The 54312-nt window shown below is 36.0% G+C and carries 56 protein-coding genes; 24 read left to right on the plus strand and 32 right to left on the minus strand.

Going from position 1 to position 54312, the window contains the following annotated elements; genetic code table 11:
- Positions 1-50: 50 nt before the first annotated feature.
- Complete coding sequence (locus tag H5968_RS12320) at positions 51-656, minus strand: DUF4129 domain-containing protein (protein ID WP_187040187.1); 606 nt, start codon at positions 654-656, stop codon at positions 51-53.
- A gap of 348 nt (positions 657-1004) precedes the next feature.
- Between H5968_RS12320 and H5968_RS12325 the strand changes: the two genes are divergently transcribed.
- From H5968_RS12325 to H5968_RS12340, 4 genes are all read left to right on the plus strand, one after another.
- Entirely contained in the window at positions 1005-1478 is a 474-nt protein-coding gene (locus H5968_RS12325; protein WP_137667507.1) for an NADAR family protein, read from the plus strand.
- A 1139-nt stretch (positions 1479-2617) separates the two neighbouring features.
- Entirely contained in the window at positions 2618-3388 is a 771-nt protein-coding gene (locus tag H5968_RS12330; protein WP_187040188.1) for a hypothetical protein, read from the plus strand.
- A 358-nt stretch (positions 3389-3746) separates the two neighbouring features.
- Positions 3747-3995 carry a hypothetical protein gene (locus tag H5968_RS12335; RefSeq protein ID WP_187040189.1) on the plus strand — a complete coding sequence of 83 codons (249 nt, stop codon included), beginning with the start codon at positions 3747-3749 and terminating at the stop codon, positions 3993-3995.
- The gene (locus H5968_RS12340) at positions 3995-5245 is read left to right on the plus strand and encodes a murein transglycosylase A (RefSeq protein ID WP_187040227.1); all 1251 of its coding nucleotides are present in this window, start codon (positions 3995-3997) and stop codon (positions 5243-5245) included. The genes H5968_RS12335 and H5968_RS12340 overlap by 1 nt, the downstream gene beginning before the upstream one ends.
- Positions 5246-5396: 151 nt before the next feature.
- Here the strand turns inward: H5968_RS12340 and H5968_RS12345 are convergent, their stop codons facing one another.
- The gene (locus H5968_RS12345) at positions 5397-6287 is read right to left on the minus strand and encodes a DUF5895 domain-containing protein (protein ID WP_187040190.1); all 891 of its coding nucleotides are present in this window, start codon (positions 6285-6287) and stop codon (positions 5397-5399) included.
- A 228-nt stretch (positions 6288-6515) separates the two neighbouring features.
- Between H5968_RS12345 and H5968_RS12350 the strand changes: the two genes are divergently transcribed.
- From H5968_RS12350 to H5968_RS12360, 3 genes are all read left to right on the plus strand, one after another.
- Positions 6516-6965, plus strand: a complete 450-nt coding sequence (locus H5968_RS12350; RefSeq protein ID WP_187040191.1) for a GxxExxY protein — start codon at positions 6516-6518, stop codon at positions 6963-6965.
- A gap of 101 nt (positions 6966-7066) precedes the next feature.
- Positions 7067-8554 carry an McrB family protein gene (locus H5968_RS12355; protein WP_187040192.1) on the plus strand — a complete coding sequence of 496 codons (1488 nt, stop codon included), beginning with the start codon at positions 7067-7069 and terminating at the stop codon, positions 8552-8554.
- Between the two features lie 102 nt (positions 8555-8656).
- Entirely contained in the window at positions 8657-9844 is a 1188-nt protein-coding gene (locus H5968_RS12360) for an McrC family protein (protein WP_187040193.1), read from the plus strand.
- A gap of 397 nt (positions 9845-10241) precedes the next feature.
- Here the strand turns inward: H5968_RS12360 and H5968_RS12365 are convergent, their stop codons facing one another.
- From H5968_RS12365 to H5968_RS12375, 3 genes are all read right to left on the minus strand, one after another.
- Positions 10242-10928: a PHP domain-containing protein gene (locus tag H5968_RS12365; protein ID WP_187040194.1), complete on the minus strand. Its 687-nt coding sequence runs from the start codon at positions 10926-10928 to the stop codon at positions 10242-10244.
- 363 nt (positions 10929-11291) lie between these two features.
- The gene (purM, locus tag H5968_RS12370) at positions 11292-12317 is read right to left on the minus strand and encodes a phosphoribosylformylglycinamidine cyclo-ligase (protein WP_187040195.1); all 1026 of its coding nucleotides are present in this window, start codon (positions 12315-12317) and stop codon (positions 11292-11294) included.
- A gap of 138 nt (positions 12318-12455) precedes the next feature.
- Positions 12456-12662 carry a hypothetical protein gene (locus H5968_RS12375; RefSeq protein WP_187040196.1) on the minus strand — a complete coding sequence of 69 codons (207 nt, stop codon included), beginning with the start codon at positions 12660-12662 and terminating at the stop codon, positions 12456-12458.
- A 550-nt stretch (positions 12663-13212) separates the two neighbouring features.
- Here H5968_RS12375 and pruA point away from each other — a divergent pair.
- Positions 13213-16197 (plus strand): L-glutamate gamma-semialdehyde dehydrogenase, encoded by a 2985-nt coding sequence (gene pruA, locus H5968_RS12380; protein ID WP_187040228.1) that lies wholly within the window; start codon positions 13213-13215, stop codon positions 16195-16197.
- A gap of 216 nt (positions 16198-16413) precedes the next feature.
- On the opposite strand, the gene H5968_RS12385 is transcribed toward pruA, so the two are convergent.
- The 3 genes from H5968_RS12385 to grxC form a co-directional block, all read right to left on the minus strand.
- Positions 16414-17214 carry a 1-acyl-sn-glycerol-3-phosphate acyltransferase gene (locus H5968_RS12385; RefSeq protein WP_187040197.1) on the minus strand — a complete coding sequence of 267 codons (801 nt, stop codon included), beginning with the start codon at positions 17212-17214 and terminating at the stop codon, positions 16414-16416.
- A 111-nt stretch (positions 17215-17325) separates the two neighbouring features.
- A complete protein-coding gene (gene tadA, locus H5968_RS12390) occupies positions 17326-17811 on the minus strand; it encodes a tRNA adenosine(34) deaminase TadA (protein WP_222620664.1) in 486 nt (161 codons plus the stop codon).
- A gap of 59 nt (positions 17812-17870) precedes the next feature.
- A complete protein-coding gene (grxC, locus tag H5968_RS12395; RefSeq protein WP_187040198.1) occupies positions 17871-18191 on the minus strand; it encodes a glutaredoxin 3 in 321 nt (106 codons plus the stop codon).
- Positions 18192-18533: 342 nt separating this feature from the next.
- Between grxC and glpX the strand changes: the two genes are divergently transcribed.
- Positions 18534-19571, plus strand: a complete 1038-nt coding sequence (gene glpX, locus H5968_RS12400) for a class II fructose-bisphosphatase (RefSeq protein WP_096572048.1) — start codon at positions 18534-18536, stop codon at positions 19569-19571.
- Positions 19572-19719: 148 nt separating this feature from the next.
- Positions 19720-21006, plus strand: coding sequence for a glutamyl-tRNA reductase (locus H5968_RS12405; protein ID WP_187040199.1), 1287 nt, complete (start codon positions 19720-19722; stop codon positions 21004-21006).
- Positions 21007-21067: 61 nt separating this feature from the next.
- Here the strand turns inward: H5968_RS12405 and H5968_RS12410 are convergent, their stop codons facing one another.
- Positions 21068-21400, minus strand: a complete 333-nt coding sequence (locus tag H5968_RS12410; protein ID WP_096572046.1) for a helix-turn-helix transcriptional regulator — start codon at positions 21398-21400, stop codon at positions 21068-21070.
- A 92-nt stretch (positions 21401-21492) separates the two neighbouring features.
- Between H5968_RS12410 and H5968_RS12415 the strand changes: the two genes are divergently transcribed.
- The 5 genes from H5968_RS12415 to H5968_RS12435 all read left to right on the plus strand — a co-directional run bounded on the left by H5968_RS12415 (position 21493) and on the right by H5968_RS12435 (position 25098).
- On the plus strand, positions 21493-22188 hold the full coding sequence (locus H5968_RS12415) for an MBL fold metallo-hydrolase (protein WP_187040200.1): 696 nt from the start codon (positions 21493-21495) through the stop codon (positions 22186-22188).
- A 103-nt stretch (positions 22189-22291) separates the two neighbouring features.
- Entirely contained in the window at positions 22292-22831 is a 540-nt protein-coding gene (locus tag H5968_RS12420; RefSeq protein ID WP_187040201.1) for a rhodanese-like domain-containing protein, read from the plus strand.
- Between the two features lie 76 nt (positions 22832-22907).
- A complete protein-coding gene (locus tag H5968_RS12425) occupies positions 22908-23795 on the plus strand; it encodes a sulfite exporter TauE/SafE family protein (protein WP_187040202.1) in 888 nt (295 codons plus the stop codon).
- A 198-nt stretch (positions 23796-23993) separates the two neighbouring features.
- Positions 23994-24785, plus strand: a complete 792-nt coding sequence (locus H5968_RS12430; RefSeq protein WP_187040203.1) for a YdcF family protein — start codon at positions 23994-23996, stop codon at positions 24783-24785.
- 91 nt (positions 24786-24876) lie between these two features.
- A complete protein-coding gene (locus H5968_RS12435) occupies positions 24877-25098 on the plus strand; it encodes a hypothetical protein (RefSeq protein WP_096572041.1) in 222 nt (73 codons plus the stop codon).
- 173 nt (positions 25099-25271) lie between these two features.
- Here the strand turns inward: H5968_RS12435 and H5968_RS12440 are convergent, their stop codons facing one another.
- Both H5968_RS12440 and H5968_RS12445 read right to left on the minus strand, forming a co-directional pair.
- On the minus strand, positions 25272-25493 hold the full coding sequence (locus H5968_RS12440; protein ID WP_096572040.1) for a ferredoxin-thioredoxin reductase variable chain: 222 nt from the start codon (positions 25491-25493) through the stop codon (positions 25272-25274).
- A gap of 85 nt (positions 25494-25578) precedes the next feature.
- Entirely contained in the window at positions 25579-27549 is a 1971-nt protein-coding gene (locus tag H5968_RS12445) for a PP2C family serine/threonine-protein phosphatase (RefSeq protein WP_187040204.1), read from the minus strand.
- A gap of 545 nt (positions 27550-28094) precedes the next feature.
- Between H5968_RS12445 and H5968_RS12450 the strand changes: the two genes are divergently transcribed.
- Positions 28095-28523 carry an NfeD family protein gene (locus H5968_RS12450; RefSeq protein WP_187040205.1) on the plus strand — a complete coding sequence of 143 codons (429 nt, stop codon included), beginning with the start codon at positions 28095-28097 and terminating at the stop codon, positions 28521-28523.
- Positions 28524-28602: 79 nt separating this feature from the next.
- Positions 28603-29586 carry an SPFH domain-containing protein gene (locus H5968_RS12455; protein ID WP_187040206.1) on the plus strand — a complete coding sequence of 328 codons (984 nt, stop codon included), beginning with the start codon at positions 28603-28605 and terminating at the stop codon, positions 29584-29586.
- Between the two features lie 341 nt (positions 29587-29927).
- On the opposite strand, the gene H5968_RS12460 is transcribed toward H5968_RS12455, so the two are convergent.
- Positions 29928-30320, minus strand: a complete 393-nt coding sequence (locus tag H5968_RS12460; protein WP_187040207.1) for a Fur family transcriptional regulator — start codon at positions 30318-30320, stop codon at positions 29928-29930.
- A gap of 208 nt (positions 30321-30528) precedes the next feature.
- Between H5968_RS12460 and purS the strand changes: the two genes are divergently transcribed.
- The 4 genes from purS to H5968_RS12480 all read left to right on the plus strand — a co-directional run bounded on the left by purS (position 30529) and on the right by H5968_RS12480 (position 38556).
- The gene (gene purS, locus H5968_RS12465) at positions 30529-30807 is read left to right on the plus strand and encodes a phosphoribosylformylglycinamidine synthase subunit PurS (protein ID WP_096572035.1); all 279 of its coding nucleotides are present in this window, start codon (positions 30529-30531) and stop codon (positions 30805-30807) included.
- 148 nt (positions 30808-30955) lie between these two features.
- Positions 30956-31630, plus strand: a complete 675-nt coding sequence (gene purQ / locus H5968_RS12470; RefSeq protein WP_096572034.1) for a phosphoribosylformylglycinamidine synthase subunit PurQ — start codon at positions 30956-30958, stop codon at positions 31628-31630.
- Positions 31631-31769: 139 nt separating this feature from the next.
- Positions 31770-34832 carry a hypothetical protein gene (locus H5968_RS12475; protein WP_187040208.1) on the plus strand — a complete coding sequence of 1021 codons (3063 nt, stop codon included), beginning with the start codon at positions 31770-31772 and terminating at the stop codon, positions 34830-34832.
- Positions 34833-34944: 112 nt separating this feature from the next.
- Positions 34945-38556, plus strand: coding sequence for a helicase (locus tag H5968_RS12480; protein WP_187040209.1), 3612 nt, complete (start codon positions 34945-34947; stop codon positions 38554-38556).
- Positions 38557-38594: 38 nt separating this feature from the next.
- On the opposite strand, the gene H5968_RS12485 is transcribed toward H5968_RS12480, so the two are convergent.
- The 18 genes from H5968_RS12485 to serS all read right to left on the minus strand — a co-directional run bounded on the left by H5968_RS12485 (position 38595) and on the right by serS (position 49462).
- Positions 38595-39560, minus strand: coding sequence for a hypothetical protein (locus H5968_RS12485; protein WP_187040210.1), 966 nt, complete (start codon positions 39558-39560; stop codon positions 38595-38597).
- A 69-nt stretch (positions 39561-39629) separates the two neighbouring features.
- Positions 39630-40298, minus strand: coding sequence for an endonuclease III (nth, locus tag H5968_RS12490; RefSeq protein ID WP_370569766.1), 669 nt, complete (start codon positions 40296-40298; stop codon positions 39630-39632).
- Positions 40299-40466: 168 nt separating this feature from the next.
- Positions 40467-41561, minus strand: a complete 1095-nt coding sequence (gene rseP, locus H5968_RS12495; protein ID WP_137667130.1) for an RIP metalloprotease RseP — start codon at positions 41559-41561, stop codon at positions 40467-40469.
- Positions 41562-41777: 216 nt separating this feature from the next.
- Positions 41778-42221, minus strand: coding sequence for a DUF29 domain-containing protein (locus H5968_RS12500; protein ID WP_187040211.1), 444 nt, complete (start codon positions 42219-42221; stop codon positions 41778-41780).
- A gap of 1 nt (position 42222) precedes the next feature.
- A complete protein-coding gene (locus H5968_RS25665; protein ID WP_255427116.1) occupies positions 42223-42516 on the minus strand; it encodes a DUF2281 domain-containing protein in 294 nt (97 codons plus the stop codon).
- A 334-nt stretch (positions 42517-42850) separates the two neighbouring features.
- The gene (locus H5968_RS12515) at positions 42851-43072 is read right to left on the minus strand and encodes a type II toxin-antitoxin system HicB family antitoxin (protein ID WP_187040212.1); all 222 of its coding nucleotides are present in this window, start codon (positions 43070-43072) and stop codon (positions 42851-42853) included.
- A gap of 2 nt (positions 43073-43074) precedes the next feature.
- Positions 43075-43302, minus strand: a complete 228-nt coding sequence (locus H5968_RS12520) for a type II toxin-antitoxin system HicA family toxin (RefSeq protein ID WP_187040213.1) — start codon at positions 43300-43302, stop codon at positions 43075-43077.
- A 177-nt stretch (positions 43303-43479) separates the two neighbouring features.
- The gene (locus tag H5968_RS12525; protein ID WP_137669399.1) at positions 43480-43686 is read right to left on the minus strand and encodes a hypothetical protein; all 207 of its coding nucleotides are present in this window, start codon (positions 43684-43686) and stop codon (positions 43480-43482) included.
- 340 nt (positions 43687-44026) lie between these two features.
- A complete protein-coding gene (locus tag H5968_RS12530) occupies positions 44027-44377 on the minus strand; it encodes a DUF5615 family PIN-like protein (RefSeq protein WP_187040214.1) in 351 nt (116 codons plus the stop codon).
- Positions 44378-44689: a DUF433 domain-containing protein gene (locus H5968_RS12535; RefSeq protein ID WP_187040215.1), complete on the minus strand. Its 312-nt coding sequence runs from the start codon at positions 44687-44689 to the stop codon at positions 44378-44380.
- Between the two features lie 38 nt (positions 44690-44727).
- Positions 44728-44892 (minus strand): hypothetical protein, encoded by a 165-nt coding sequence (locus H5968_RS12540; RefSeq protein WP_187040216.1) that lies wholly within the window; start codon positions 44890-44892, stop codon positions 44728-44730.
- Positions 44889-45143, minus strand: coding sequence for a DUF2281 domain-containing protein (locus H5968_RS12545; protein WP_187040217.1), 255 nt, complete (start codon positions 45141-45143; stop codon positions 44889-44891). Before H5968_RS12545 ends, H5968_RS12540 begins: the two co-directional genes overlap by 4 nt.
- 97 nt (positions 45144-45240) lie before the next feature.
- Positions 45241-45495: a type II toxin-antitoxin system Phd/YefM family antitoxin gene (locus H5968_RS12550; protein WP_187040218.1), complete on the minus strand. Its 255-nt coding sequence runs from the start codon at positions 45493-45495 to the stop codon at positions 45241-45243.
- Positions 45496-45919: 424 nt separating this feature from the next.
- Positions 45920-46303, minus strand: coding sequence for a PIN domain-containing protein (locus tag H5968_RS12555; protein ID WP_187040219.1), 384 nt, complete (start codon positions 46301-46303; stop codon positions 45920-45922).
- The gene (locus H5968_RS12560) at positions 46296-46538 is read right to left on the minus strand and encodes a hypothetical protein (RefSeq protein ID WP_137667124.1); all 243 of its coding nucleotides are present in this window, start codon (positions 46536-46538) and stop codon (positions 46296-46298) included. The genes H5968_RS12555 and H5968_RS12560 overlap by 8 nt, the downstream gene beginning before the upstream one ends.
- A 369-nt stretch (positions 46539-46907) precedes the next feature.
- Positions 46908-47597 carry a hypothetical protein gene (locus H5968_RS12565; protein ID WP_187040220.1) on the minus strand — a complete coding sequence of 230 codons (690 nt, stop codon included), beginning with the start codon at positions 47595-47597 and terminating at the stop codon, positions 46908-46910.
- Positions 47597-48058: a nuclease-related domain-containing protein gene (locus H5968_RS12570; RefSeq protein ID WP_187040221.1), complete on the minus strand. Its 462-nt coding sequence runs from the start codon at positions 48056-48058 to the stop codon at positions 47597-47599. The genes H5968_RS12565 and H5968_RS12570 overlap by 1 nt, the downstream gene beginning before the upstream one ends.
- 123 nt (positions 48059-48181) lie before the next feature.
- On the minus strand, positions 48182-49462 hold the full coding sequence (gene serS / locus H5968_RS12575) for a serine--tRNA ligase (protein ID WP_187040222.1): 1281 nt from the start codon (positions 49460-49462) through the stop codon (positions 48182-48184).
- A gap of 362 nt (positions 49463-49824) precedes the next feature.
- Here serS and H5968_RS12580 point away from each other — a divergent pair, with 362 nt between their 5' ends.
- Positions 49825-50406: a Uma2 family endonuclease gene (locus tag H5968_RS12580; RefSeq protein ID WP_187040223.1), complete on the plus strand. Its 582-nt coding sequence runs from the start codon at positions 49825-49827 to the stop codon at positions 50404-50406.
- 79 nt (positions 50407-50485) lie between these two features.
- Here H5968_RS12580 and H5968_RS12585 read toward each other — a convergent pair whose 3' ends face one another.
- On the minus strand, positions 50486-51055 hold the full coding sequence (locus H5968_RS12585; protein ID WP_187040224.1) for a DUF3611 family protein: 570 nt from the start codon (positions 51053-51055) through the stop codon (positions 50486-50488).
- Positions 51056-51242: 187 nt separating this feature from the next.
- On the opposite strand from H5968_RS12585, the gene H5968_RS12590 reads away from it, so the two are divergent.
- On the plus strand, positions 51243-51773 hold the full coding sequence (locus H5968_RS12590; protein ID WP_187040225.1) for a cofactor assembly of complex C subunit B: 531 nt from the start codon (positions 51243-51245) through the stop codon (positions 51771-51773).
- 411 nt (positions 51774-52184) lie between these two features.
- On the opposite strand, the gene H5968_RS12595 is transcribed toward H5968_RS12590, so the two are convergent.
- A complete protein-coding gene (locus H5968_RS12595) occupies positions 52185-52505 on the minus strand; it encodes a DUF3155 domain-containing protein (protein WP_096572014.1) in 321 nt (106 codons plus the stop codon).
- A 407-nt stretch (positions 52506-52912) separates the two neighbouring features.
- Between H5968_RS12595 and H5968_RS12600 the strand changes: the two genes are divergently transcribed.
- The gene (locus H5968_RS12600) at positions 52913-54286 is read left to right on the plus strand and encodes an ATP-binding protein (protein ID WP_187040226.1); all 1374 of its coding nucleotides are present in this window, start codon (positions 52913-52915) and stop codon (positions 54284-54286) included.
- Positions 54287-54312 lie beyond the last annotated feature (26 nt).

A 54312-nucleotide genomic window follows, 5' to 3' on the forward strand; every position in this document is an offset into this window, starting at 1 on the left:
ACTGGGGACTGGGGACTGGGGACTGGTGACTAATAACTAATGACTAATTACTAATTAAACAGTTCTTGATAAGCTTGATGACACTGTTGATAATTTTCTGCCAAAATTTCATTATTACCAAAACATAATTGCTCATGGGTGGTAATTAAGGTTTCATAAGGCTGAACAGGAGTTGCACTAGAAGTTAGTAATTGCAGATATTCGCCGTCTGTGCGGCTAGGTTGTTGAGGTGCGATCGCTTTTTCATGCAGTTGCTGTAACATAGCTAAATATAGATAACGGCAAGCTTCCTGATAGTTACCCTGTTGGTAAAATTCCTGGGCTTTAGTTAACAACAAGCTGATAGATAACTCATTAGCTTGATTTTTATTCTGGGAAATAAAGGCATGATCAAATCTTGCCAGCCAAGCATAAATGTAAGTATTAAATTCTTGCCATAAACGCCAAATTACCCAAACGAAAAATAAACCCAGTATCAGCCAAAATAGAATTTTTAGTAATTCAGCTACCCAAGGACTAATTGACCAACCAGGAGGTAATTCTGGCAGGGTTTTTTGAAAGCGTGAAAATTGGTATTCAAACCATTCTCCTACTTTTTCCTGAAATAAATAAAACTGCCAACCCCAGTTTGTTTTTTCAAAAGCATCCGTGTTCATAATTCGTAATTCGTAATTCGTAATTCGTAATTCGTAATTGTTAATTTTATCACCTGCCTACCCAGGTTTCTAATCCTTAATTTTTCGTTAGTCCACGCAGGTGGACTTTGCTTGTGTAGTAGCGTTCGCCGTCAGGCGTGCCGGAGGCTCTATTATATTCGCCTAAAACTTTTAAGACAACCTCTAAGGCTAGTACGGCTGCACGGAAGTCAACAGGAATATAAAATTTAATATACAGCCTATTACAGCTAAATGAATGAAGTACAAAATTGAATTATAAATCCTGGTCGCCAACGGATTTTAATGCTGATCACTGATAGCTGACTGCTATAAAAGAGAAATTTTCAAATGACTATTTACTTTTACAAAGTTTGGCAGCCCTATGGCTGTTTTTCTAACTTTTCTCCCCACCCTATCGAAATTGACGGTACTTACTGGCCAACAGTTGAACATTATTATCAAGCGCAAAAGTTTGCTGGTAGTGAGGATGAGGTTTTTATACCCTTAATCTATGCTGCACCTACCCCTGAAGAAGCGGCTGCTTTAGGTCGATGTGGCGATCGCAAACTGCGCTCAGATTGGGATCTGGTAAAAACTAATGTGATGCGAGCAGCTGTACTAAAAAAATTTCTCACTCATGCAGACATCAGAGAAGTGCTTTTAGTTACTGGGGATGAAATTTTGGTGGAAAATTCACCCACAGATTATTTTTGGGGCTGTGGAGTAGATAAAACAGGTCAAAATCATCTAGGTAAAATCCTCATGAGTGTGCGTGAACAAATCCGTCAGTTAATGTTGTTAAAAGCAATTACCAATTCTTGATAGCAATACCATCATTGCTGACGGTAAAGGAGGAATCTCTCAAAGCACGCAATATAATATTACGTGCGCCGTTAGCATCTCTTGTTTGCCCAATCTAAATTTCACACTACCAAAAGAGGGTTAGTAGCTAGTACAGCACGGCGTAAATAGGGCTTGCTGAATAAATCTAAAACCTAGATAAATCAAGGGATTGAGGATGATTAAAATTAAAATTGTGCAAGGTTTTAGGTACTGTGAGCCTAAGAAAGCTTGTACTTTGTTAGTATTGGCACAATTTCCAAATCAAAAAACTCCTTGATAGCGACTTGTACTGAGCCTGTCCTGAGCGGTGTCGAAGGGCGGTGTCGAAGTAAGCGTGGCGTAGCCATACTCCTTGAACTCCTGTACCCTCACAGATAACTTTTTCAGGAAACCCTAAATAGATTTGTTTCAAAACTTAAAATATAAATGAGTGAATACTATAAAATAGTAATAAACTAGAAACCCTTGCTAATAAAATATTTCTGGATGTAATTGACCTATTTACTCAACTTTTCTTAAATCATTTTTCCGATAAAAGTAAAGTTTAATTTCAAAAAGAGAAAGACTATAGACAAATAATTTTTGAGGTGTTATTTTAATAGTTGAAGCTAAAAAAAAAAGCTTCCCTGGCAGATCAAACAGCTAGAGTTGAAAAGAAAAGAAAAGAAAAGGAAAGACAAGAGAAAAGAAACGTAGTAAGAGGTTAAAAAGCTGTTAAATTCCTATCTGTCTCGTCGAAACACCGCAACACCCAACGCGAACGCTTATATTCCCTCAAATTAGTGAGAATCAGGGGGCAATGTAACTGGTTTTCATTCCTTGTTGATCAAGGTGATGAAAGAAAGTACATCCCTGGATAGTATAAACAAGGGGAGGGAAACACCAAGCTAGTAGATGTTGGGTGTTGTTGTGTTTGGTAATAAATAAGAAATAATGGGTAATGGGTAATGGGTAATAGGTAATAATTTATTACCAATCACCAATCACCAATCACCAATCACCAATCACCAATCACCAATCACCAATCACCAATCACCAATCACCAATCACCAATCACCAATCACCAATACGTAAGTTTGTACTACAATTGAATAGAAAAACAGTTTAAATAACGATTTATGTCAATTATTGCGCTCAGAGCGTGGTATCTACAGGATTATGAACCTATTACGGAATTGGAGAAACGCCCTCCAGATATTCGTTTGAGTAAAAAAAGCCTGCTAAAATCAGGGTTGCGTGCGGATTTTTTAGAAGATAGCGATGAAGTCAAAGCATCAACTTGGTTTAGGCGCTATTTGGAAGGTGAAAATATAGAATTTTATATTGAGGGTAGTGGTGGTTATTGTGTAGCGAACATTGACTTAATTAGTCATGAAATTTATTTAACTAAACAAAGTTTGTTAGCGCAGTTAGAACCAACAATTTTTTTCTGCTATCAAACTGAATATGCAAAATCTAGTGATTTGCTCAGAGAACAACTGCAAGAAAGTTTGCAAATTTTAAATGGTAAATCCCGTCTACCCCTAACATTAATAGAATCATCCCGTCCCAGTCATGCACCGCTAAGGTTAAATCGTACCATGATGCGGAAAATCCGTAAGAGTTTATTATTTATTGCGGATACCACACCTATTACCAGCATTGATGGGAAAGAAACTTGTCAATTAATTCCTAGTCCTAACGTCTGTGTAGAAATTGGTTATGCAATGGAAAATAAACGTTCTGAACAAATTGTACTAGGACAAATGCAACGTCCAGAATTAGAAGGACAATTTCCCTTTGATTTACCCACACAGCAAATTTTACAATTTAGGGACGGTGCAGAACTGAATAAAATCCTCACCATGACTATGGAAAATCAATTAGCACGATTTAAACTATTTTTTTGACAACTGTTTGTTTGAAAACTATTTTCTTAAATTTTTTCAGCCCATTTCAGATCCCCGACTTCTGTGAGAAATCAGGGATCTTAATTTTGAGAAGTCGGGAACTGTTGAGGGGGAAGTCAGCGTCATTTTGGGAAAGTAAGCTGTTGTGCATTTAATTTGTATAAGTGGAACAGGCATCTTGCCTGTTAAACAAGAGTTCAGAACATTAGGATTATACAATTTAGCTGTGTAACAGCTTAAAATTACGGTTTGTTGCCGTATTTTGGTACATCTGGCACTTCTCCCGTATGCTTACCCTTTTCATTGGGGGCTGACGTGGTTAACAATAGGTTGGATGTATAGAAAATAATGTGAATTTATGCCTAGAACTCCCAACGAATATGCGATTCACCTCCTGTTGGAAAGTGGTCATCGGGAAGAAGTGCGCTTTCCCACTATTCAAGATTTTCAAAAGTGGTATAGTGGTGAACTTGTACCAAAGTCTGCTTCTAATGACTTTATTAACGTACCGATTAAAAATATTCAAGGCGAATATATGGTGGTACGTCCTTCTAAGATTATAGGGATTCGGGTAGAACCGATTTTTAGTTCTAGTATTGAAAGATGATGAGAAAAACCCTTGCTTTGTTTTCCTTGAGTCTGGGAATTGCCTGTACAAGTCCTGTTAGCTCAGTTTTAGCTCAAGTAATGATTCCTCTGCCAGTACCAGCACCAGCACCAGAATCAATACCAGTACCAGTACCAGCACCAAATACGCCTGAAGTTTTACCAGCACTGCAACCTATTTCCCCGGAAACTGCTTGTAATTCTCAAAGATGCTTGGGTTGGGATGAGCAACTTTGGGGGAGAAATGGCGATCGCCAAGCTTTATTAACTTCCATTGATCACAGTTTGCGTTATCTGGAAACTAATAGAGCGGCGGAAATATATGCTAACTACCCCATCAAGGAGATTACTCTAGATCGGGTACGTCGGAGTTTATTACGCTTCCGACAACTGGTGGTGAGTTCTAAGTCAGCAGCCGAACTACAAGCGGCTGTACATCGGGAGTTTGCTTTTTACCAGTCTACAGGGAACGATGGCAAGGGTACGGTTAAATTTACTGCCTATTATGAGCCTGTGTATACTGCCAGCCGGGTGCGAACTTCTGTATACAGATATCCTATGTATAGAGTACCACCGGATTTTAAAGAATGGAAAAAACCCCATCCCAAAAGGGTAGAATTGGAAGGTAAAGATGGTTTACAAGGACATAAAGGCAGATTACGCGGTTTAGAAATGTTGTGGTTCCGCGATCGCTTTGATCCTTACATGATCCAAATTCAAGGTTCTGCCCAAATTAGATTAACCAATGGACAAAGAACTTCTGTAGGTTTTGCCGGAGGAACGGATTATCCTTGGACTAGCATTGGTGGGGAACTAGCAAAAGATGGTAAATTGCCATTAAGCGGTTTAACCATGCCTAAATTAATTAGTTATTTCCGCAGAAATCCCAGAGAAATGAATAATTATTTACCACGCTGGGAAAGATTTGTATTCTTCCAAGAAAACAACGGTGCGCCAGCTACAGGTAGTCTTAGCGTTCCTGTAACCGCAGAACGTTCAATTGCTACGGATAAATCTCTCATGCCTCCTGGTGCATTAGCATTGATTCAAAATGCGTTTCCTTTTCCTGCGGGTGGAGGGAGGTTAGAAAGACGCAGAGTTGATCGGTTTGTATTAGATCAAGATACAGGTAGCGCGATTAGGGGACCTGGTAGAGTAGATTACTTTATGGGTACTGGTAAATTAGCGGGCGATCGCGCTGGAATTACTGGAGGCAATGGATCATTGTATTATTTATTGTTGAGAGAATAGGTGACTGGTGACTGGTGACTGGTGACTGGTGACTGGTGACTGGTGACAGTAAACAGCGATAAGTCATAACTGATCTATCTCCCTCTGCTCCCTGCTCCCTGCTCCCTGCTCCCTTGCTTTTTCCCAGTCCTCAGTCCCTAATCCCTAGTCCCTAGTATGGTGGATAAGCAAATTCATCATCATCGGCGTAAATATAAGAATTAGTAACACCAGATATTTCTGCTTTAGAAACATCTGGTTTCATAAATTCTTTACCAAATTCTTTGTAATCTTCAAAAATCTTACAAATTGTTTCCGATTCAGGAGAATCAGAAGCAATCATATATTTTGTTAAATTTGAATCTTTAGGATGTTCATAATTTACAGTTGCAGCCACCAAAACAATATTCGGTTCAATACCTCTTTCTTCGCATTCAATAATCGGGCAAAAAATCCCATGTGCATGAAATAATGGACCTTTGGGAGTTAATGGTTTGTTCTGAAAACTGGCATAAGCTTTTTCTAATTCTCCCGCAAAACCCCCAGTCAGTCTACCTTGTTGATATTCAGAATAACTCTTACCAAAACTTGCGCCGGCTGCACCACTGAGAGTTAATTGTAAAGGTGATTGATGTAAAAACTTTTTATCTTCACCGACTAAAAAAATCAGATGGCGAGTGTAGATTTTAAATTTCAGTTTATTAGCTAAAAAATCATCTTTGTAATCTTTAAAAGTACCTAATCTAATTTTTGTGTCTCGGTCTTGAACGGATAAAGGACCACGACGAATAATTACTAATCTGGGGGTAGTGGTAATAAAAAATGTGTCTACTTCTCCAGAATCAAATTCATGTTCTATTTCTTGCCAATTATCATCAGGTTGAAAACCCACAGCTTGAGCATTATCGAGTTTAAGGGCTAAACCATAACTTTGTAAACCATCTTCACCATAGCGGGGTCTGATCATTTGACACCAGGGGAGGGTTTGGGATGGTGGGGCGTTAAATTTTTCGTCTTCAAAGTCGAACTTAGCATGATTACTGTTAGCAGATGCTTTAACCATTTTTGAATATCCGCGTGTTTTATTTTACAAGGTTATCTTTTGTACCATCTTTTGTACCATCCATTGAGGATGTGTGGCACTTTCTGAATTAGATTTTAACAATTTCGGTTAGGAGGTGGTTGGTTTGGGGTGAAGTGGGGGTAATTGGGTATAATTTTTATATCATGGGTGATAAGCGTCTATTTTAACGGTAATTTGTCGTGTTGTATCAGGGAAGGATAAGAGGGAATGAACCACGAAGACACGAAGGACACGAAGGAAGAGGAAAGAAGAGAAGAAGAAAGAAGGATGAGGAGGTTTAGTGATGAGGTTGAGAGTTTAGCTTATGCTGTGATTGGTGCTGCTATTGAGGTACATCGGATGTTGGGGGCGGGTTTTTTGGAGAGGGTTTATCATGAGGCGTTAGTTACGGAGTTTCGTTTGCGTGGTATTCCTCATAGGTCTAAACATTTGGTGGCGATCAGGTATAAAGGTCATCCGGTAGGTGAGGGGGAGTTAGATTTTTTGGTTGGTGATTCAATTATTGTTGAGTTGAAAGCGGTGGAAAAGTTATCTCCTATTCATGAAGCGCAGGTTATTTCTTATTTAAAAATGACTAATTGCCCTCTTGGTCTTTTGATTAATTTTAATGTTCCTGTTCTCAAAGAAGGTATTAAACGAATTATCCTTTCTTCTTAACTTCTCTCTTCTTCTTCTCTTCCTCTTCTTCCTTCGTGTTCTTCGTGTCTTCGTGTCTTCGTGTCTTCGTGGTTTGTTAACTTTATTAAATATTCTAGATTATGTCTCAAATTAAAACCTTAAAATGGAATTTTTTCAAAGGGGTTGCCCCTCTCGCATTTAATGTGTTTGATAGCGAAAAAGAACTAATATGGGCAGAAGAATCATGGAATATACTTATAAAAATTGGATTAGCTAATTATTCAAATTCATATGAACTGAGTCAAGTAAAAATATTTTTTTTGGCTTTAAGTGATTTTTATAATGAATTATGTAGCATGATCTGGACAAAAAAATATCCTAAGCCAGATTATTTAGAAATTGCCAAACAAATTCAAATCCGTGCGTTTCACATTGGACAAATAATTTCTACTGATTCAACTTGGAAATATGATAATGAACAAAATCAATTTTCACTTGCACTAGAACGATTAATCCAAAATTCACGGTATAATATTGCAAAATCATTGATATATAAATTTGGTAGTGAAGCTAAACTGCTGATATGGATTTACAGAAGTTTAGAAACAGAAGTTGATTATCATATAGATGATAGGTATGATGATAATGAAGATATTTCTTTTTTCTCATATAAAACTGATCAGGAAATTTTAGAGATATTAACAAGAGAAAATGATTATGCCTTAGCATGGCTTGAAAATCTATGTCAGTATCAAAATGATTTTAAGATCAATTTAATTTCTCATAGTGATTTAGAATCTAGACCCAATCCAAGCTATACTCTATATGAATGCGCTGATGACACTGCATTTCCTGAAGATAAACTAGATTTGTGGATACGTACCATAGAAAGGAAAAAACAAGGTATATTTTACGGTTCACCAGGAACAGGTAAAACTTTCATCGCTAAAAAAATAGCAAAGTTACTAATTAGTGAAAGTGACGGTTTTTATGAACTTGTCCAATTTCATCCAGCATACACCTATGAAGACTTCATTCAAGGTATCCGTCCTCAAAGTGAAAATGGTAAATTAACATATCCACTTGTTCCTGGTATATTTTTAGAATTTTGCAAAAAAGCAGAAGCACTTCAAGATACTTGTGTTCTCATCATTGATGAAATAAACCGAGCAAATTTACCACAGGTTTTTGGTGAATTAATGTATTTACTAGAATACCGTGATCAAGAAATTCCTCTCGCTGGTGGTAATAAATTTCGTATTCCTGAAAATGTCCGTATTATCGGCACAATGAATACCGCAGATCGTTCTATTGCACAACTTGATCACGCTTTACGTCGTCGTTTTGCATTTATTGAATTACGTCCTAATTATGATGTTTTAAGAAAATATCATGATGATTCAGATTTAGCCAAGAATTTAATTTATATCTTAAAACAATTAAATCAAGCAATTGATGATAAAAATTATGAAATTGGTATTTCCTTCTTTTTGACTCCTAACCTCAGAGACGATATAGAAGATATTTGGAAAATGGAAATTGAACCTTATTTAGAAGAATACTTTTTTAATAACCCAGAGAAAGTAGATGAGTTTCGCTGGGATAATATTAAGACTTATATACAATAACAATATCTCTAAAACTCTCTTCTCTTAGTGTTCTTCGTGTCTTCGTGGTTTATTTTTAGTGACTTGTGTATCAGTCATAAATATCAAGCAATATTTAACTATATGAACTCAGAAAATTTACAAATTATTGAAATCACAGAATATCAAAATAAATATTTTTCTCATAATGAAATTTCCGAAGAATACGGAATTACATTATATGAAAAATATAAAAACCAAGTAGATGTAGAATTTCCTAGTTACAAAACTCGCTATCAATGGAAATTAACCGCTAAAGGTTGGGTAGGTTACATTCCTGTAAATTTTGATTTTGCTTTAAAAATTAATCCCAAAGTACCTATTAAAAATTTATTTGGGATGTTGGAATATGCTTACAATTTAAAAAGTTTTAAATTTCTTGATGGTTTAATGACTTGTGATTCTGTAGAGGATTTTTATAATCAACTAGCTGATATTTTAGCAGAAAAAATTATAGAACGTTGTCGTAAAGGTTTATATCGTAGTTATGTACCCAAAACTGAAAAATTAACTTATGTACGGGGTAGGTTAAATGTTCAAGAAATTATTAAAAAACCTTGGGATGTAAAATTACAATGTACATATCAAGAACACACTGCGGATATTATTGATAATCAAATTTTATTCTGGACACTTTTTCATATTGGACATAGTGGTTGTTGTTCAGATAAAGTATCACAAATAGTTAGAAAAGCTTACCACGCTATGCAGGGAATGGTATCTTTAAAAATTTGTGATGCAAAAGATTGTCTTGAGCGAAATTACCACCGTTTGAGTAATGATTATTATACATTACATCAACTTTGTAGATTCTTTTTAGATAATTCTATTCCCAGTCATGAACATGGTCAAAATACAAGTTTACCGTTTTTGGTAAATATGGCTAAACTTTATGAAATGTTTGTTGCAGAATGGTTAAGGGAAAATTTACCACCACATTTAACTCTGAAAACTCAAGAAAGAATTATCATAGACAAAAACATATATTTTCAAACTGATTTAATTATCTATGATGCTCAAACTTTAACTCCTAAATATATTCTCGATACTAAATATAAGAATCCAGAAAATATTTCTAAGAATGATTTAGCTCAAGTAGTAGCTTATGCAGTTTCTAAACATTGTTCTGAAGCGGTGTTAGTTTATCCTACAGTTTTAAATAATCCTTTTAATCAATATGTTGGAAATATTAAAATTCGTGGTCTGAATTTTTCCCTTGATGATAATTTGGAAGATGGGGGAAAGGCATTTTTAAAACAACTTTTTTCTTAAATTATCCAGGTATAATTAGATTTTACTAACAATAGCGATCGCACTAATTAATTAACTCTTCCTCTTCTTCCTTCGTGTTCTTCGTGTCTTCGTGGTTCGTTATCAAAATAATCCTGTAAATCCTTAAATCCTGGACATCCTGATTCTGACAAAAAGACTTTACAGATTCCCGACTTCTATCAATCTTTACTCATAAATACCATAAACTTAACAAAGAAGTCGGGGATCTTTGCTCAATTTCCGTAAATATCAGAGTTTACTAGGTCATGATTTATTTGAAAAATATGATATCAAAATCCTAGCTAATCAAGTGGAATTTTATCCCAGATAATACTTAAAATTTTGTATTTAAATTACACTACCTGGTGGTAAAACCAGGAGTATAGAAAATACATATTTATAATCGTTGCATTATATTTAAACCGTGTGTATCAGTTCCACAGGTGTTAAATAAACCGTATTCTTCTGCTAACATTTGCACTTTTTTCGTTTCTACAGAACAAGGTTTCCAAGGGTTAGGATTTTTATAAGCGTAGAAAGTCTCAACCCCATCAATACCATATTCCGCTGCTTGAGGAATTAAATCAAAGTGCGATCGCTTGTAACGGGCAGGATGAGCAAGTACAGCTAGTCCACCAGCGTCATGAATAGCTGCAATAACGTTAGCTGCTTGATAATCTATACCTGTAGAGGCTTTTCTTTGTAGATAAGGTTTCATACTGGAATGTTCTATTTCAAAACCATAAGCCAAAATATGTACTTCAGCATCTAGCAAACCTGCATTAATTTCTACACCACTCCACAAATGAGGAATGCTGCTATCAGCATGATTCCATTTCCAATCTTCTAACCAATCTCGTGCTACTTGATACCCACCAACCGTATGATGATCAGTAATTGTAAGCCCTTTCAAACCAATGGAGATCGCCTGTTCCATAAGTATATGTGGATGCAATCTACCATCCGAAAATACCGTGTGTAAATGAAAGTTGAAAAACCTGGGACAACTTTGAGCATCAAGGCTTTGGAAGACTTGTTTTAACATTTCTGTGGAAGCAGTAGTCCGGGCAAAATTTACAACCATAACCCCCTCTGATCAAAAATATGTGATTCTGAATAAAAGAACGTGGCACACTTACATACAAGAAATAGAACCGAGAAATTACTAGCACATTAAGCTAGTATTTAAAGCTACTTTTTAGGCTACAGTAATGATTTTTTTGCGATTTGTTAAAACTACGTTAGCAAATCTCAATCATTACAGTCATGAGTATTTTTGATTACTTATATAAAGAAATGCTAAATTTTTCAGAAAATTTCTATAAATACTGATACTGATATAGTTGTCAGTGATCAGCCGTCAGCTCTTGTTATTCAATTGCTATGAAAAATCTCAATTTCAGAGAAATGATAAATTAGTCTTAGCTGACTGCTGATGGCTGAATGCTTAAAAAAGACCAATTAATTCACCAGAACCAGCCACGACTTCACCAATGGTAAAAGAGGGAATATCCTGTGATTGAAAATGGCTAATTGCTTGTTCTGCTTGTTCGGGGGGCAGTATTAGCACAAATCCCACACCCATGTTAAATGTATTATACATAGATTCTGCACCAACAGAACCGGCTTGAGCTAACCACTGAAACACAGGGGGAATATTCCAACTACCAGGATTAATTTTAATAGCTTGACCTGTTCCCAGACATCTGGGTAAATTTTCTGGTAAACCCCCACCAGTAATATGTGCCATACCGTGAACTTTTAAACCATTTTTCAATGCTGCTAATATAGATTTAACATAAATGCGGGTAGGAGTGAGAAAAGCATTACCGAGAGTTTGCCCATTTAATAACTCTGGGGTATCATTCCAAGAAAAACCACCATTACTAACAATTTTTCTCACTAAACTTACACCATTACTGTGAATACCTGCACTAGCTAAACCGATGGCCACATCACCTACTTGCACCTGAGAACCATCTAGCATTTTGCTTTTTTCGACTATCCCCACACAAAAACCCGCTAAGTCATATTCACCGACTTGGTAAAAACCAGGCATTTCTGCGGTTTCTCCACCTAATAAAGCCGCACCTGCGAGTTTGCAACCAGTAGCTATTCCTGCCACTACCTGAGTTAACTGCTCTTTATCCAGCTTACCAGTAGCTACATAATCGAGAAAAAATAGCGGTTCTGCTCCTGATGTTAGCACATCGTTAACACACATCGCCACTAAATCAATACCTACGGTGTCATGGCGGTTGAGAATTTGAGCAATTTTTAGCTTTGTACCCACACCATCTGTACCAGATACCAATACTGGTTCTTGATAACCTGTAGGCAGTTGAAAACAGCCCCCAAAGCCCCCTAAACCACCTAATACTTCTGATCTGAAGGTACTGTGAACTAAATTGCGAATTTGGTCTACAAAAGCTCTACCTGCTTCAACATCAACACCTGCATCCCGATAATCCATGACTGTTTACACCGTGATCATTCTTTTTTCAACCCCGTTTATTATAGGGTAATTGGTAATTGGTAATTGGTAATTGGTAATTGGTAATTGGTAAATTTATTACTGTCACCTGTCACCTGTCACCTGTCACCTGTCACCTCAAAATACCTGATCTTCAATACCTCGCCACCATTCACCTAAATTCATTAAATCTTGGTGAATATCTGCTAATTCTTCCTCGTAAGCTTCCGGTGATATTGTATCTCGCCGTTCTTGTAATTTTTTCAGCCGCAGTTGTACTAATAACCAAGGTTTAGAAATACTATCTGTAGCTTCTAGATATTGTGCTAATTCTTTACTATCCATAAAACCTGAATTTATTTTTCCTTTCATTGGAATTTTTCTGGTAAGCTGGTGGTTTACCACGCACGATAACGGAATCATTAGAGTTTAAGTTAACACCAGCTAAAGATAGAACATCACGCAGTCTGCCACCTGTAATTTAATTTTACTACTCGGCCACCACACTCGAAAACCAACATTTTCTGTGAGGGAAAGACTAAATAAACCGGTCTTCCTTCCTCATGAGGAATTGGTTGATCATCTTTGGCAACTGCTAAAATAATTGGGTACTTGAGTAAATCTTCATAGTTACTTGATAAGCGTCATAACAGACAAAAGTAATTTCCGTAACACCGCTTTGAATGGCAAATTTTTGTAATAGTGAATTTACGTCTATTCCAGTAACCTAAAGCTAAGTTTTTCCAGACTTTCAATATAACCACATTCCAAACTATTACTTGAGACGGTTTACAGGTGACAGGTGACAGGTGACAGTAATAAATTTACCAATTACCAATTACCAATTACCAATTACCCATTACCAATTACCAATTACCAATTACTAACAAATTTTATGGTATTACAAGTACAAAATAACACTTACGAAGCGAAAACCCAGGAAATTGCTAAACAGGTTCTCGCTGCAACTGAGGAAAGTCGCTCTTTTTTGGCTTCTTTGCGCGATCAGATGCGCTGGGATGATAAGTTACTCGCTTGGGCTATGAGTAATCCTGGGTTACGAGTCCAGTTATTTCGATTTATTGATACTTTACCCGCTTTACATAGTAAATCAGAAATTGCATCCCATTTGCAAGAATATTTGGGTGATGAGTCGGTAGAATTACCCGCAGCTTTAAAGGGTATGCTGAATTTTGCTAACCCTGATTCTATGCCGGGACAGGTAGCGGCTACAACCGTGGAAACTGCTGTGCAAACTTTGGCACATAAATATATTTCTGGGGAAAATATCCAACAAGTAATCAAAACGGTGGAAAAGCTGAGAAAAGAAAAGATGGCTTTCACTATTGATTTACTTGGGGAAGCGGTAATTACGGAGATAGAAGCACAATCTTATTTAGAAAAATACCTAGAATTGATGCAGCAGTTGGTTGAAGCATCGAAAAAATGGCAGCATATCCCCGCTATTGATGAAGCTGATGGGGAAATGATTCCTAAAGTGCAGGTTTCAGTAAAATTAACTGCGTTTTATTCCCAGTTTGATCCGTTAAATGCTGATGGTAGTGAACAACGGGTGAGCGATCGCATTAAGATTTTATTACGTCGTGCAAAAGAATTGGGTGCAGCAGTCCATTTTGATATGGAACAGTACGCCTATAAAGATATTACTTTGAAGATTCTCAAAAAACTATTATTGGAAGAGGAGTTTCGTGAACGTACAGATATCGGGATCACTATCCAAGCATATCTGCGTGACAGTGAACAAGATGCAAAAGATGTCATTGCATGGTTAAAACAGCGCGGTTATCCTCTTACTATTCGTTTGGTTAAAGGTGCATATTGGGATCAGGAAACTATCAAAGCTGAACAAAAACACTGGAAACAGCCTGTTTTTAATGATAAAGTGGCAACAGATGCCAATTTTGAGGCGATAACTCAGCTTTTGTTAGAAAATCACGAGTATGTTTATTCTGCCATAGGTAGTCATAATGTTAGATCCCAATCTAGGGCGATCGCCATAGCAGAAAGTCTCAATGTTCCCCGTCGTCGTTTTGAAATGCAAGTTCTTTATGGGATGGGTGATAAAATTGCCAAAGCCTTGGTAGATAAGGGTTATCGGGTTCGGGTATATTGTCCTTATGGTGACTTATTACCGGGAATGGCTTATTTAATTCGTAGATTGTTGGAAAATACGGCAAATAGTTCTTTTTTACGTCAAAATCTGGAAAATAAGCCTGTTGATGAGTTGTTAGCTCCTCCAATTATAGATTTTTCTCACGCAAAGGCGCAAAGTCGCAAAGAAGAGAAGGAAGGTTTTGTTGGTGTTGCGGATACGGATTATGCTGAGGAGGAGAAAAGAAGGGTTTCTCAAGTTGCTTTCCAAAATGTGCGTCAGCAGTTGGGTAGGACTTATTTACCTTTGATTAATGGTGAGTTTGTAAATACGACAACGTTTGTTGATTCTCTGAATCCTTCTAATTTTGGTGAGGTTGTTGGAAAAGTAGGTTTAATCAGCGTTGAACAAGCTGAGGAAGCAATGAAAGCTGCTAAAGCTGCTTTTCCTGGTTGGAAGAAGACACCGGTTAAGCAACGTGCTGATATTCTGCGGAAAGCTGCTGAGTTGATGGAAGAAAGACGTGCTGAACTTTCTGCTTGGATAGTTTTGGAGGTGGGTAAACCTGTTAAGGAAGCTGATGGGGAGGTTTCGGAAGCTATCGACTTTTGTCTTTATTACGCTGATGAGATGGAACGTCTTGATCAAGGTGTAATCTATGACGTTGCTGGTGAAACTAATCGTTATATTTACCAGCCTAAAGGAATTGCGGTTGTAATTTCTCCTTGGAATTTTCCTTTGGCTATTGCTTGCGGTATGACTGTTGCTGCTTTGGTTTCGGGGAATTGTACTTTGCTGAAACCTGCGGAAACTTCTTCTGTGATAACTTCTAAGTTGACGGAAATTTTGATTGAAGCGGGAATACCTAAAGGTGTTTTTCAATACGTTCCTGGTAAGGGTTCTCAAGTTGGTGCTTATTTAGTGAACCATCCTGATACTCATGTAATTGCTTTTACTGGTTCTCAAGAAGTGGGATGTCGAATTTACGCAGAAGCAGCAATTGTAAAACCTGGTCAAAAGCATCTGAAAAAGGTAATTGCGGAGATGGGAGGGAAAAACGCGATTATTGTTGATGAAAGTGCTGATTTAGACCAGGCTGTTGTCGGGGTTGTCCAGTCTGCTTTTGGGTATAGTGGTCAAAAGTGTTCTGCTTGTTCACGGGTTATTGTTTTACAACCTATCTATGATGCTTTTGTAGAAAGGTTGGTGGAAGCTACGAAGTCTTTAAATATTGGGGAAGCGGAGTTACCCAGTACCCAAGTTGGTCCGGTGATTGATGGAAATGCACGCGATCGCATTTTAGAATATATTGAGATTGGGAAAAAAGAAGCTAGTTTAGCTTTGGAGTTATCTGCACCCAATCAAGGTTATTTTATCGGACCTGTGATTTTTTCTCAAGTTCCCCCAGATGGAGTTATTGCACAGCAGGAAATTTTTGGTCCTGTTTTATCGGTGATTCGTGCTAAGGATTTTACGGAAGCTTTGGAAATTGCCAATTCTACAAACTACGCTTTAACAGGTGGTATTTATTCTCGTACACCTTCCCACATTGAACAAGCACAAGCAGAATTTGAAGTTGGTAATTTGTATATTAACCGCAATATTACCGGGGCAATTGTCGCTCGTCAACCTTTTGGCGGTTTTAAGCTTTCTGGTGTAGGTTCAAAGGCAGGTGGTCCAGATTATTTATTGCAGTTTCTAGAACCAAGGAGTATTACAGAGAACATTCAACGTCAGGGTTTTGCACCAATTGAAGGTAATGAATAATTAGGGTTTGCTGAGAAAGTCTTTCCGTGAAAATTAAGAATTTCCAGGAGTCAGGAGTTTGAGGATATCAAGGAGTTTTTTGTATTTTCAAACGAGGTAAAAACCAACAAAGTGCAAGGTTTTCCTACTCATAGCTTCCAAAACCTTGCACCTATTTTCTTTGTTATCACCCTCAAACTCTTTATCCATCCAGGTTTTGAGTTTATTCAGCAAACCCTAAATGTGTATCTCATCTCTATGTTTTCGCCACACTTCGTGAAGGGAATCTGCTGGATGTGATATAATTTTTGATTGTTGATGGCTTAATTGTTGTAATCTATTTGTTAAATCTGCGATCAATTTTTTAGCATTTTGTTTTAAACATCCAGGAATATAATCTTGTACTTTTATAGGTTCAGCAATTTGAATATTTACATCTGTTCCCCAATTGGGATAGGGTTGACTATAGTTAATAGCTACAGGAATAATTTTGATGTCTAACCCTAGATGCAGATGTTCTGCATTTAAAGCTAAACGCGCAACACCTGATTTTAAAGGGTGAACTTTGCTATCTCGAAAAATATCACCTTCGGGATAAATCACCAACATTTCTCCCTGTGAAATTAACTCTACTGTATGACGCAAGGCGGCGATCGCAGGTTTTTGAGTATCTACAGGAAAACCTCCCATGCGTTTTACCAACCAACCTTGTATTCCTTGACACTCACTGCTTGTCACCATAAATCGGAGATCTCGACCACTAACATAACGACCTGTAGCATAGGGTAACAGCAAGGAATCCCAACGGGAACGGTGAGTAGGTGCAAGAATCACTGGTCCAGTTTTGGGGATATTTTCTTGCCCCAAGATGTCAATTTTACCAAAATACATAGGTATCACCACATTATGCCCCAAACTATAGGCTAAAGAAGTTAACCAAGGGGAAACCTGTGATCTACTAAAAACCACCTTAGAAGTTTTAGAGATATTTGTTAGTTGAGAGGGGGACTTGGTAGACGCAGAGTAAAATTCCTTCATAACGGTGGCTGAAATTTAGCTGGTAAAATGTGACGCAAACTTGATTATGTCCACCGTAAATTTTCTTGAGTAATTTTTGTTTTCCTATCTGGACAGTTTAACCTCTGTCTGTTATTTATGCTTATGTCTTTTTGCTGCAAACCAGGACTGTAATTGTTGACGACAAGCTGATTCTAGAATACCTCCTACTACTTGTAAACGGTGATTGGATGCGGGGCTTGAGGGTATGTTAATAACAGTACGTACTGAACCAGTTTTAGTATCGTCCACACCATAGACAATTGTCGCCAAACGTGCATGGACGATAGCACCTGCACACATTGGACATGGTTCTAATGTGACGTAAAGGGTACATTGATCTAAACGCCAACTTTGTAAGGTTTTTGCGGCTGAACGAATAGCGATCACTTCCGCATGGGCAGTAGGGTCTTTATCTCTTTCTTTTCTATTTTCACCTGTAGCTATTAAATTACCTGCTGCATCAACAATGACTGCACCTACAGGAATTTCCCCCGCTTCACCTGCTACCTGTGCTAATTCTAAAGCTTGATGCATCCATTGTTGGTGATTGAGGATTGGTGATTGGTGATTGGTCATCAGTTATTAATCCCCCCCTGCTTCCCCTGCTTCCCCTGCTTCCCCTACTTTCTTCACTGTCACCTGTCACCTGTCACCTCAAATAACAACGGATCAAGTTGACCTTTTGTATCCAACTCATACAGATCATCACAACCGCCAATGTGTTGACTATTAATAAATATTTGGGGTACGCTACGGCGACCGTTGGCGCGTTCTGACATTTTTGATCTCGCTTCTTCGTTACCGTCTATTTTATATTCGGTAAATTTTACACCTTTCCAAGATAACAGCATTTTAGCACGTATACAATATGGGCAGGTTTGCCATGTATATATTTCTACTTTGGCTTTAATGCGTTCTGGGTGACGACCTAAAAGGGGGTTAAGAAAATCTAGCATATTTTTATTTTTTGTTATTTATATCTAGCTTAGATGATTTAGCGTGTTCTGCTTTTGCCTGTGTTGTTTCCAGATTTTTGTGATCAATTAACCGCAAAGTACGCAAAGTACACAAAGGAAGAGAAACTAGGCTAACACCTTCTTGCCTCCTGCCTCTTATTGTTAACTAGCAACTTAGGTTAATACAAAATTACTGCTATTTTCTAGCATTTTGACCACTTGGGATAATTAATAGCAGTAAAACTTAACTTTTTTCTATATGTATCCGTACTTTGGTAGACTTAAAGACTGAAATGGCCAGATAAAAACGACGCTAATATCAGCAACTGAGAGGGCAGTCCTGTGGAAAATACAATTGGTTTAGAGATTATTGAGGTTGTGGAGCAAGCAGCGATCGCCTCTGCAAAGTGGATGGGTAAGGGTGAAAAGAACACTGCTGACCAGGTAGCAGTGGAAGCTATGCGCGAACGCATGAATAAAATCTATATGCGCGGTCGCATTGTGATCGGTGAAGGTGAACGTGATGACGCTCCCATGCTTTACATCGGTGAAGAAGTAGGTATTTGTGCTAATCCCGAAGCTAAAGCACAATGCAATCCTGATGAATTAATTGAAATTGATATCGCTGTTGACCCATGCGAAGGTACTAACTTGGTAGCTTACGGACAACCCGGTTCAATGGCCGTTTTGGCAATTTCTGAAAAAGGTGGTCTGTTTGCTGCTCCTGATTTTTACATGAAGAAGTTAGCAGCACCCCCAGCAGCTAAGGGTAAGGTTGATATCAACAAGTCAGCTACCGAAAACTTGAAGATTCTTTCTGAGTGTTTAGGTCGCTCTATTGAAGAACTGGTAGTAGTTGTGATGAAGCGCGAACGCCACAACGATTTAATCAAAGAAATCCGCGAAGCTGGGGCAAGAGTACAATTAATTTCTGATGGTGACGTAGGTGCAGCTTTATCTTGCGGTTTTGCTGGTACTAACATTCACGCGCTGATGGGTATTGGTGCTGCTCCTGAAGGTGTAATTTCTGCTGCTGCTATGCGTGCTTTAGGTGGTCACTTCCAAGGTCAGTTAATCTATGATCCTGAAGTTGTGAAAACCGGTTTGATCGGTGAAAGCAAACAATCTAACTTAGATCGTCTAGCTTCTATGGGTATCACTGACCCAGATAAGGTTTATGATGCTCATGAATTGGCTTCTGGTGAAACTGTTCTCTTTGCTGCTTGTGGTATCACTTCTGGTAATTTGATGCAAGGTGTACGTTTCTTCCACGGTGGTGCTAGAACTCAAAGTTTGGTTATTTCTAGCCAGTCTAAGACTGCTCGCTTTGTAGATACCATTCACATGAATGAGCAACCCAAGGTTGTCCAACTGCACTAATTTTTGGTGATTGGTGACTGGTGATTGGTGATTGGTGATTGGAAAAATTTATTACCACCCATTACCAATTACCAATTACCAATTACCCATTACCCATTACCCATTACCCATTACAAAATTATCCATTTAAGAATTTAAGAAATAAAAGATGAATATTGCAGTGGTGGGGTTAAGCCATAAAACAGCCCCAGTAGAAGTAAGAGAAAAACTCAGTATTCCTGAACCTCAAACCGAAGGTGCGATCGCTCATCTCCTCAGTTATCCCCATATTGATGAGGTGGCTATCCTTAGCACCTGTAACCGTCTAGAAATTTACATTGTTAGCGGTGAAATTACTTACGGTATTCAGGAGGTTACTCAGTTTCTGGCAGAACACAGCAAATTACCTATTATATCTTTGCGTCAACATTTATTTACTTTGATGCACTCTGACGCTGTGACTCATGTGATGCGAGTTGCTGCTGGTTTGGATAGTTTGGTTCTCGGTGAAGGTCAAATTCTGGCTCAGGTGAAAAATACTCACAAACTGGGACAACAATTTAATGGTATAAAAACAATTTTAAATCGCTTATTTAAACAAGCTATCACCGCAGGTAAACGAGTCCGTACAGAAACCAGTATTGGTACTGGTGCAGTTTCTATTAGTTCCGCTGCTGTGGAATTAGCGCAAATTAAGGTAGAAAATTTAGCTCCCTATCGGATCGCTATTCTCGGTGCGGGGAAAATGTCGCGGTTACTTGTACAACACCTAATTTCTAAAGGTGCAACTCGAATTGCTATTGTGAACCGTTCTCGTGAACGTGCGGAAGAATTAGCAAAGCAGTTCTCAGAAGTACCTATTAAAATACATCTGTTACCAGAAATGATATCTGTGGTTTCCCATAGTGATATAGTATTTACTAGCACTTCTTCAACTGAGCCAATTTTGGATCGTGCTAAGTTAGAAATGGTTTTAGATCCTAACCACTCGTTGATGTTATTTGATATTTCTGTACCTAGAAATGTTGATGCAGATGTAAACGATTTGCCAAATGTCCAAGCTTTTAATGTGGATGATTTAAAGGCTGTTGTAGCGCAAAATTACGAAAGTCGTCGTAAAATGGCACAGGAAGCTGAAAAAATCCTAGATGAAGAGGTGGCAGATTTTGATGTGTGGTGGCGGAGTTTAGAAACTGTCTCTACTATCAGTTCTTTGCGGAATAAAGTGGAAAACATCCGCGAGCAAGAATTACAAAAAGCACTTTCTCGCTTAGGGTCAGAATTTGGTGAAAAACACCAAGAAGTGATTGAAGCTCTCACACGAGGAATAGTAAATAAAATTTTACATGACCCAATGGTACAATTACGGTCACAGCAAGATGTTGAAGCTAGACGTAATTGTATGAGAACTCTGCAAATGCTATTTAATTTAGATGCAGAAGAGCAGTTTAGTTAATCAAAGGGAACAGGGAACAGGGAACAGAAAAATCTTTATTCTGACTCCTGACTCCTGACTCCTAAAGTTTGAGTTTCTCTAACTGCTTAGTTTGTTCTTCGAGTCTCACTTGTAGGCGATCGCATACTAAATCACACAATTGAAATAATATCGGATCAGCTATTTCATAAATCACGCTGACTCCTTCGGGTGTTCTTTTGACAATACCCGCTTGAGTTAAAATTTTAAGATGCTTCGATACGTTTGCTTGTCCTAGTCCAGTCTCAGCTATGATTTGGGTTACATTCTTCGCTCCATTTTTTAAACAACACAACACCTGTAACCGACTGACTTCAGATAGCACTTTGAAATATTCTGCAACATGACTAAGAGCGCCCGGAAATATATCTGACATAAAAAACCAAAAAAAATTTTATAAGTTTATATTGACTATTTTACTATATAGTAATAGAATCATCTCATTAGGGAAAAAATTCAGGTGTAAATATGTTATTTCGCCAACTTTTTGACAGAGAATCTAGTACATATACTTACTTAATTGCTGACGATACAACAAAAGCAGCAGTTTTAGTAGATCCGGTTTTGGAACAGGTAGAACGGGATCTAAAGCTAATTGAGGAGTTAGGATTAACACTACGCTACTGTTTAGAAACTCACATCCATGCAGATCATATCACAGGTACGGGTAAATTACGTCAACTAACTGGATGTTTGGGAGTTGTACCAGCAAATGCACCAGCGAGTTGCGCGGATCAACAAATGCAAGATGGGGAAATTTTACAATTAGATTCTATTGTAATTGAAGCGATCGCCACACCAGGACATACAGATAGTCATCTAGCTTATTTAGTAAACAAAGAAAGATTATTAACTGGCGATTCTTTATTAATTCGCGGTTGTGGAAGAACCGATTTTCAAAGTGGTAATGCGGGAATTTTATTTGATGTCATTACCCAAAAAATGTTTACTCTTCCTGATGCAACTTTGGTTTATCCTGGACATGATTATAAAGGTTTTACAGTTTCTACTATTGGGGAAGAAAAGCAATATAATTCTAGATTTAAAGGACATAATCGGGACGGTTTTATTCAATTAATGAATGGGTTAAATTTACCTAATCCGCAAAAAATGATGGCTGCTGTTCCAGCAAATGAAAAGTGTGGAAATACTATTGCAGTTTAATATTGTAGGGTATTTCTCACGCAGAGGCGCAGAGTACGCAGAGCTTTTAATTGCAGAGTTTTTAATATTTAGTAAATAGTAGGATCTTGAGGAGTTTTGAGAAATGAATACTTCAACTAAACAGGAATTACAATTTGTTGATGCTGCTGGTGTTAAGGAGTTAATAGAAAAACAGCAAGTACATTTAATAGATGTGCGAGAAATGTCAGAATATGTAGGTGAAAATATTCCCGGTTCTCAAGTTTTACCTCTTTCTCAATTTCAACCAGAAAAAATTAAATTAGTTCCTGGTAAACAAGTTGTTATTTACTGTCAATCTGGAAATAGATCCAATAAAGCGGCACAAAAATTAATTCAGGCTGGATTTACAGACTTTAGCCAATTACAAGGTGGAATTACTGCTTGGAAACAGTCAGGATATCCGACTAAAGTTAATAAAAATGCTCCCATTAGTTTGATGAGACAAGTACAAATAGTTGCAGGTACTTTGGTGTTTACAGGAACTATTTTAGGGGCATTTGTTTCTCCTTGGTTTTTAATTTTAAGTGGTTTTGTGGGTGCTGGGTTGGTATTTGCAGGGGTGACTAATACCTGTGCAATGGGTATGTTATTAGCTAAGTTACCTTATAACCAACGTGGTTAAAATTGCCAACTCAGATCCCGGACTTTTTAAAGAAGTCAGGGATCTAAAAATCACGAATTACAAATTACGAATTATTATGATCTGGATATTAGGACATATTTTAGCAACGGGAATTGGTATTAGTTTAGGTTTAATTGGTGGTGGTGGTTCGGTTTTAGCTTTACCAATTTTAGTTTATGTAATGGGAGTACCAACAAAACCTGCAATTGCTATGACTTTAGTAATTGTAGGAACTGTGAGTTTAATTGGTTTAATTCCTCATTGGAAAAAGGGAAATATTAATTTTAAAAAAGCATTTATTTTCGGTTCTGCTACCATGTTGGGTGCTTTTTTAGGGGCAAAAATCGCATATTTACCATTTGTTACTGATAATTTACAAATGCTGCTATTTGCAATTATGATGCTGGTAGCAGCAAGTTTAATGATTAAGAGAAGTTTACAAAATTCCACTAAATTATCTTCAAAAGATCACTTAGAAAATATCAAAACCGAAGTTTATCAACCTCCTGTTTGTCAGTATTGTTGGTTATGGTTGTTAACTGAAGGTTTAGGTGTGGGAATATTAACAGGTTTAGTGGGAGTTGGAGGAGGTTTTGCGATTGTGCCGGCTTTAGTTATTTTGGGTAAAACTCCGATGAAAGAAGCTATTGGTACTTCTTTATTAATTTTAGTTGTTAATGCAATTTCTGGTTTTTTAGGTTATTTAGGACAAGTTGATTTAGATTGGAATTTAATCGGATCTTTTGTGATTGCTGCTAGTTTGGGTAGTTTTTTTGGTGCTTATTTATCTCAATTTATTGATGGTAAAAAATTACAAAAATATTTTGGTTATTTTTTAATAGCTGTAGCGGCTTTTGTGTTATTTCAAAATCAAAGTGCTTCTCCAAGAAAAAAATCAGCGTTAAATTGGCAAGATAAAGTAACTATTCTGAATCCTGTACAGACTGCCCAGCATAATCTATAGTAATAAAAAAGCTGTTAGGATATTAACTGATGATAAAACCTCAAGATAAAAAGATGGCAAATTGTCTTTCTTGTGATACTGTTATACAGTAATACTGTAGTGATGATAAAAATATTTATGTAGGGGTTTAGCATTACTAAATCTTTACTGACTTCTGTCTCCTACTATATCTACATAAATCGTGAATTATTAAAAATAATGTTTCTATATCTTTCTAAATTACTACCTCTATTTTTTTATCCTTTGGGATTAGCTTGTGTTAGTTTAATAGTGGCTTTGGTAACTTTGTGGAAACGTCCAAAAATTGCCGCTGTTTGTATTTCCCTATCTTTAACTTTATTATTGGTTTGTGGTAATGCTTGGGTGGCTAAAAATCTGGTGCGATCGCTAGAATGGCAAAATATCCCCATGACAGAAATACCCCAAGCTGAAGCTATTGTAGTTTTGGGTGGTGCTACTAAATCCGGAATTTGGCCTCGTCCGACGGTTGATTTAAGTGAAGCGGGCGATCGCGTGATTTATGCGGCTCAACTCTATTGGCAAAAAAAAGCACCTCTAATTATTTTAAGTGGTGGTCGCATTGATTGGCGTGGTAGCGGTTTTCCTGAATCAGCAGATATGGCTACTATTCTTACATCTTTGGGTATACCAGCCCCAGCGATTATTCAAGAACCTGATTCTTTAAACACCTATCAAAACGCTGTTAATGTGCAGAAAATTCTCGGAGAACGAGGAATTAAAAAAGTATTGTTAGTAACTTCGGCTATGCACACACCGCGATCGCTCAAAATTTTTCAGCGTCAAAATATTGATGTTATTCCTGCACCCACTGATTTTCTTGTTAGTCGGAGTGAGTTGGAAGAATTAACCAGCACTCCCAAAGCCGCTATACTAAATTTATTCCCTGATGCTGATAACTTGAATCAATTTACCAGTGCTTTAAAAGAATATATTGGACGTTTTGTTTATGGTTTGCGGGGTTGGTTGTGAGTGACTGGTGACTGGGAAAAATTCACTAATAACCAATGACTAATAACCAATGACTAATAACCAATGACTAATAACTAATGACTAATAACCTATGAGTAAAGAACTACCATATATAGTCCCATCACCTCAGCCGGAAGTTGAGGAAGTGTTTGCAGTTCACCAAACAACTGTAGAATTTTACCACGAAGTTCAGACTCGTTCGGAATTTAAACGTTATTGTGAATGGTATTACACAACCGCAGCCGAAAACCGTAGAGATTTAGAAAAAATGCGCGGCGAACTCAATATTATGGGGTGGTTTTTTCGCCGCTAAAAGAATACAGTAGCGAGTTATCAGTTATCAGTTATCTGTGACTCATGGTTTCTGACTCCTGACTCCTGTACGGGCGTTGGCAAAGCGTGCTGGAAGCATCAGCATTCGGGCAATCAATTATCAATTTTTGTCTAAGGTTATTTTCCGAATGCTTCGCCCCTACTGACTCCTATTTAAATAACCTCTAATTCATTCTCACGTAAATGAGCTTTAAATTTTTTGCTAAACTGAACTAAAATTGGCAGGTTAGCACTGACAGGTCTGCCTTGCCATTGAGTAACAACAGCAAAAATTTCCCCTTCTGATCCTTTGATGTCAAAACCCTGACCCCGATGCTCAGGATGATGATAAACTATTACTGACTCTTTTACACGAACGCGATCGCCAATATTCATAGTATTATTTATACCTAATTTTCTTGATTACTGAATTGATTGACTTGGTTGATCTTACCATATCTTGACATTCAAGAAATATAGCTTATTGGCGCTGGGGGCAGAACTGTTGTAATTCTGGGGGAAGTTGCTGACACAACCGCCCAAAAGACTGGGGTTGAAGTTGCCACCAAGCAAATAAACCTAAACTTGTACCTCCAACCAACAAAGCTAAAAATCCGCCTAAAACTAAGACCAGTTTACCCCGATTTGCTGCTTTAACAGGAGTAGAAGCTGATTCTTCACTTAGATTCAAATCCATTAAAGCTAGGGAACTCTCTGCTAAGTAATCTACTGCTGGTGATTGCGCTTCAAAGTTTTCTGTTTCTGTGTTTAGGCTCGCTACTTCCTCTGTTTCGGACGTTTCTAATACTATTGGTACAGGTGTAACAGGTACTAAATGGGCTTGGGAAGTACGGACAACCGTGAGAACAATAGATGTATTATCTTGACCGTTTTTTTCATTTGCCAATTTTACCCAGTTACGTGCTGCATCTTCCACTGTCAGTTTACCTGTTAACAGGGGAATTACATAATTCTGCCAAGATTTTTCTACCCAATCATGATCACTTAAACCATCGGAACATAATAATAAAATCCCGTCTTCTTCCAAAATAAAGCGTTTGATGGCAAATTGTAGATATTCGGCTTCTTTTGTTCCTAATGCTTGGGTGAGTGCATGGGCGTTAGCTGTTGTGATTGCTTGACGATACAAACTTTGACCAAAACACACTTCCCTGGTTGCCATATCATCATCTATGGTTAGTAGTTGACAATAGCTGGGAGTAATCCAATAAGCACGACTATCACCAACATTAGCTATATAAAGTTCATGAGTATTTTCTGATTCCCATCCTGTATTGGTGACTATACGTTGCGGTAATTGTATGGCCATGACTAACGTGGTGGCCATGCGTTCTCTACCTTGGCGGTTTTGTTCGTCGTTGCGTGACCAGATCATATTATTTACTACCCGCAAACTAGCCGCTAGTTGTTGCTGCAACAAGTCTGGGGAGACAATTTCTGTTTGTTCGGCTACATCTTGTAACCAAGCACGGATTTGTAATTTTAAGGACTGAACTGCTAGCTGACTAGCAACTTCGCCGCCTTCATGTCCGTCAATACCATCACAAACTACTGATAGATGCTGGTTTAAATAGTTGTCTATTTTATCAGTAGTATTAGGGAAACAACTGTCCTCATTGTGTTTCATCACAAGACCTGCATCTGTAAACCCAGCAACTTTCACCATTAATGGTAATTCTGCTGCTGATGCTAGTAATAATTGATTAAGTTGATGGCTAATGGTAGTAAAATCTACTTCACCTTGGCACATCTGCTGGATGATATTACTTAAACCAGGGGCTATTTCGGCTTTTGCTACCAGTACCCATGAGTGCCAAGATTGCCCTAAGTGCTGCAAGGTAAGTGTTTCTGTTGTTTGGTATAGTTCTAATAATTTGATACACCACCCTTGAACGAGTATGTTATTTGGTGATAGTAAACTTGCAGCTACTCCCATTTCTGATAAGGGTTTCCACAGTTGGAGAATTTGCCATAGCCAGTATAATTGTCTAACGGCTTTTGCTTCTTCCCATACTTCGGTAATGATGGGGTAGAGATTGCCTTTTGTATCTATAGGTGCATTTTCTAATAAGAGAATATCATTTGTGTCTTCTGTGTCTTCGGTTGTAGAAGTTGTAAATCCGTAGGGTTGGGGGATGTGTAACTTTTGTGGATATAATTTTAGGTAAGGGATAACTGCCGGTGGCAGTTCTGATGGTATTTCTGGTGCTTTTCCTGGTTGGGTATCTAGCCAAATTTGCTGTGTAATTACCTCATATCTGTCGGCAATTTTTGTTTCCGGGGGTATGTTGGCGGCGTTTGTGCCGATCGCCCACAGATAGCGGTAAACTATGGGTGTTTGGCAATTTTTACAAAGGCGATCGCCTAGATTATTAATGGGTTTTTCACAGTCGGGATTGATACAATGAATTATCCGTTCAGTAGAAATCATAAATGTATAAACTAAGGAGTTAGGAGTCAGGAGTCGTAGGGGCGAAGCATTTGGAAAACAACCTTGGACAAAAATTCATAATTTATCGCCCGAATGCTGATGCTTCCAGCACGCTTCGCGAACGCCCGTACAGGAGTCAGGAGGAAGAAGAACTAATTTCTGTACTTTGCACTTTATACTTTGCACTCTGCACCCTGCACTGAGTCAAGAGAATAGTTAAGTCAGAAATTATAAAGATTTAATAATTTTCAAAAAAGTTTAAGTATAATACTCAAAGTTTGATTTATGCTACATATTCTATTTTTGAGCTTGAGTTGTGAGTGTATAAATTATAAAGAAATTCAGGTGATTTTAGATCAAATTGGGATGTTAATTACTAGAATAGGAATCAAATATGTTTGTATGCTCTTGTTGATAGGCTTGTACTTGAAAGCAAAAATTGGGAAATCAAAAATTTCTTTCCGTAAATAGTGATGGTTGAGATGTAGTTAATCACAAAATAATATTGGGGTTAATTTTTTGTTTTTATTGTCTGGGATGGCGTTATGCCAACTTTTACCTTAATCTGGCTGGTAGCAGGAATAATCCTGTGTTTGATGGAACTTTTGTTACCAACTGCCTTTGTAGAATTTATGATGGGAATTAGTGCCTTTGCGGTGGCGCTACTTTCTTATTTGGGTTTGATCAGTTTATGGCTACAAGTTATTCTTTGGCTGTTGCTTTCCACGGTTTTAGTTGTGTTTTCCCGCAGGTTTTTACAACCACCAACACGCAGATCAAAAATCTCTGATGCGGTGATTGGCGAAACTTTAACAGAAATTTTACCAGGTCAGGCGGGACGGGTACTATATGAGGGTAATTCCTGGCGGGCTAGATGTGATGATGACAAACTCAGTTTAGCACCAGGGCAAAAAGTTTATGTGGTCAGTAGAGAAGGTACGACTTTGATTGTAATGCCAGAAAATATTTTATGACAGGTGACAGGTGCTACGCCACGGTGACAGGTGATAGATAAGAGTTTTCAAAGCATCGTATTTGCGGAGATTTATAAAAATGGGTCAGTTTTTATTGTTACTTGCTTTGGCTTTTGGGGGCGGTACTGTTGTCCTCAAATCAATTAGAGTGATTAATCAAGGTGATGAAGCTTTGGTGGAAAGTTTGGGTAGTTATAAGAAAAAGCTTGGTCCAGGCTTAAATATGATTAATCCTTTTTTTGATAATATTGTGTATAAGCAAACGATTCGGGAAAAGGTTTTAGATATTCCTCCTCAGCAATGTATTACCCGTGACAATGTTTCCATTACTGTGGATGCGGTGGTGTATTGGCGGATCGTGGATATGGAGAAAGCTTATTATAAGGTAGAAAATCTCCAGTCAGCGATGGTTAATTTGGTTTTAACTCAAATTCGCTCGGAAATGGGACAATTGGAGTTAGATCAGACTTTTACTGCCAGAACTCAAATTAATGAAATTCTGCTGAGAGATTTAGATATTGCTACTGATCCTTGGGGTGTAAAAGTTACACGAGTGGAATTGAGAGATATTATCCCATCTAAGGCTGTGCAAGAGTCTATGGAATTGCAAATGTCCGCAGAAAGACGGAAACGGGCAGCAATTTTAACATCTGAAGGTGATCGAGAGTCGGCGGTAAATAGTGCTAGAGGTAAAGCAGATGCTCAAATTTTGGATGCGGAAGCGCGACAAAAGGCGATAATTTTACAAGCGGAAGCGGAACAAAAAGCACTTATTTTAAAAGCGCAAGCGGAAAGACAGCAGCAGGTTTTGAAAGCACAGGCGATCGCGGAGTCAGCAGAAATTCTTGCCCACAGAATGACAGCTAACGCAGAAGCACACAAAGCCATAGAAGTTCTCATGGCCTTGGGTTATTTGGATATGGCGACTATTATCGGTAAGAGCGAAAGTAGCAAAGTCATGTTTATGGACCCTCGTAATATTCCCGCTACTTTTGAAGGTATGCGTTCCATTGTTTCTGATCTTCCTAATGGTTCTCAACCTTTGTTGGAAAATAGGGACTAGGTTATTATCTCATCTTGTGGGGTAGGCATCTTGCTTGCCTTGTATAATTAGGGTTTGCTGAGAAAGTCTTTCCGTGAGGGCATAGGAGTCAGGAGTCAGGAGGAGATTTGAAAATTTCTTTGCCATCTCTTGAAATCCCAAAAAATGCACACTTTTTCCGGTATACCCTTCAAAACCCTTGCACTAATTTCTGTGTTTATCAGCCTCTAACCTTTGATATATCAAGGTTTTAGGTTTATTCAGCAAACCCTAATTAGCGGGCAAGATACCCGCACCACAAGAAACACTTGTATATCTTTTTATTTGTCAGTCCCTTAATAAAAACTCTTACCTGTCACCTGTCACCTGTCACCTACGTCCTGACATTTATTACACAGTCCGAAAAATTCTAGGGTGTGGTAAAATACTTTAAATTTATGGCTGGTTTGTAACTCGTTTTCTAGTTCATGGACTGGACATTGATGGATAGGTATGGAAAGACCACATTGTAAACAGGTGAGATGATGTTTATCTTGTTGGGTTAAACTATACAAAGCCTCACCATTAGATAAAGTTCTCACCTGTACTTTACCTTCGAGTTTCAAAGCTTCTAGGGAGCGGTAAACTGTGGCTAAACCCATGCTTTGACTACAGTTACGTAATTCTATGTATATGTCTTGTGCGGAAATTCCTTGTTTGATGTTTTTCAATAGGTTTAAAATTCGCTCTTGACTGCGGGTACGTATAGCTTTCATAGTAATTTTGGCTTTTAGATTGGGACTGGAAAATAAAAATTTTTTTGTATCTTATGTGACTAGTTTAAGTTACCATATCTGATATGAGCTTTTTTGATTGGCTGGCTGATAGATTAACTTTAACCAGTCTGTGATTCTATTTTCACTCAGTTGGAACATAAAAGTTATAGGATAGCGATCGCACCATTCAGCAAAAGTTACCCCCCTCATGCAAAGGAAGTATTTAGCTAAAATTTTTGTGACTCTTCGGCCTTCAGTTCTCGATCCTGCTGGTGTCGCCGTACAAACTAGCTTAAAACAAATGGGACATGAAACCGTTGAACAAGTAAGAATTGGTAAATATATTGAATTAACCACGATTGCACCCGATGAAGCTATAGCGAATCAAGATGTGAAAAATATGTGTGAGGAACTGTTAGCAAATACTGTGATCGAAAACTATCGTTTTGATTTGATTGAAGTAGAATCTCAAACTGGTGTTTTTTAGGTAATGGGTAATTGGTAATGGGTAATTGGTAAAAACTTCTTTACTGTCACCTATTCCCTATTCCCTATTCCCTATTCCCTATTCCCTATTCCCTATTCCCTATTCCCTATTCCCTATTCCCTATTCCCTATTCCCTATTCCCTTATTTATGAAATTCGGTGTTTTAGTTTTCCCTGGTTCTAATTGTGACCGTGATTCTGCGTATGTGACTAGAGACTTACTCGGACAACCAACACGGATGGTTTGGCATCAAGAGACGGATATTAGTGATATAGATGTAATTATAGTCCCTGGGGGCTTTAGTTACGGTGATTATTTGCGTTGTGGGGCGATCGCTCGTTTTTCTCCTGTAATGCAGGAAGTTGTCAATCACGCACAAAAAGGTAAGTTTGTCATCGGTATTTGCAATGGATTTCAGGTATTAACTGAAGCTGGTTTGTTGCCGGGTGTGTTAACGAGAAACCGAGATTTACATTTTATTTGCGATCGCTCTCCCTTAAAAGTTGAGCGTAATAATTTACCTTGGACTCATGGTTATACAGAGGGAGAAGTGATCACTTTACCCATTGCCCACGGAGAGGGTCGATTTTACGCTGATAAGGATACTTTAGCAGCAATTGAAGATAACGGACAAGTGGTATTTCGTTATCACGGAGAAAACCCCAACGGATCATTAAATAACATTGCAGGGATTTGCAATTTGCAAGGTAATGTGTTAGGAATGATGCCACATCCTGAACGCGCAGCAGATCAAGCATTAGGTAATACTGATGGTTTACGCTTGTTTGCGGGTTTGTTGGGGAAGGTTGCAGCTTTGATTTAGTCTTGTATTTGACAAACTCTCAAAAACATAAGGTGGTTAATTTCCACCTTATTTAAGGATTTTTACGTATTGACTTGTCAAATTGACTAGATGTATTATTTTTGATAGTATAATATTAAATCCATCAAGAAAAGCGCAGATGAACAGAATAGCAATAAATCCAGACTTAGCAAATGTGGATTATACTGATTTATTAGATAAAATACTCAGAGTATTAAAAAATCAGCAGATATTTATAATTTCTGCTGATAATAAAAGAGTTAAGGTTGATATTAATGAAGTAGTTAATGAAGTTATTAAATTAACTCCTCATAACCCATTGGGAAACCAAAAAGCAGCACGTTCAGCAACTTTGAATTTTACTCCCGGTACTGAAGTTTCATTTCGAGAGAAAATTAGACAAATTACAGGTTATATTCAATATCAATTAACATTAGCTATTCAGCAAAATCCCAATAGTAAATCAATGGATAGATTTGAATTTATCCACAATTTACTGACAGACTTACAAACATTTCAAACAGATAGAAAACCAACTAAATTAGACTTGAGTTATGAATTTCTACCCTCTAAAAACTTACAAAAACAAAGATTAACAGTCAAAAAAGACGATAAAGCAAAACAGAAACAACTACTAAAAGCGCATAAAGTTAAAATTTCTGTAGATAAACCAAAAGATTTTTACACAGCACTATTAACCGGATTGAATAACTTTATAGACATTAACTTTTCAAGTTCTAGTGACAGAGAAGAAATAGGATTTATTTTAGAAAACCTCAAACAAAATACAAAGTCTGATATTTATCAACTACAAAACCTAGTCAACGAAGAAACACTAGGAAAACTCAAAAAACTATCACAAATTAAATATTTAGAATTTCTCCTAGAAAACATTGACGAAAAAGCTAGTTCTAAAAACTACCAAGCTAAAATATATTTACAAGACTTGATCAGGAGATTACAAATATTAGAAGATTACATTAATAACCCCAATAAAGCAGATGGAGAATATGAAGTTAGCTATGCACAAGAGAAATTTAATTTGCAAACAGTATTTTCTCGTGGTGATGCTTATGATAAATTACCAATTATTCCCTTAGTCGAAGGTTATTTAGGAGAAAGTGAACATCAACACCAAGAAAAAATAGAATTTACCTTTGGTTTAAAATTAAAATTTGATGGTAAAGTCCAAACCGATGGAGGTAAAAATGTTTTTCAAAGAAATCTTGATATTCTCATCGCAGATCCAAATAGTGAAGAGAATATAAAAGAATTTGCAGAGAATTTGAATAACAAGAAGAATTTTGTCAACAAAGTTTTAAAAATTGCCTTTCTGTATTATTTTATATTTGCATCAACACAAGATCCAAAAGCAGCAAATTATGATCCAAGAGAAGAATTAAATTACGATCCTCTACGGAGATTTGAAAAGGATATATTATCAGTATTTAAAGGAGATGATGAAAATGCTAAGAAAGAATTACTCGGAAAGTTAAAAAAAGGTTTCGATAAATTTAAAGTCCAGAAAAAAGTAGACATATTAAAAGAAGTCTTAACTAACTTAATTAAAAGAGAAACACCATTTCCTGAAAGACAATATCCGGTACACATCTCTGTCAAAAATAGCATTTTAGAAAATGATATTGAAACAATTACGGAACGAGATACTTTATTTAAAAATACATTGCGTGGTAACTTTAAAGACTGTTTAAAATATATTCATTTAGGAAACCCAAGTACACAAACAAACATCCTTGTCACTCTACCTGCAAACATCACCATTAGCGAAATTCACTTTTTAGAAACTCCAGATGTAGAAACATTTGACATGGAATATGACATTACTTCAGGAATTAAAGTTTTACCAGCAATATTTTTAGGAATAGATAACCAACAATGTAGAAATTTTTATGAAAGCAACTTAAAAAATAGAAACTTATTAGTATTTCCCCATAGGTTGGAAGAACAAAAGCTAGAAAAGCATCAAGAATTTATTTACAAGATTGTGTATAGTTTACTAGCATATCTTTGTCTTCATGTGATTTTAGAAAGACAAATAAAAGAAGATGCAAAACCATTTATACCACTAATTAGAATACACCTCAAAGAAAAAACGGATGAAACTGCAATCATTGAAAAGTTTATAGTTGATCTAACCAAAGTATTATCTCATTTATTGAATGAAAGATATCGCTGCAATGAACAAGGGATAGTGGTTACAAACCCCAAAACAATCAGCTTTAAAATTCCTAATGTTCTCAGTTCATTATATTCCGTATTTCCCAAAAAATTCACATTCTTACCAACGGATAATTTTAGATTTCAGGAACTTAATAAACTTGCGATCATCGTTGTTTCTAGTCGGGAAAGTGATCGTCGTTTCGGAGTAGATGAAAAAAAATCTAACTTAATAGGTGAAATTATCACCATACAAACAGAAGACAACAAAGCAAGGTTTCAACTCTTCAAAACTTTCTCAGAAAACTACGACGATCATCAAAAAATGTTTGAATATCCTACAGTTGTAGTTGATAATGTGGACAAACTTTACAAAAGAGGGTACAGACACTTTATTTATATTGCAAAAGTTCCCTACAGTAGTACATTACACATTACTCAAGCAGAAAAAGATGAAGAATTATTCTTCATGTCACAAAATGTAATTCAATCTTTGAAAAAAGAAAGACATGATATCAAAATTTACCCGATGTTTTTTGAAAAATACTATGCAGTAAAAGTGGGAAATTTTAAATCTACATCCTTATACATTCAGGATACTTTAGAGTTGACTAATTTAGCGGAGGATAGAAACAAACAATCTGTAATTTTCTTTAATTTATTTAATGGGTTACAGGTTGCTAAGGAGGTTAACTATCATGGAGTCATGTCTTATGCAACTTTATATAATATGTATGAAAGTACAATTTTAGATGATAAGGATATTTTTACAGGATTAATAGATAATGAAAGTAAGTTAAAAAATGAAATTACTCAATGTTTAACTTTGTTTCATTTCTCCCGTTATGAAAAATCTGAAAAATCAGGGAATATGCAATTAAAGTTAGATCCCTATCAAAATTTAATCGGGGATGAATCAGTTAGTGAATCTGCAAGTTTTAAACATATTCGAGATAAAACTGATTTCAATTCTCTTGCTTTTTTAACTCATGTTAAATCAATATTACTAGGTAAGGATGAATAACACTTCTCTTTCTTTACGTCTTTGCGTGAGATTTTTCTTATAAAAACGAACCGCAGAGACACAGAGTTCACAGAGAAAAGAGGTTTTTGAGGGTTTTTATAAGGAGTAAAAAATGACTGCACAAATAGCGGATGATTTGGGAAGATTGTTTGAAATGGGTTTTAATATTGGGATTTTGTCTTATATCCATAAGAATAATATTAAAAATTATTTTGGTGATTTGTATAGTCAGGAGTTGCAAAATCTCAAGTTTGCAGAAATTACAAAAAATATTGTGAAGAAGGTTGTTGGTAAGTTAGAAAGAGAAATTGCAGAAACTTGGTGTCAGTTTTTTGTACAGAAGGGTTTTTTGTGTGGGTTAAATTTCTTTCGGGAGTATCTTAAATCTCTGGGATGTCGTGAAAAAGCAAACTTGCAAAATCTGGAAGTTATTTATTTTCAATGTCGGTTTAATGGTGAAAATAGTATTGGTACTCATGAAGTTGATGAAATACAATGGTTCAAAAATGTTCTCTCTCAGTTTGAAAATGTAAATGTCACTTCTGGGGATATTCAAAATTATAAACAAGGTGGTGATTTTCTCAATGCAGATAGTTTGATGTTGTTGAAATATAAAAATAATTACCGGGTTTTATGTCTTGACTTGTCGGTATTTTCTATTCACACTGATGAGGATTTACAAAATATTGATTATGTGGAAATTATCAGAGGTTTGTTATTACGAGATATCAATTATTTACGTTCTAAAAGTGTGTTTTCTAAGTTGCGTATTGATACCGAATCTTTGGGTTTAGATTTTTCTCCCAGTTTAAAGGAGTATTTTACCGCTTTTAAATCTAAGGATAAGGAAAGTGCTAAATTAATTCAAGCGGGTAGTTATATTTATAGTTTCTGTCAGTTTTTACAAGCAAATTCTTTTCTTCCTGATATTTCTAGGTTGGTTTGTAATGCGGTGGGATATAGCGATCGCTCTTTTAATACTATCTCTATTCCTGGAAATAATCTAGAACTTTTTCACACTTGTTATCAAATTTATCAAGAACATGATAAAAAGGAAGAAATCACCGACGCACGTTATCGCGTTTTACAAAAAATCCAAATCAACGCATATCGCAGTTTTCAACAAGGTAGAAAACTGGTTGACTCTCTCCTCAACATTACCCCCAATACCATCAATATTTTACCACGTCACACAGAAACCATCACCGATTTTTATAACTCTGTTTCTCCCGTACCATCTGAGTTAATTTCTAGTTTAAATTTAACCGAAAATCCCAATTTTAGACAAGCGCACAACCAACTAATTAAAAGATATTTACTTTCTGAAAATACCTACATTTTCTTAACAGGAAATCCCGGAATCGGAAAAACTACTGCTATCGTTGATTTTCTCACACAATATCAAAATGATGGTTTCCTATTATTATACGTCAGTCCCCGGAAACAAGTCAATCTTGATATCATTGAAAAATTCAAAGATCGCAAAACTGGAAGATTAGTAAATGATCAAATTTTTGCTATTAATACTCATAGTAATTTGATTCAAGATAACTCTGGTAAACTCTCAGTTGCTTATACATCAAACCAACATGAAGAAGATTTTACTTTGGAAAATGTGCATTTTCTCAACAGTGAAAATATTGAACGAAAATCTCGACGCAAAGACAGACTGCAACAGATTACAGATGATACTTTTCAGGATATGGGAACAAAAAACAAGGGAGTTTTACAAAGTATTTGTGAAGGGTTATATTACCTGATCAAATATCAAAAATCTAATCAAATTATCGCTACCGCTTCTACCCAGTCTTTAAAAAAAACAGACTATGGTGATACTTTACAACATTTAGAAAAAATCTTTCAAGACGCATATAGAAAAAGTGACAATAAAGTATTTCCTGAAAAAATGCGAAATATATCCCGTCGCATCAAACATCTATTTATTATGATAGATGAAATTACCGGAGATGAAGGAGGAGTAGAATTTTTAGAGGGAATTAAAAAAATGGTTAAAACTTATAAATTAACAAACCCAGAAAATGGTTTTAATACTAAAATCATCGTCGCAGATGCTTCTATTGTTGATAAAAATGTCATTTGTCAACATTTAGAAGATACTTCCCCCGAACCAAATAAGGTTTATTTTAGAAAAGCAGAATCAAACATTCAACCTCTATCTGTAGAAAGTTTCACATTTAAAGGTTCACCCGCTATCATTATTAATACTAACACCTATCCTGCAAAAAGTCTTACTATTAATTATCAAATAATTGTCGAATCTTGTCGTTTTACTGATAGAATTAAACTAAGAGATAAATCTGATTTAGAGAAAAAATCCCAGGAAGAAATTTTAAAAGATATTAAAATTATCTTCCAAAAATCCGATATTGAACAATTTATAGTTTATATCCAAAATAAACCTAAATTATCAGAACTGATTGATAAAATTCAGTCAGAGTTAGGAAGAGATAACTTTGTCAAAAATACCCACTTCCTAGAAATACACGCGAATATTTCCGAAGTAGAAAAACAAGAAATTAAACTACATCAAGAAAACGTCAAGGTTGTATTTATGACTGCTTCTGGTAGTCGCGGTTTATCCTTTCCTAAAGCGAAACATATATTAGTCGAAATTCCCAAATTTGAAATTGAAAAAAATTTAATGGAAATAATTCAGGTAATTTACCGAGGACGGGGAAATGATATCATAGATAGTCAAGATAAATACCTCACATTTTATTTAGCTGAACGTTCAGTTTATTATCAAGATGATCCAGAATTATCTATTAAAGAAAACTCTCTAAATTTACTAAATCTTCTCATCATTCTTAAAGCATCTATCATGACTAGGATTCAAGGTTATGGTAATATTGGGAGAAAGAATTATTTACTTATCCCCATCGGTGGAAAATCAGTTTTTGCTGCGGGAGAAAGTTTTTCTAGTAAAATCGAAAATCTCATTACCCAAATGAAAAAAGAATATAACCGTAATAAAAGTCACACTTCCTTAAAAGACGCATACACCAAACTAGAATTATTAATGGGTGATGGTGATTTTATCGTTGCGAAAAATGCAGAAGAGAGTTATTTAAAGATTCGGGAAAATTTTAATAATACATTTTTAGAAGTTGCGAAAACTTTTGATAAATTATTAGATTTTACACCTTTAGAATTAGGTTATATTAATGGTGGTTTATTAATTGTACCCAGTCCAAAAATTGAAGAATCTTATCAAATGCGGTTTTTGGATATTCAAAACTATGCAAATATAGAACTATGGAATAATTTAAAAAGCATTAGTAAAAATCAAATCTACCCGGAAAGTCTTACCTCTGCGGTAAAAGATGCAATAGAATTAGTAGAAAAGTTAATTAATGCACCTGCAAAAACCCAGAATTATCTGCAAAAAAGTCAAAATACAGATCAATATTACGCTTTACCGTTATTTGCATTTATTAGTGGGGAAGTGATGAAAGAATATTTTGAAAATAAACCAGAAGAACCGGAAGATCAACGTTTTAAAGATATCCTATCTATATATATTCGTTCTTTATATCCTGTAGGTAATATTTTACCCATAGGACATAATTACAAAGAATTTCCCTTTGTGGTATTTAGAAGTTATAGTTTGGAGGAAATGAGAAATAAATTGTTTACGGAAAAATATTTGTTAAATTCTCAAGAGTTAAATGTTCTCAATTTAATTCTTTCTCAAAATTCCTAGATCCCCGACTTCTCTAAGAAGTCGGGGATCTGATTTTATTAATCTTCTTTAAGTCTTCCTAATAATTCCTCACGGGATAATTGCAAAAGTAAGGGTGTAAATTCTTCTCTATTTAGAGTAATGATTTTATCAATCACTTGTTCTAAATCATCATCAACCTTACCAAAACGCACCTGTAAAATACTTTCGGCCATCGCGCGACGTTCTCTTTTTTCTCCTTCTTCTCTTCCTTCTTCTCTCCCTTCTTCTCTCCCTTGATGTATTCCTTCTTGTCGCTTTTCTTCTTTCATTTGTTCTAATAATTCCTGATACATTTCTGATAATTTCATAATCAACTCCTGATCATCTTGATCAATATCCTTTTCTTTTTGCTGTCTGGCTGATAACATGGCTATTAAGTCATGTACTAATTGTATAACATTCTCTAACTGTGGGTTATTGTTAGCTAATGCTTCTAACTCTTCCACTGCTTTTCTCTGTACCCTACCCCTACCTAATACCCTTAAAAATAAGGTTTCTGGTGTACTGGGTAACTGGTGAATAACGATAATACCTGTCCTTGATACTTCGTCTAATAAATAAACTCCTTTACCCCATGTTTGATAATCTAAACTCAGATCAATACCTCTGAATATTTCCTCTGATGCAGTAGGTGTGAATATCCATAAAAATGGTAATTGGTTTTCACTAATGCGGGTATTATTGCGTTTTGCTTGTCTTTCTAAGTTTGCATGAATATCAAATAGTTTACCCTTACAACTTCTGATTTCACTTCTATCAACGGGGTTACGAAATGGTTCAAAAACTACGGAAGTTGCATGAATTCCCATTTTTCCCAATAGTCCTAATTTTTCGATGTTTTCAGGATTTGAAGATGGGGTAAATAATACGTCTATCTGTCTTTTTTCTGAGATAATATCTTGACTGACTTCTACTTTTCCGTAGGGTGTAAATATCTCTGTTAGATATTGTTTTGCAAACTGATCATGAATAAACCGAGTCATGGAATTTTGGATTGTAGATTTGGGATTTTAGATTGATTAAAAATTGATTATAAACAATTTGATTATAATTTAATTATCTCCATTCGTTAAATTCTTCGCACACACATCAACCAACTCACAAACATCACAACCAGGAGAACGTGCTTTACAAACTGCACGACCATGATATATTAAACGAATAGACCAATTTTCCCATTCTGGTTGGGGTAATAATTTCATTAAATCTTTTTCAATATTAATAGGTTCAGTATTTTTTGTTAACCCCAATCTTTGACTTAACCGCTTGACGTGAGTATCTACAGTCACCCCTGCATTAATACCATAAGCGTGCGCTAAAACCACATTTCCAGTTTTTCTCGCAACTCCGGGAAGTTTTAATAATTCTTCCATTTTATTGGGAACAACTGAGTTAAAATCATCAACAATCATGCGACAAGCAGCTTTGATATTTTTCGCTTTATTGCGATAAAAACCCGTAGAACGGACTAATTCTTCTAATTCAAAAATATCCGCATTTGCTAAACTTTCTGCATCAGGAAACCGACTAAATAAAGCTGGAGTAACTTTATTCACTCGTTCATCTGTGCATTGTGCAGAAAGAATTGTTGCTACTAATAATTGTACAGGAGTTTGATAATTTAAAGAACAAGTCGCATCAGGATAAAGACGATGGAGACGAGAGAGAATTTCTAAAGCGCGTTGCTTTTTTGATGATTTTGATAATTTTTTAGTAGTCACATCAATAATATTTGAATTTATTTTATTTGAAATTTAACTTATTTCTTGTTCCCATACAGAGTATGGGAATGAATTGTATAAGACTCTGCCTTTTTTGTCAAATAGAGGTAGAACCTCTAGATCGCATTCCCAGTCTCAGACTGGGAACGAGATCACGAGATCATTTGCTTACAAGTTCTGGAATATTTGTTGCACAAAATCTAGTTGCAGTGTTTCTTTGAAAATTAAGAAAATACCTAATCCTAAAAGTAGGACTAAACCTGTTTGCATGACACCTTCTTGAATTTTTGCTGGTAAGGGTTTACCAAGTAAACCTTCAATCAAAAGAAAAGCTAATTGTCCACCATCTAAAGCAGGGAGAGGTAAAATATTAATGATGGCTAAATTAATACTAATAATTGCTGCAAAAGATAGCAAATTTGCACTATTATCTGCTGCTAATTTAGCACCAATTTTCACAATATTCACAGGTCCTGAAACCTGACTTGCTGTTTGTTGAAAATTAGTTATTAGCTGTCCAAATCCTTTGATTGTACCAATAAATAGCTGTTGAAATCTATCAGCAGCAACGCTGAAAATTTCTATGGGATTTTGGGGACGACGATAAACAGCTTCTCCATTTGGTCCTAGTTCAATTCCTACTAAACCTTTACCATCAGCACTTTCTGTAGGAGTTAATTTTAAAGCTATTTCTTGATTTTGACGCTGAATTTTCAGGTTAAGTTGTTGATTTGGATGGGTTTGAATTTCTTTAGTCAGCAATAAGGTAGAATCTTTACTAGCAGCTAATTCCTGACCATTGACGCTGATAACAATATCACCTGCGCGAATACCAGCTTGGTAAGCTATTGATTGTTCATTAACAGGTTTGACAAGTACACCAGGTTGATATTGAAATTCTTGGGGTATACCAACAATACCTATTTGCAAAGCGAGAACAAAATAAGCAAATATTAAGTTTGCTATCACACCGGCGCTAATAACGATCGCCCGATCTAAAATAGGACGATTCCGCAATAAGTTGGGATCATTGGGAGGAATTGCGCTATCTGGATCATCGTCGGGAAAACCAACAAACCCACCCAAGGGGAAAGCGCGAATGGTGTATTCTGTCTGTGATCCTTGGTACTTTAACAGGGTGGGACCAAAACCCAAAGAAAAGCGGTTAGCGTAGATACCTTGAGAACGTGCGGCTATAAAATGTCCTAACTCGTGTACTAAGATCAAAATAGCCAAAACTGCGATCGCTGCTAAAACTGACATAGAGCAAATAAGTCAAAATATTTCGGATATATATTTCTATTGTAGTTTGGGAATGGACTCAGAAACAAAATCTGCTGTTATTTATTGTCAATTGCAAAGAAAAGCGCAAGTTATGGTAATTTTGCTAATTTCCAGGTTTTGAGCGAAACTTGTCTGATAGCGTAGCGCCAGTCATATCAGGATATCCAGGATTTGAGGATTTACAGGATGATTCATTTATTTTTCATCCTCCCACATTGTATAATTTTCTTCAAAAACCTCCTCCCAAGTTAAAGCAGTAATTTCCGGTTTTTTCCCCATTTCATCCCTAGCATCTTGTTTAGCAGATGTAAAACACTTATCCCAAATAGACTCTAAAAACTCTCTATTAAGACTAGGCATTTCTTCCTGACTATCAGCAATTTCTCTCCTTGCTGAACGAATGGAAATTACCCAACTAGCACTGCGTTTTTCAGGTTGACATTTCCATTTAATTATATGTAACATCAATCGAGTTACTTGACTAATAACTGCCCTTTTTTCTGATCTTCCCATTGACGCTGCTAAACTCTCTAAAATCTGATCAACTTCTGCCATTTTTCCCTCCTTTAGCAATTCCTTTGCTTTTTCCACTGCTAAGTATGGTGATTGAAATACCAATTCATCCCATATTAATGTCATTTTAAAATTCCTCTCTTTTATCAATATAAAGTTGATCTCTAGTATTCATAAAATCATCAGAAAATTGATCTAAGCTATCAATTAAACTTTGCCACGGATTATCTTTACTAATCAGAACAATAGGACTAACAATATCACCTAATGTTTTACCTTTACCAGCAATGGAACTAGGAGGAATGCGACATTTTTTTGTTGGTAATTTATGTTTGATAAATTGAATAAAATCTAAAACTTCTTGTTGTTTATCTGCTGGTAATTCTCGCAAGTTTTCTAAAACTGCTTGTTCAATAGTCATAGTTTTACTTTTAGGATTATAATGTAATTATATTATAGATTATAACTTTTTGTCTGAATCAGGATGTGCAGGATGTTTTTTTATATTCATCTACATTTTCATAAATTGCATTTTGTCTGAATCAGGATATCCAGGATTTGAGGATGTACAGGATATCTTCTTTGCGCGAAATAGATTTTTGTCAGAATCAGGACACCCTTCGGGAAGTCAAAAGTCAAAATTCAAAAAATTATTTCTTTTCAGAAGTTGCGCTAATTCAAATATTCCAGAATATTAATATCAAATATAATCCTGTTAATCCTTTCATCCTGGTTATCCTGATTCTGACAGTTAATTATACATTACTGAGTGCTTTAACCTGAGAAATAGCACGTTCAACATCTGGTAATTTTTGACCATGTTTTTCGGCTGTTTCTAACCATAAATCTCTGACCATGATCAATTCTTGTAATGTTTCTTCTAAAGTCTCTCCCTGTGCTAAACATCCTTTTAATGCTGGAATTTCAGCTACAAAACCACCTTCCTCACAGGGATAAACAACTATGGGATAATTCATAATTACGCTCCTTCTATCAATTCTAATACTCGTTTAACATAAACTGATTTTACCCGATTATTATGTACGGGAATTACTAAAATTATATCATCTTTGATAAAGATATGATGACTACCTGTAATTCTATCTAATACAAAATCATCTAATTCTAACAGTTTACGAATATCACTGAATTTGGCATTATTGGGACTATTTGTTAATTTTTCAATCAGTTTATCTTTTTTGACCATTTTCCGCGATTTGAGGATCTACAGGATGGTTTTTTAATATTCAGCTACATTTTCAGAAGTTGCGCTAATTTTAATATCCCAGAATATCAAAATCAAATATAATCCTGTTAATCTTTTAATCCTGGTTATCCTGATTCTGACAGTTAAATTTTAATAAAAAATGAGTATTTATGTGTATTATTCATGATTGCTATTTTCTGCTTCTAACACTTTTAACATTATATTTGCAGCTTCAAAAGCATCATAAGGAGAGGAGACAGGATAAGACATTCCTGGTTTAATTAATTCTGATTCTTCTTGTACTAATTGAGAGGCTAAATATTGGATAATTTGTAATTTTTCAGCCCGACTTAATTTATTTAATAATGGCATTAATTCTAGCATGGTTTGATGATTGCTATAGTTAGTAGTTGATATTATATCATTTTATTAATGGTAATGGGAATTTGTCTGAATCAGGTGGTTATCGAGCGACCTGTACTGAGCGGAGTCGAAGTAAGTCGAGATAATGTCCAAGATTTGAGGATTTACACGATGTTTTTTAAGATTCATCTACATTTTCAGAAATTACGCTAATTCAAATATTCCAAAATATCAAAATCAAAAATATAATCCTGTTAATCCTTTAATCCTGGTTATCCTGATTCTGACAGTGCAATATATTATAAAAATAATAAAAAATGGTGCATTAAATAAAGTTGATTAACGCACCCTAAGAGCAGTATTATTTAAAAGGAATATATTCAACGACATTCATCCATTCATCAATCTCTGAAGCTTTAGCAATAAATTCTAAATCTTGCACAAATTGACCAATTGTACCACCTAGTTGATGTCCAAAAATTAATCCTGAAAACTGTTTTCCTTCTTTTTGCCAAGTTTCCGCTAAAACTCGAAAACGGATATCTTGAGTAAATAGAACTCGTTTAAGTTGTGTCACTCTTTCTAATAATTTATCATCAGGAAGTTCTTGGGTTTCATCATCAAAAGCAGTTAATACATCCACACCCCGACGACGCAATTGTGATGTAATAGATTGAGGTACATGAACATCCATATATAAAGCAATGGTCATTTACAACAGTCCTTTTGCTTTCATTCTGTTGTAAAATGGAGATGATGCTAATTCATGTCTGCTTTGTTGTACCTGTTCCCATTCCTCTTTAATTTCTTGGTCAATTTCTTCTTGGTGGTCAAAGTAATAACCCATAGTAGCATGAGCTTCAGCTTGGGTTAAATAAGGATGTTGACGACACATTTCTTCTACTGACCAACCATAAGCAATATAATCCATGACAATTTGTGCTACTCTAATTCTGGGAAAACGCTGCAATCTTGCTGGTTGATTCTCGGTTTTTTCAATATGCGGGTAATTCAGGGTTAACATATTTTTTTATTTAGCTAATTCGCTTGAATCACTGTATTTTAGTATATCATTTTTTTGTCTGAATCAGGATGTCCAGGAATAACTACTGAAGCTGTAGCTACTTCATCTTGATACAGATTCATTTTATCAACTACTAATTTATTTGGGATTTTTTTGTTAATTTCCGAAATAATATTAGTATCTAAAAGAAAACGAAAACTCACAGTTCTACCTCTCGTCCTGGACTGCGATCTCTAAGACTTGCAAAATCCTCATCTGTAAATTCTATACCCTCTCTTTCCATCCGTTCTCGAAATCGCAAGGTCATTTCCCAGAAATTTTCACCGTCAGAATTAAAAGTAGGTTTTTCTGCTGGTAATTTATGTTTGAGAAATTGAATAAAATCTAAAACTTCTTGTTGTTTATCTGCTGGTAATTCTCGCAAGTTTTCTAAAACTGCTTGTTCAATAGTCATAGTGTTACCTCTAGGATTATAATGTAATTATATTATATTATATTATAGTATAGATTGTCACTTTTTGTCTGAATCAGGATGTCGAGGATTTGAGGATTTACAGGATGGTTTTTTCATATTCATCTAATTCACCATCACACTCTTCAATAGGTGTTGCTAATCCTTCTTTAATTGATTCTCTCATCCCTGGAATAGAAAGTAAATATAGTGTTTCTTGGATAGATTTCCAGTCACTTTCAGATAATAATACTGCGTTGCTATTTTCTCCAGCAATGATAATAGGTTGATGGGATTGATTGACTGAATCAATTAAATCCTGTAGTTGTTGTTGTGCTTGATTGATTGAAATCATAATCTTTTTGTTGAGATTACATTATTATTAAATAATAGCATAAAATTGAATTGTCAGAATCAGGATTTCCAGGATTTGAGGATGTACAAGATAGTTTTTTAATATTCATCTGTATTTTCAGAAGTTGCATTTTGTCAGAATCAGGATATCCAGGATTTGAGGATTTACAGGATATTTTTTTAGTATTCCTCTACATTTTCAGAAGTTGCATTTTGTCAGAATCAGGTGGTTATCGAGCGACCTGTACTGAGCGCAGTCGAAGTAAGTCGAGATAATGTCCAGAATTTGAGGATTTACAGGATGGTTTTTTAATATTCATCTACATTTTCAGAAGTTGCGCTAATTTTAATATCCCAGAATATCAATATCAAATATAATCCTGTTAGTCCATTAATCCTGGATATCCTGATTCTGACAGTGGATTTTAACGTAATATTCTAACTTCAACTCCCACATTAATATTACTCCATAAACGATCAGTAGTTAAAACAGGTTGGTTAAGAATAATACCTAATGCTAAACAAGCTCTATCACCAAATGAAAGTCCAATTGATTTAGTAATTGGGCGTAAAATTCCCGCTTTTAATGCTTGTTCTTCATTAAAATCAATTACCTCCAGATTCAGATTATTTATAATTAAAATAATATCATTTTCTGGTATTCCTGCATCTGCTAATTTAGCGATCACCTCAGATAAATTAACCGTACTAATTGCAGCTTTATCAATAAATTTTAATACTTCTTCGCTTCCAGGTTCTTCATTGAGTAAAGCTAAAATTGCGGAAGCATCTAAAACAACTTCACTCATTTAAAGTTTCCTCTCTCCGTTCCTGAATTAATTCTTCAGATAGTTTTCTAGTAGGTGGAATATACTTTCTAAAAATAGCTTGGGCATTTTTTACAGAATTATGTAAATTATCACTTATTGGGTTATCTTCTAGTACAATAACTGCTTTATATTCTCCCTTTGGGATATCTACAGGAGAATCAACTAACAATTTGCCATCACTGGTTATAGTTACTGTTACACCTAATGTAATCATAGTCAACTCCATTGGTTAATTAGTTTATTAATTATATCAGAAAATGTGCATTTTGTCTGAATCAGGTGGTTATCGAGTTTCGACTACGCTCAACTACCGCGACCTGTACTGAGCGCAGTCGAAGTAAGTCGAGATAATGTCCAGGATTTGAGGATGTACAGGATGATTTTTTAATATTCATCTATATTTTCAGAAATTGCGCTAATTTTAATATTCCAGAATATCAAAATCAAATCTAATCCTGTTAATCCTTTAATCCTGGTTATCCTGATTCTGACAGTTAAATTTTAATAAAAACCGGTGCATTAATGAAATTTAACGCACTCTATGAGATGAGCGATCGCACTAATAATTTAATTTGTTAATTCACTACTGTTCATTCCATTTACTTGGCAATATGCTACCAAAATCAGTATATCTTGGGTGAGCATTAAATACAATTAAATTTTCACGAGTTCGAGTTATTGCAGTATAAATAACGGCATCAAGTTGTGAATTATCACCCCAAAAAGTATCATCAATATATAGAACTACATTTAGTATTTCCCATCCTTTGAAGCTATGAATTGTGGACATTTTTATCCTGCTATCACCCATCCAAAATGATTTTTTATGATAGCGAGATGACTCATTTTCAGTATCAAAAACATGATTTACATATATATTTTTTGATTCAAAATGATTAACACACTCCATACCAATTTTATGATTTGGTAGCAGTATAACCATATCTGAAGCTTTGTATCCTTCTTCTTTCAGTTGATTAAATGCGTACCAAATCAGTTTCAATCTTTGATTTGGTTCAACGTTAAGCCATACAATGTGAGGATTGAGTGGGCGTTCAAACAAGCTTTGCTGTACAATTCTCTCAGTCTTCAATTCCTGATTTAGATTGAACATTAGACTGAATTTTTCAGCAGCAATAGCTACCTTCTCTGGCAAGCGAAAAACTGTTTCCAACTTACGCCAGTCTCCTCTAAATTGTGTGCCTTTGCCTTTCAAAGATCCATCTATCCAACTAAGCTCTACACCATATATATTCTGCTTTTTATCACACACTAATCTTTTGAAAAATCCTTAAATGTTTCTTTAGCTGAAGCTGTTGTTGCATTGTGAAAATATAGACCTGTTTTAATTAACCCCAGTGCATTTATAGTTTTGTCAACTTTTTCTCCGATATCTGGAATCAATTGTCCAATAATATTTTCTCGATATTGTTCTACTTGATAAACAGGATTTTTAATTGGATAGCTACCTTTAGAGTTAGATACAAATAATGTATCCTTATCAAAGTGGTAATGCACTAAATTCCAATCTTTTACTTCAATTATTGTAAGACCAACAGAAGGATTAAAAACTATAATATCTGGACGATGACCATTCAAAAAGGGTTGAATGTAGATTTGCCATTCTTCTGGTAAATACTTATCTAAGAATCTCGCCAAAGCAATCTCACCAGCCGTAAATTTATCAGGAAGTTCGCCCATTTGCTCCCAACTTGGAAAAATTCTATTTGCCATAACGTACCTACAACATTTTATCTAATATTTTTTTCACCTAGCCTAGTATAGTATTTTAACAAAAAATTATCTGTATAACCACTATTCACAGTGATTATACAGAATTTTATATAGGTAAAATACCTACAAAACCTCCCTACCCAAATAAACCTGCAAAACCTCCGGTACTTTAATCGTCCCATCAGCTTGCTGATAATTCTCCAAAATCGCCGCCATCGTCCTTCCCACAGCTAAACCAGAACCATTTAAAGTATGTACAAACTGCGTCCCTTTCTTACCAGCTTCCTTAAACCGAATATCCGCCCTTCTTGCTTGAAAATCCACACAATTAGAACAACTAGAAATCTCTCGATACTTCCCAGAAGATGGCAACCAAACCTCTAAATCATAGGTCTTAGTTGCCCCAAAACCTAAATCACCAGTACATAAATTAATCACTCGATAAGGCAATTTTAAACCCTGTAAAATTGACTCTGCACTTCCTACTAACTTCTCTAATTCCTCAAAAGAATCTTCCGGTTTTACTAACTTCACCAACTCCACTTTATTGAATTGATGCAACCGAATTAACCCCCGCATATCCCGTCCATAACTTCCCGCTTCTCGACGAAAACAAGGAGTATATGCACAGTGATAAATCGGTAATTCTTCCGCGTTTAAAATTTCCCCCCGATAAAAATTTGTTACCGGAACTTCCGCAGTAGGAATTAACCATAATTCATCATCTGCACATTTAAAACTTTCCTCTGCAAACTTCGGTAATTGTCCAGTTCCCGTTAAAGAATCAGTATTAACTAACAACGGTGGACTAACTTCAATATACCCATTTTCAATATGCTTAGAAAGCATAAATTGAATTAACGCCCTTTCTAAAGCAGCACCCGCACCTATCAAACTGACAAACCGACTTTGGGCAATTTTTACCGCCCTTTCAAAATTCAAAATTCCCAATTTTTCCCCAATTTCCCAATGAGGTAAAATATTCTGATTTTCCGGTTTATATTCATCTCCCCATCTTCTCACTTCTGGGTTATCATCTTCACTTGCACCGATGGGAGTAGAATCACTAGGAAGGTTAGGAAGTGCTAACAGTAAATCTTGAATTTGCGCTTTTAACTCTTTTTCCTGGGGTTCTAATTCGCTTAATGTGATTTTAATATTATTCCCTTCTTCCTTTAAAGCGAGAATTTCCTCACTTTGCGGACTAACACCAGATTTGATCTTTTGTCCTACCAGTTTACCAATTTCATTACTCCGCGCTTGTAAATCGTTGCGTTTTCCTTCCAGTTCCCGTTGTTTTTGACTTAAATCTAATATAGGCTGAATGTCATATTTACCACTACGAGTATTCAGCTTTTCTTGTACCAGTTGGGGGTTTTCTCTAATTTGTTTAATATCCAGCATTGGTGAATTTTGTGAGTTTTTGTCAATTATACTCGATTGAGGTGATTAAGCGTAGAGGTTTAGCAATGCTAAACCATTTCTTGCATCATCAATCATATCTATTATTAACACCAGTTTTATACAATAACCACACAAAATCATCAAATTAATCAAAATCCCTTTTTCATCCGCGTTTATCTGCGTTCATCTGCGTTCAAATCTCAATATAGAATGTAGGTTGGGTTGAGGAACGAAACCCAACATTTAAAGGAACGAAACCCAAAATTAATAAGATATTGATAAGATTTTGTTGGGTTGCGCTATCACTTAACCCAACCTACAAAATATGATAAAATAATATCAAAATCAGGAAGTTTTCAGCAATGATCACATCTGAACCAGTAATTTTAAATATCAAAAATGTCGGTTTAAGTGATGAACAATTTTTTCACCTCTGTCAATTTAACGAAGTTTGGAAAATTGAACAATCAGCAAAAGATGAGTTAATTATTCTCCCTGGTTCTGATTTAATTACTGGTAATAGAGAAGCGGAATTAAATGGAAATTTGGTGATTTGGAATCGTCAAACTCAGCTAGGAAAAGTCTTTAGTTCTTCCACTATTTTCACTTTACCTAATGGTGGTAAACGTTCTCCTGATGTCGCTTGGGTAGCTAATGAACGTTGGGATGCTTTAAGCATTGAAGAACAAGAAAAATTCCCTAAAATTTGTCCTGATTTTGTTATAGAATTGCGATCGCGCACCGATTCTTTAACTCAATTACAGGAGAAAATGCAGGAATATCTTAATAGTGGTTTAAGGTTGGGTTGGTTAATTGATCCGCAAAATCAACAAGTAGAAATTTATCGTCAAAATCAACAAGTAGAAATTCTATCATTACCAACCACTTTATCAGGAGAAGATGTTTTACCAGGATTTATTTTAGAAGTACCTAATTTTCCATGATTAATAATAGCATTTATCCCAATCACCAATCACCAATCACCAATCACCAATCATCAATCATCAATCACCCATTACCAACCTACTTTGTAATCCGATTTAATAAAAACAGTGAAGCTATAAGTCCTGAAAAATGCGCTGATACAGTATTTATATTTGCCTGTACTACAAGCATATCTAAACCGCTAATAATCCGAGTGGGGTCAAATAATTGCGTTGTTACTGCTTGTGGCGAAATTGACCTAGCAACCAGTGTACCTACAATCGCTTGCGCTCCTAACAGTGTGACTAAAATTCCACCTAAATTTACCCATAACCCTAATCTTAATACTTGCACACTTTCCAGCTTACGAGGACGGTTACTAGGATTTGAGGATTCTAATTGTTTGCCAATTGTTGTATACCTATAGGCTAAGTAAATACCCGCACCTAAAACAATTAGTCCACAAACTGCTAAAAACACACCAAAGCCTGTTCCGGGATTATTACTAGGGCTTCCTGGTCTTTGACTAAAAAAGGCAAATAATATCACTATTATACCAGAAATTACCCCTAAAACTAATTGTATCCAAAAACTAATCCAACCTGCTAGGCGAAACATTTGGGCGATCGCTCTAATATTAGAGGATGGGGTTTCAAAATTTTGTGTCATAAATCTAAATATTAAATATATTCGGTAATAGGTGATAGGTAATAGGTAATGGGTAATGGATAATTAAATAATTATTCTCAATTATTCTCAGTCACCAATCACCAATTACCAGTCACTCATCACTGCTTCCCTTAACTTCCAGAATAATTGATAATGTATATGTCAGATCAAAAAGTCCAAATTAATTATGGATAATACTATTGTGCAATCTACTTTCCTACTCACTTTACTTTTATCAGTAGGCTTATTTTTCTTTATTCGTGCTTCTACAAAAGACCGCACCGAACAAGCGCATTTAACTTCTGAGCAGGATGAAGCTACTTTGATGAACCAACTCAAGGAGTATTTTCGCTCCCGTTCCTACCGTGTAACATCTATAGATAAAGAAAGGAATCAGGTGAATTTTGAAGGATTTGTTAGACCTAGCTGGTTTTTAGCTATATTCTTAACTATTTTAGCCGCAGTTGGTTTTGCTTGCCTCTCTTTGGTTTTATCTCAGCTTTTTTCTAGTCACAGTCCATTTTTCCTGGTTTTAGTCCTGCTGTCACCATTAAGTGGTATATTTTATTGGCGCAAAGCAGGAAGATTTGAGAAAGTGTCACTCAAAATGGAGTCTACCCCAAATGAACAACACTCCTCAAGTATAATTACTGTCATCGCCCATCGTGATGAACTCGCTGAGTTACAAAAGGCATTACAGTTAAAAATGGTTGACTAAACTTGATTTGTTAGTCTAGGCTTGACAATCGCATACTGATGATGAACTGCTAACTTCTGACAGACTTTTGAGGAAAGAGAACAGTAGGGAGGAAACACACCAAATCTTATATGGGTAGTTTTGCTTTTAGATACATTTGGCAATTAAAGCTCATTATATCTAAGCAAAACATATTTTTGTGTGCTTGATTTTGTTGCTACTCCCTGCTGTATGATTATCCTAGATATAAAACCATGCAATCTAAAACTGCACAGGGTTTGACAATCTAAATTGAATTAGCTCTACTGACAGTTCAGCTACAAACTTAAAAAAAATTGAATTTTTGCATAAACTGATCAATTTTGCCAGTTAATTAATGTCAGAGTCAGAAGTAAGAAGTAGGATTCAATGCGTAAGAGATAATTTTAGAACTTAGCGACTTGCCACAGCCACTAATTCTTGTTGACTAGCTGGAGTTTCCAACACTCTCAGACTAGGAAATAGAAAATGATTCTCTTCTACGTATTGAGCGCCAAACAGACCTTTTTCCGCCCAGAAATAACGGTCTGTAGTGTGTTCGTTGCGTTTTACAAGTAGCAAGGCAGGAGGCAAGATACCTTCAGCTTGAATGAATTTTCTCGCTGCTGTCACAGGTTTATCTTCGCCACTTTCTATGCTGTACTGAGGTACGTGTTCTAGAATCCGTCGTCCTTCCTGACGACGACGACTTTTCCGTTTGCGTCTCCTTGCCAACCTATTGTCCTCCTCTTTCAAGCTATAAGTTTGTAGTCATAGCTACAAAACCCGTCGTAATTATATAAGTTATAATTGAAAAAATCAATGGTTTTTAACCTTTTGATACAACTAAAGTCATCTGTTAGCAATTTAGAAAAATTATCAGTAGCAAAGTATCGTGTACATTACAGTATAAATCACTAGAAATTGGGAAATGTATCAAGTTTTTTGGTCTTAGGGAATAGGGAACAGGGAACAGAGAATAAATTGCTGTGTAATTCATTAGACTGGAAAACGCTATAAAATATTTAGTACAGCAGAAGGCAGGGGAGGTAGGGGGAGCAGGGGAAGATTAATAACCCAATCCCCAGTCCCCAGTTACCTGCTATCAGCTGCTAGTCCATCATCCTGAGCAAGAACTAAAAATGTTAATTTCTGCTAGTTCTGATTTTATTGCTCTATGCAAAGAGCAAATATCTCTGTTAACCCAAGGACTGGGAGCGTCTTTGAGTGTTGTCTATTTAACTCAAGAATTAGTAGACACTTCCACAGGTGAGGCGCAATTAATTCCAGTGGTGGTTTACCCAGAGACAGTAAGATTAAAACAAGCAGAGGATCTGGTTCAGGCTCAAGACAACAAGCAAATAAAATTTAGTAAAATTTTGGCATTACCAGACCAGAGGGGAAAGTTATTGACAGCAGGTTCAGCTTCTGATCCTCCATCTCCGAAGTCAGAAAATACAAATACACCCCTACCAAATTTAGAAGATGAATATATATTCAGTGGTAATCAAATTGTGTTACCTCTGATTTATGAAAGTGTGATGATGGGGTTATTGGTGACAGGAAGAGAAGATCGACCTTGGAATGAATCGGAAGAAAGGGAAATTCAACGCATAGCTAAAACCCTAGCGATCGCCTGTATTTTAGATCAGCGTCAAGTTTGGTTACAACAACAATTGCATCAACAACAACTTCTGCAAGAACAACAACGGGATTTATTGGATAATCTTTTACACCAGTTTCGCAACCCTTTAACAGCTATTCGCACCTTTGGGAAACTGCTGTTTAAAAGATTGCGGCCAGCAGATCCTAACCGAGATGTAGCCACCAGTATAGTTAGGGAAAGCGATCGCCTACAAGAATTATTACAACAATTTGATCAAGTTATAGACTTAACAGATACAGATTTAACCCCCATTCCCCTGCCAGAGTCTAAACTGCCAGAATCCAAAATTGTTGTGGAAGCTTCTGTGCAGAAACCAGCTAACCCACCCCTATTACTGCCAGGAACAGGAGAAAATATTATTGATTGTCACTTACAAGATTTATTAGTACCATTATTAATATCGGCTCAAGCTATTGCTCAAGAAAGAAATCTAGAATTAATAGCAGATATTCCTGAAAGTTTACCATTAGTAAAAGCTAATATCAAAGCATTAAGAGAAGTATTGAGTAATATTATTGATAATGCCTTGAAATATACCCCTGCTGGCGGGAAAATTTGGATTCAAACCGGACTGCAAAAAGTTAATTTTCAAGGTTTAGCTATTAGTGATACAGGTCCTGGTATTCCTCCAGAAGACTTACAGCATTTAGGAGAAAGACATTATCGCGGTGTACAAGCACAAACAGAAATTCCTGGAACTGGTTTAGGAATTGCGATCGCCAAACAATTAATCGCACAAATGCAAGGAGAAATCGAAGTTTTCAGCCCTGCATTAAATTCAAATATTACTTCCCCAAAACATCCAGGAACTACCTTTATTATTTGGTTGCCGGAAGTAGGTGATAGCTAACTGGGGACTGGGGACTGGGGACTGGG

Origin of the sequence: Sphaerospermopsis sp. LEGE 00249 (genome assembly GCF_014299995.1) — a bacterium.
Classification (GTDB): Bacteria; Cyanobacteriota; Cyanobacteriia; order Cyanobacteriales; family Nostocaceae; genus Sphaerospermopsis; species Sphaerospermopsis kisseleviana.

What these genes read in the sequence shown, in the direction of transcription:
- H5968_RS12320 (WP_187040187.1), bottom strand. Translation starts at nt 656, where the DNA reads ATGAACACGGATGCTTTTGAAAAAACAAACTGGGGTTGGCAGTTTTAT.
- H5968_RS12325 (WP_137667507.1), top strand. Translation starts at nt 1,005, where the DNA reads ATGACTATTTACTTTTACAAAGTTTGGCAGCCCTATGGCTGTTTTTCT.
- H5968_RS12330 (WP_187040188.1), top strand. Translation starts at nt 2,618, where the DNA reads ATGTCAATTATTGCGCTCAGAGCGTGGTATCTACAGGATTATGAACCT.
- H5968_RS12335 (WP_187040189.1), top strand. Translation starts at nt 3,747, where the DNA reads ATGCCTAGAACTCCCAACGAATATGCGATTCACCTCCTGTTGGAAAGT.
- H5968_RS12340 (WP_187040227.1), top strand. Translation starts at nt 3,995, where the DNA reads ATGAGAAAAACCCTTGCTTTGTTTTCCTTGAGTCTGGGAATTGCCTGT.
- H5968_RS12345 (WP_187040190.1), bottom strand. Translation starts at nt 6,287, where the DNA reads ATGGTTAAAGCATCTGCTAACAGTAATCATGCTAAGTTCGACTTTGAA.
- H5968_RS12350 (WP_187040191.1), top strand. Translation starts at nt 6,516, where the DNA reads ATGAACCACGAAGACACGAAGGACACGAAGGAAGAGGAAAGAAGAGAA.
- H5968_RS12355 (WP_187040192.1), top strand. Translation starts at nt 7,067, where the DNA reads ATGTCTCAAATTAAAACCTTAAAATGGAATTTTTTCAAAGGGGTTGCC.
- H5968_RS12360 (WP_187040193.1), top strand. Translation starts at nt 8,657, where the DNA reads ATGAACTCAGAAAATTTACAAATTATTGAAATCACAGAATATCAAAAT.
- H5968_RS12365 (WP_187040194.1), bottom strand. Translation starts at nt 10,928, where the DNA reads ATGGTTGTAAATTTTGCCCGGACTACTGCTTCCACAGAAATGTTAAAA.
- purM (WP_187040195.1), bottom strand. Translation starts at nt 12,317, where the DNA reads ATGGATTATCGGGATGCAGGTGTTGATGTTGAAGCAGGTAGAGCTTTT.
- H5968_RS12375 (WP_187040196.1), bottom strand. Translation starts at nt 12,662, where the DNA reads ATGGATAGTAAAGAATTAGCACAATATCTAGAAGCTACAGATAGTATT.
- pruA (WP_187040228.1), top strand. Translation starts at nt 13,213, where the DNA reads ATGGTATTACAAGTACAAAATAACACTTACGAAGCGAAAACCCAGGAA.
- H5968_RS12385 (WP_187040197.1), bottom strand. Translation starts at nt 17,214, where the DNA reads ATGAAGGAATTTTACTCTGCGTCTACCAAGTCCCCCTCTCAACTAACA.
- tadA (WP_222620664.1), bottom strand. Translation starts at nt 17,811, where the DNA reads ATGACCAATCACCAATCACCAATCCTCAATCACCAACAATGGATGCAT.
- grxC (WP_187040198.1), bottom strand. Translation starts at nt 18,191, where the DNA reads ATGCTAGATTTTCTTAACCCCCTTTTAGGTCGTCACCCAGAACGCATT.
- H5968_RS12405 (WP_187040199.1), top strand. Translation starts at nt 19,720, where the DNA reads ATGAATATTGCAGTGGTGGGGTTAAGCCATAAAACAGCCCCAGTAGAA.
- H5968_RS12410 (WP_096572046.1), bottom strand. Translation starts at nt 21,400, where the DNA reads ATGTCAGATATATTTCCGGGCGCTCTTAGTCATGTTGCAGAATATTTC.
- H5968_RS12415 (WP_187040200.1), top strand. Translation starts at nt 21,493, where the DNA reads ATGTTATTTCGCCAACTTTTTGACAGAGAATCTAGTACATATACTTAC.
- H5968_RS12420 (WP_187040201.1), top strand. Translation starts at nt 22,292, where the DNA reads ATGAATACTTCAACTAAACAGGAATTACAATTTGTTGATGCTGCTGGT.
- H5968_RS12425 (WP_187040202.1), top strand. Translation starts at nt 22,908, where the DNA reads ATGATCTGGATATTAGGACATATTTTAGCAACGGGAATTGGTATTAGT.
- H5968_RS12430 (WP_187040203.1), top strand. Translation starts at nt 23,994, where the DNA reads ATGTTTCTATATCTTTCTAAATTACTACCTCTATTTTTTTATCCTTTG.
- H5968_RS12435 (WP_096572041.1), top strand. Translation starts at nt 24,877, where the DNA reads ATGAGTAAAGAACTACCATATATAGTCCCATCACCTCAGCCGGAAGTT.
- H5968_RS12440 (WP_096572040.1), bottom strand. Translation starts at nt 25,493, where the DNA reads ATGAATATTGGCGATCGCGTTCGTGTAAAAGAGTCAGTAATAGTTTAT.
- H5968_RS12445 (WP_187040204.1), bottom strand. Translation starts at nt 27,549, where the DNA reads ATGATTTCTACTGAACGGATAATTCATTGTATCAATCCCGACTGTGAA.
- H5968_RS12450 (WP_187040205.1), top strand. Translation starts at nt 28,095, where the DNA reads ATGCCAACTTTTACCTTAATCTGGCTGGTAGCAGGAATAATCCTGTGT.
- H5968_RS12455 (WP_187040206.1), top strand. Translation starts at nt 28,603, where the DNA reads ATGGGTCAGTTTTTATTGTTACTTGCTTTGGCTTTTGGGGGCGGTACT.
- H5968_RS12460 (WP_187040207.1), bottom strand. Translation starts at nt 30,320, where the DNA reads ATGAAAGCTATACGTACCCGCAGTCAAGAGCGAATTTTAAACCTATTG.
- purS (WP_096572035.1), top strand. Translation starts at nt 30,529, where the DNA reads ATGCAAAGGAAGTATTTAGCTAAAATTTTTGTGACTCTTCGGCCTTCA.
- purQ (WP_096572034.1), top strand. Translation starts at nt 30,956, where the DNA reads ATGAAATTCGGTGTTTTAGTTTTCCCTGGTTCTAATTGTGACCGTGAT.
- H5968_RS12475 (WP_187040208.1), top strand. Translation starts at nt 31,770, where the DNA reads ATGAACAGAATAGCAATAAATCCAGACTTAGCAAATGTGGATTATACT.
- H5968_RS12480 (WP_187040209.1), top strand. Translation starts at nt 34,945, where the DNA reads ATGACTGCACAAATAGCGGATGATTTGGGAAGATTGTTTGAAATGGGT.
- H5968_RS12485 (WP_187040210.1), bottom strand. Translation starts at nt 39,560, where the DNA reads ATGACTCGGTTTATTCATGATCAGTTTGCAAAACAATATCTAACAGAG.
- rseP (WP_137667130.1), bottom strand. Translation starts at nt 41,561, where the DNA reads ATGTCAGTTTTAGCAGCGATCGCAGTTTTGGCTATTTTGATCTTAGTA.
- H5968_RS12500 (WP_187040211.1), bottom strand. Translation starts at nt 42,221, where the DNA reads ATGACATTAATATGGGATGAATTGGTATTTCAATCACCATACTTAGCA.
- H5968_RS25665 (WP_255427116.1), bottom strand. Translation starts at nt 42,516, where the DNA reads ATGACTATTGAACAAGCAGTTTTAGAAAACTTGCGAGAATTACCAGCA.
- H5968_RS12515 (WP_187040212.1), bottom strand. Translation starts at nt 43,072, where the DNA reads ATGAATTATCCCATAGTTGTTTATCCCTGTGAGGAAGGTGGTTTTGTA.
- H5968_RS12520 (WP_187040213.1), bottom strand. Translation starts at nt 43,302, where the DNA reads ATGGTCAAAAAAGATAAACTGATTGAAAAATTAACAAATAGTCCCAAT.
- H5968_RS12525 (WP_137669399.1), bottom strand. Translation starts at nt 43,686, where the DNA reads ATGCTAGAATTAATGCCATTATTAAATAAATTAAGTCGGGCTGAAAAA.
- H5968_RS12530 (WP_187040214.1), bottom strand. Translation starts at nt 44,377, where the DNA reads ATGACCATTGCTTTATATATGGATGTTCATGTACCTCAATCTATTACA.
- H5968_RS12535 (WP_187040215.1), bottom strand. Translation starts at nt 44,689, where the DNA reads ATGTTAACCCTGAATTACCCGCATATTGAAAAAACCGAGAATCAACCA.
- H5968_RS12545 (WP_187040217.1), bottom strand. Translation starts at nt 45,143, where the DNA reads ATGACTATTGAACAAGCAGTTTTAGAAAACTTGCGAGAATTACCAGCA.
- H5968_RS12550 (WP_187040218.1), bottom strand. Translation starts at nt 45,495, where the DNA reads ATGATTTCAATCAATCAAGCACAACAACAACTACAGGATTTAATTGAT.
- H5968_RS12555 (WP_187040219.1), bottom strand. Translation starts at nt 46,303, where the DNA reads ATGAGTGAAGTTGTTTTAGATGCTTCCGCAATTTTAGCTTTACTCAAT.
- H5968_RS12560 (WP_137667124.1), bottom strand. Translation starts at nt 46,538, where the DNA reads ATGATTACATTAGGTGTAACAGTAACTATAACCAGTGATGGCAAATTG.
- H5968_RS12570 (WP_187040221.1), bottom strand. Translation starts at nt 48,058, where the DNA reads ATGGCAAATAGAATTTTTCCAAGTTGGGAGCAAATGGGCGAACTTCCT.
- serS (WP_187040222.1), bottom strand. Translation starts at nt 49,462, where the DNA reads ATGCTGGATATTAAACAAATTAGAGAAAACCCCCAACTGGTACAAGAA.
- H5968_RS12580 (WP_187040223.1), top strand. Translation starts at nt 49,825, where the DNA reads ATGATCACATCTGAACCAGTAATTTTAAATATCAAAAATGTCGGTTTA.
- H5968_RS12585 (WP_187040224.1), bottom strand. Translation starts at nt 51,055, where the DNA reads ATGACACAAAATTTTGAAACCCCATCCTCTAATATTAGAGCGATCGCC.
- H5968_RS12590 (WP_187040225.1), top strand. Translation starts at nt 51,243, where the DNA reads ATGGATAATACTATTGTGCAATCTACTTTCCTACTCACTTTACTTTTA.
- H5968_RS12600 (WP_187040226.1), top strand. Translation starts at nt 52,913, where the DNA reads ATGTTAATTTCTGCTAGTTCTGATTTTATTGCTCTATGCAAAGAGCAA.